Origin of the sequence: Ruminococcus sp. D54t1_190329_F1 (genome assembly GCF_015551645.1) — a bacterium.
Taxonomy (GTDB): domain Bacteria; phylum Bacillota; class Clostridia; order Lachnospirales; family Lachnospiraceae; genus Blautia_A; species Blautia_A faecis.
Genome location: NZ_JADNDC010000024.1, coordinates 1 through 57,671, shown reverse-complemented (window position 1 = coordinate 57,671; position 57,671 = coordinate 1). Strand labels below are relative to the sequence as shown.

Genomic DNA, 57,671 nt, shown 5'->3' with positions numbered 1-57,671 from the left:
CACTGATATCGTCACGGCAGCCTTCGTCGATTGCCACCTTCTTCACTGCGGAAATCAGGGAAGAGACTGCATCCTTTGTTACTTTATCCTTCGCTTTCATGGCAGCTACCATGTCTTTTCTCAATACTTCAAGTTCCATTGTATTTTCCTCCTGTCATTTTCTATGTGGTTGTTTACATAATGTTCCACAACGTTCCATCAAATCATAATTCTTTCATCCTGTGGCATTTCAGACGACTTGATGTATTTTTTGCTTTGTTTTTTATCATACCACTAATTTTCTGATTTTCCAACCTGCTCTGCCAAAGATTTTTTCAGCATTTTCTTCTTTTCCCGAAGCTCGCGAAAAAAATCGGAAAGCATGATGGAACACTCTTCCTGAAGGACACCGCGGATTACTTCTACCTTGTGGTTAAAGCCATCCATTTCCAAAAGATTCAGCACAGAACCGGCACATCCTGCTTTTGGATTCATGCTGCCGATAACCACACGGTCAATTCTGGACTGCATAAGCGCTCCGGCGCACATCTGGCAAGGCTCTAAGGTTACATACATCGTGCAGCCTTCCAGTCTCCAGTCTCCTAATTTTTTGCTTGCCTTTTTAATCGCGTTCAATTCTGCGTGAGAAAGGGTATTCTTGTCCGTGTTTCTCCGATTATAGCCTCTTGCAATGATCTGCCCGTTGCAAACGATCACACAGCCAATTGGCACCTCTTCCAATGCCCGGGCTTTCTTTGCCTGGCGAATAGCCTCTTTCATATAACGTTCCTGATCTGTAAGCATTTTTTACCTTTACTTTCTACTACTTTATGGTGAATCTCGGCATTTTTGCCGCTGCGCTGTCATTTTCATTTCAGGCGCCGCAGCGGCAATAGCTTTATTATAGGCAGTTCGCACAGGGATGTCAATTTTAACAACCGGCAGGTGGATCAATCGCACGGTACCAGTACCCTCCCCTGCCTTTTTTCACCTTGATACAGTTGCTTTCTTTGAAGCAGGAAAAGCCGAACATGCCTGCCATAAACTGTTCCTGCTGGTCGTAGCTTCCGGGTACACCAAGTATGTACCGGCCATTTGATCTGTGGCACAGAAGGAGATGTCCGAAATTGTAGTATCCGTATTGCAAAAAACGGTTGTTGCGAAGGGCGCATTGTCTTCTTGGAAAATGGACCAGATCCTGGGGTGTAATTTTCCAGCACTGGTTCAGATCGCTGTCTTGGAACGGGCAGAAGGGCTGACCAAATGGGAGTGCTATGGTTTTCTCCTTTTCCTCTTGTTTTGTATTTACTCTACAGGTAATTTTTTGCTCTGCTTCCCATATTCCCCCCACGGTTGGCTCATCTTTTGCTTGTGGTTCATCACTTATCATTTCTTCTGCTTCCAGCAGATCATCCTGCATTTGTTCCACCACATCCTCCACTTCATGCCTGTCATCTAAATCAGGTGTGGAATCTGTTTCCGGCTTGCTTTCATTCTCCAGCTTTTCTTCTGCTTTCTCTTTTATTATTTCACATACGGTACCAGTTTCTTCTTTCTTTATTATACTTTCCTTAAAATTCTCCGGGCGGATTGTCTGGTCATCCCACTCTGTTCCAAAAAAGCCTCCCGATTCTGTAAGCAAAATCATACCTCCCATTTTTTCCAGAGGAATTCCCGAGCCCCCCATATCCATTCCGTCTGTTTCCACCAGACATTCGATTCTATTTGCCTCCGTTTTGCAGCTGCCCAGCAAAATTCCATTCATCAGTCCCTCTTTTCGCACAAATCCATATACTTTGCACACTTCTCCTGCTGCCAGGTTTCCTACCTGAAGACGTGGTTCAATTGTACACATGTGATTTCTCACTTCCACCTTCATAAAGCCACAATTATCTTCCTTTTTCCCTTTTCGGTATTCATATACATATGCGATAAAACGCCGATATCCCACCAACTGACGCCCTCCCCTTTTTATGCATCTCACTCATTAATGTATATGAAAAAACAGAATTTTCATTCATAAAAACGCATTCTGTTTCACTTGGAACATCTGTTCAAATGAATTAATTTAAATGCCTCTCCCCAAATAAGACCTGGTTAATTTCAATTCTTTTTGAATTTTTTTGAATTTTTTCAATTTTTCTGTTGACAAGCCAGTATATTCTATGTATAATATCACTTGCAGTTGACGAAGTGTGGCTCAGTTTGGTAGAGCGCTGCGTTCGGGACGCAGAGGTCGTGGGTTCGAATCCCGTCACTTCGACTACTTGGCAGGGGCGCCGAAAGCCTTGAGAAATCAAGGGTTTCGGTGTTTTTTTATGTTTAAATTTTCTTCTTTTTTCGAAAGCTATATTCTATTTTAACTATTTAGGTATAGAAATATTTATTTTTTGTGCTAAAATATCTTTATCGGGCAGAGAGGATTTTCCTCTCCCAGAGTTTGTTGAAACAAGCTCTAACACAAAAGCAAAATACCATAAAAGCACCAGGAGGATGAACATGAAAAGAAAAAGAAATTTGTATCATTTATGGTTTTGTTTTGCCATGCTTCTGTTTCTGGCGGTTCCTTTTAAAGTAAAGGCGGAAACTGCCACAACGCCAGTAAGCATTTCTGTACAATATGGACAGACAGAAGCACGAACAATTCTGAATATGATCAATGAAATGCGTACAAGCAGCACAGACGCATGGTATTGGAAGCAAGACGATACAACCAAAACATATTGCACAAATCTGCAGCCATTGCAGTATGATTACGATCTGGAAAAAACAGCTATGCAAAGGGCCGCTGAAATTGCAATTATTTATTCCCATACACGTCCAAATAACAAAGACACCTTCTCCGCCTTTTATGAAAATTCAGTATATTATACTTATGCAGGCGAAAATATAGCTGCGGGATATGGAACTGCTGACAGTGTCAACGACGGCTGGAGGGAAGATAACGAGCTTTACGCCGGTCAGGGACACAGACGAAATATGCTTAATTCTAAATTCAACTGTGTCGGAATCGGTCATGTATACTACAATGGCTTTCACTATTGGGTGGAAAATTTTGCATACAGAGATAAAGTTAATACCACCCCTGTAAGTGCAGACAACACAGAAACTACCCTTACAATTCCAGTTGCAACATCAAAAATTTCTAATTTTAATATTACTTTTGACAAAGATGAGTATTCTTTAAAAACAGGTGAAAGCACTTCCATTTCCGTATCAGATCCAACGATTTCCGTTTTCGGACACTGGGGTTCCAGATTTGTTTTTGTGACTGATACCCCAGATCTAACAATTGCTGATTCGACAGTCGCTACCCTTTCGGGTTCCATAACTGGAATTTCTGAAGGCGATACTACAATTAGTGCTTCTCTTTACGGTCTTACCGCGCACCAGACAGCTGCTGTCAAAGTACATAATTGTGAAAATCACTGGGACGATGGAAAAATAACCACACCCCCCACCTGCACTAAAACTGGCGTAAAACAATACACCTGCACAATCTGCAGCGAGACTAAAACAGAAGAAATTGCTGCATTAGGTCACGATTACAGTTCCGACTGGACTATCGATACCGCTGCTGTCTGCGAAACAGTCGGCAGCAAGAGCCATCACTGCACACGATGTGACAGCAAAAAAGATGTAACTGAAATTCCTGCTTCCGGTCATTCCTGGAATGATGGTGCAATTACCACTGAGCCTACCTGTACTGATGAGGGTGTAAAAACCTTTACCTGCAATGCCTGTGGCAAAACAAGGACTGAGGCAGTCGCAGCTCTGGGTCACAACTACAGTTCCGACTGGACTATCGATACCGCTGCTGCCTGCGAAACAGTCGGCAGCAAGAGCCATCACTGCACACGCTGTGACAGCAAAATAGATGTAACTGAAATTCCTGCTTCCGGCAAGCACACCTGGAATAACGGTGTAATCACCAAACCTGCAACAATTGCAGAAGAAGGCGTAAAAACATACACCTGTACTATTTGTGGTGTAACGAGAACTGAGACAATTGCCAAGCTTCCAATGCCAACCGTGACTCCGGTTCCAACAGCCACACCAACACCGGCAATCACTTCTGCCCCAACTGTAACACCGACTCCATCCGTTTCAGTTGGAACAAAAATTACAGATAAAAAAACTGGAAACATATACAAAGTTACAAGCAGCCGTTCTTCCAGCCAGACAGTTGCCTTTATTGGAAATAAAGTAAAAACCAGTGTCATCATTCCAACTACAATAAAAATAAAAGGTGCCACCTACAAAGTAACTGAAATTTCCACCAATGCTTTCAAAAATAACCGTAAGCTGAAAAAAGTGGTAATTGGTCAGAATATTGTAAGAATAGGTAAAAATGCATTCTACGGCTGCAAAAAACTTACTTCCATTACCATCAAATCCAGCCGGCTTACATTAAAGAACATTGGCAAAAACGCATTCAAAAATACAAGTCCAAAAGCTACTGTAAAAGTTCCGAAAAAGCAGAAAGCTCTTTATAACCAGATCCTTAAGAAACGGGGACTTAATAAAAAAGCTAAAGTCAAATAAATAATCTTTAAAACACAAAGAACCGGATTCCGCAAAGTGCTGGATATCCGGTTCTCTGTATTTTTCCGCGAGAGCTGCTTTATTTACTCCACCGACTCGGCTGTTCCTGGCAGATCCGGTTCCACTGGCAATCGCCGCAGATTTTCGTTCTTTTTCCCGTTTCAATGATTTTTTTCTGTACTGCTTCGGTAAATTCCGGGAATGCAAGTTTCTGACCTTCTTTTAAGCCGCATTCTGCCAGCACTGCATTGTCATATCTTTTCACCTTCTCGGCTGCCTCGCAGATTCCCTGGCTATTGTTTGGACAGGCTGAGCAGATTTCGTCAGTTTTTACTGTGAGACAAACATCTGCCCCTTTTGTAAAAAGCTCCAGCATTTCCTGCATATGGGCTGTAAATCCAGTGCTGTAGCCATTTCCGATAAAAAACGCCAGGCACATCCCGTGGTGAGGGCGAATGGGATATGTCTGACGTTCTTTTTTACTGCATTGGTACAAGCTTACGTACCCTTCTGGACAAAACAAATGCCAGAGCGATCTTTACAAGGTCAGGAATGATAAATGGAATTACGCACCAGCCCAGTACGGTTCCAAGTCCGACAGCTCCGGAGGTTCTTGTATATACAACCATGAACCAGATAGTTCCCATTGCGTAGCAGACAATCAGTCCGACTACCATGGAAAGAATCTGAATAACAGGCTTTTTGCCCCAGAGAGATTCCATAGCCCACATTACCAGGGCGGAGAAAAGAAATCCGATGATGTAACCGCCGGTATTGTTAAGAAGAATACCAAGTCCTCCTGAAAATCCTGCAAATACAGGAACACCAATAGCTCCAAGTAAAATGTAAACCAGTACAGCCAGGCTGCCTCTCTTTCCGCCAAGCACACCAACAGCCATAAATACACCAAATGTCTGTAATGTAAACGGCACTGTCATTGGAATGGAAATCCAGGAACAGATTGCGATCAGTACGGCGAAAATAGCTATGTATGCCAGGTCGTATGTTTTTGTCTTTGTTGCGGTTACGGTACTCATATTCTCCTCCTCGAGTAAATATTATTTTTGTCAGATACAATCTAACACAGTTACGTTGCAATTGTCAACCTATTATTTGTTTTTGGTTTACAATTCTCTTCGTGAAGAATCTGGACATGTTTCCCGCATACGTGCTATACTTCTGTAAAATGGAGGATTAAAAAATTGTGTCAAACATATAGAATTGCAATTTGTGATGACCTTGCCACAGACAGAAATTATCTTTCTTCTCTGTGCGAAATATGGGGCAGTCATAACAGTTATCATATACAGATTTCAGAATTTACATCAGCCGAAAATTTTTTGTTTCATTATGCCGAGAAAAAAGATTTTGACATTCTTCTCCTTGATATAGAAATGGGCGCCATGGATGGTGTTACCATGGCAAGGAAGCTGCGGCAGGATAATCAGACCGTACAAATTATATTTATCACCGGATACGCAGACTATATTTCTGACGGATATGAAGTAGATGCCCTTCACTATCTGATGAAGCCCATACAAGAAGAGAAGTTCTTTACAGTTCTTGACCGTGCAGTCACAAAGCTTATCAAGAATGAGAAGGTTCTTAACATAATCAGTCAGGGTGAGATGATTCGTCTGCCCATCTGTCAGATCAATTATGCAGAGGTAAACAGCAATTATATTACGATTCACAGTCAACAGACTATCACCCTGAAAATGACCTTAAGCGAATTGGAAAAAAAGCTGGATTCTCATTTTTTCAGAGCGGGACGTTCTGCTTTGGTAAATCTAAAAAAAATCAGCCGGGTTACAAAAAAAGAGATTTATTTGCAGGATGGAAGTATAATCCCCCTTCCACGCGGCGCTTATGAGAAGGTTAACCGGGCAATCATTAATATGGACTGATTTGGGAGATTAAAATGCATTTATTTTCGAAAAAAGCAGCTAAAAAAATGGCTGCATATCAGAAGGAACTGATTGAAACTCACTATCAGGAGGTTGATAATATGTACCGCCAGATGCGAGGCTGGCGCCATGATTATCGCAATCATATCCAAACAATGAAGGCTTATGCAGCCACAGAAAACTGGGACGCAATCAGACATTATCTCGATCTTCTTGACAAGGATCTTACCACAGTAGATACTGTGATAAAAACCGGAAATGCCATGACAGATGCTATTTTAAATTCTAAAATATCACTGGCACGGTCCAAAGATATTCAGGTAATTGCAGATGCTGACATTCCTGTTAAGCTGAATTCCTCTGAAATTGATCTTTGCTGTATTATTGGAAATTTATTCGACAATGCCATAGAAGCCAGCCTGCAGCTTCCCAAAGAAAAACGACTGATCCGCATTTATATGGACATGAAAAACACGCAGTTATACATTTCTTTCACTAACTTTACAGCGGGAAAGAAGTTGAAAAAACAGGGAAATCTTTTTAAAAGTACAAAAGGTGATGGTCATGGTCTGGGGCTGATCCGTATTGATGATATAGTAAAGCGATCTGATGGATATATCAGCCGAAACAGTGAAGAGAGCGCCTTTACCACTGAGATTTTACTGCCCCAGTTATAATTCATCCCCCGAAACATGCAATTCATCCCCGGTTTAATCCGGGGATATTTTTTCTGGTAAAATCATATTAAGAATCTTTTTAATGATACCAGAGTCAAAAGGTCAAAAAGCCGATGCAAGCTCGCTTGCAAGAGGATTTTTGACCTCTTGACCCGCAAAAAACATGAGTAAGTAGCCATTTTCCGAAGAAAAATGAGCGGATTACGAATGTTTTTGAAGATTGCGGGAGTGCAAAGCACGTAGCAATCTGGTATCAAAAGAAAAATAAGAAAGAAGGGAAAATCATGTTTCAAAAAAATCCTGTATCAAAATACAGTACTTTTCAAAATATATGGTTCATGATTAAACTTGCCTGCACTTCTCAGGAGAAGAAAGTTCTGGTGATCAGCTTTTTTATCGCACTGTTAACCATTATACAGAACCTTCTTAACCTTTATGTTTCTCCTGTCATATTAAGTGCAATAGAAAATCATGTTTCCATTCAGGAACTGCTTTTTACAATTGTAATTTTTGTGCTTATGATAATGCTGGTATCAGCTGCATTGGCTTATGCAAATCAAAACGTAATTTGCGGACGGATCAGTGTCCGTTGTGAGATTGTAAATCTTTTAAACAAAAAAGCATCCACAACATCTTATCCCAATATAGACGATATGAAATTCAAAAAATTACTGACCAAATCGGCCGAATATACGGACAATAACGATCAGGCCACTGAAGCAATCTGGAATACACTAACTGTACTTTTGATCAATATTGTCTGTTTTTTTATTTACGCCGGTCTTCTTACACAAATTCATCCAATTCTGATTTTGGTCATTCTGTCAACTGCCGGAATCAGTTATTTTATCTCTCAAAGATTAGATGAATATAAGTATCAACATCGGGAGGAAGAAGCTGAATATATACATCAAATGGCATATTTATTAAACCGTGCAGCTGACTTTGGTGCAGCAAAAGATATCCGCATTTTCGGTCTTCGTTTCTGGCTGGAAGAATTATACAGCAAAACAGCCAGGGAATTTACAGCATTTCATCGAAAAGCAGAAAGTGTTTATATCTGGGCTGGAATTGCAGATTTGACTTTTACTTTTCTGCGCAATGGAGCGGTCTACGCATATTTAATTTATTTGGTATTATACCGCGGTCTTGATGTGCCTGCTTTTTTGCTTTATTTTACTGCAGTGGACAGTTTTTCAGGCTGGATTACAGGAATTCTGGAAGGACTTGGCACATTGCACCGACAGTCTCTTGATATTTCCACGGTCCGGGAATGTCTGGATTATCCGGAATTATTCCGTTTCAAAGATGGACTTACCTTAAATCAGGACGCTAAAAATAATTATGAAATTGTTTTGGAAAATGTTTCATTTCGCTATCCAGGAGCTGAAACAGATACTTTAAAAAATATAAATCTTACCTTACATCCAGGAGAAAATCTGGCAGTTGTAGGTCTTAATGGTGCTGGAAAAACTACGTTGATCAAAATAATCTGTGGGTTTCTTGATCCCACAAAGGGACAGGTAAAATTGAATGGAACAGATATCCGAAACTATAACAGAAAAGACTATTATAAGCTGTTCTCGGCAGTGTTTCAGGATTTTTCATTGTTAGCGGGAACCATTGCAGAAAATGTGGCGCAAACAGAAAATTTCGACCTGAAACAGGTGAAAAATTGTATCAAAAAAGCCGGCTTGCTTCCAAAAATAGAAGCTCTTCCAGATAAGTATCAAACCTTTCTGAATCGTGAGGTTTACAAAAATGCAATTATGTTTTCGGGTGGAGAAACACAGCGCCTTATGCTCGCCCGCGCATTATATAAAGATGCCCCTTTTATTATATTGGACGAACCAACTGCCGCACTCGATTCCATTGCTGAAGCAGACATTTATCAGAAATATGACGAAATGACAAAGGGAAAATCCTCAGTTTATATCTCCCATCGGCTCGCTTCTACCAGATTCTGCAGCAGAATCTTAATGCTGGAGCAGGGAGAAATACAGGAAGAAGGAACTCACGAAGAGCTGTTAAGGCAAAGTGGAAAATACGCTGCTCTCTATGAGGTTCAAAGCAAATATTACAGGGAAGGAGATGGGGAAAATGAAGACAAATGAGAAAAACATATCGTTAAAAGAAGCACTGCAGCTTAATCACAGAGCATATAAGCTTTTTTACCGATATTATCCAAAATTAATTCTTTCCCAAATCAGTCTGACCATCTGGAAAGCACTGACTCCCTATATAATCATATATTTATCTGCACTTGTTATTGAAGAACTTGCAGGCGACCGAAGCCCTGACCGCATTCGTTTTCTGGTAACGATTACTTTATTATCCGGAGCAGGAATCAGCTTGATATCTGCATTTCTTAAAAAATGGAAAAGGACTTGGAGCGCAGGTCTTGGAATGAAAATCAAGCGAATTTTGTGCGAAAAACTTTTTGATATGGATTACTGTGATTTAGATGATAGCAAAACTATGGAGTTATATTCTTCCATTATTCAAAATCTCAATGGACCTGGGTGGGGACTATACAATGTTCTGTTAAATTATGAAGCTCTGTGTTCAGAAGGATTTTCGATCATTTGTGGCTTATCCATGACCATTTCCCTTTTCACCAGCCAGATTCCAAAAACAGCAGAAAAACTTGTTATTCTTAACAATCCGGTATGTGTAACAGCCATAATTTCTGTTATGGTACTGATTACCTGGTTTTCGCCTGTACTCGCTGGAAAGGCAGGAAAATACTGGGTCAGAAGTGCAGATCTGCATACCTTTTCCAATCGTTTGTTTGCATATTACGGACGTCTGGGCTATGATAGCAAAAAGGCAGCGGATATGCGGATTTACCAACAGGAAAAAATATGCGAAAAGCATAATCTGAGCAAAGAAAATCCTTTCGGTTCCAAGGGATTATTTGCCAGATATGGAAAGGGACCTGTTGGATTTTACATGGCAGCGTCTTCCGCAGTATCTGTAATTTTCACAGGGATTGCCTATGTTTTTGTATGCTTAAAAGCCTGGACAGGTGCCTTTGGAATCGGAGCGGTTACAAAATATATTTCCTCTATTACGAAAGTATATTCAAGTGTATCCGGCTGTATCTCCACCATTGAAGATATGCAAAACAATGCTGTTTTTCTGAAACAGACATTTGAATTTCTGGACATTCCCAATAACATGTATCAGGGAAGCCTGACTACTGAAAAACGCAGTGACCGAAAGTATGAAATAGAATTTCGAAATGTTTCTTTCCGATATCCGGGATGTGAACAATATGCCCTTCGAAATATTAATTTGAAATTTAAAATCGGTCAGAAGCTGGCTGTCGTTGGTATGAATGGAAGTGGAAAGACTACGTTTATCAAACTCCTATGTCGCCTTTACGATCCTACAGAAGGAAAAATTCTTCTTAACGGAATCGATATCCGAAAATATAATTACAAAGAATATATGATGATTTTTTCCGTGGTATTTCAGGACTTCAAACTCTTTTCCCTGACTCTTGGAGAAAATGTAGCCGCCAAAATCAATTATGACGAAGAAGAAGTAAAAAGTGCTCTGAAGAAATCCGGATTTTACAATCGCCTTTCCACAATGCCAGAAGGTCTGAATACTTATCTCTACAAGGATTTCAATAAAAAGGGAATTATCATTTCCGGCGGAGAGGCTCAGAAAATAGCTATTGCAAGAGCTATTTATAAGAATGCCCCTTTTATTATATTGGACGAACCGACTGCAGCTCTTGATCCCATTGCGGAAGCTGAAATATATGGAAAATTTAATGAAATAACAGGCGATAAAACTGCCATTTATATCAGTCATCGTCTGTCTTCCTGCAAATTTTGCGATAAAATAGTTGTATTTCATGAAGGATCTGTGATTCAAACTGGAACTCACCAGGAGCTTGCTGCCGATAAAAGTGGAAAATATTTCCAACTATGGACGGCGCAGGCGCAATATTATAGATAAACAGCTTTTCAATTTCCCTTAATCATGTTAAACTAAGGAAAAGTAATGCTACGGAGGTTTTTTCCATGGACGTACACAGTATCAGTACCAAATGCGCCCGCACTGAATTTGTGGGAACTGCTGTTCTGGATACCATCGGACTTGTAATTTCAGGAGTTGATGATACTCTTTTAAAGGAAATGAATATAGGGACACGCTATCATACCCTTGGACTTTTCAGTTCCCGTACAGGTGCAGCAGGTCAGATCACTGCTGTCGATGATGCGGTGAAAGCCACTGGCACAGAGGTTCTTTCCATTGAATTTCCACGGGATACCAAAGGCTGGGGTGGACACGGCAACTATATTGTGATTGGCGGAAATGATGTTTCAGATGTGCGCCACGCTATTTCGCTGGCGCTGGAACTAACTAATAAGTATGCAGGAGAATTATATATCAGCGAATCCGGTCATTTGGAGTTTGCTTTTTCAGCCAATGCAGGCGGTGCTCTTGCCATGGCCTTTCACGCAGTTCCAGGGGAAGCTTTCGGATTCATGGCAGGTTCTCCGGCAGCGATTGGACTTGTAATGGCAGACACTGCAATGAAGGCTTCTGCAGTTCATATTACACGCTATATGACACCGAGTATCGGTACAAGCCATTCCAATGAAGTTATCCTTGCCCTCTCCGGAGATGCCAGTGCTGTGAAAGAAGCTGTACTCCAGGCAAGACAGATCGGCCTGGAACTGCTGATCGGAATGGGAAGCTATCCGGAAATTCCGGGAGAACCGTATTTATAACAATCCCCCCTATATATTATTGCAGACAAATGCCCTGACAGGCAGAAGATTTTAATGATCTTAATCCTGTCAGGGCGTATTCTTTTTCCTTAATTCAGTCTGTAAACCTCCGCACTCTGAAGTCCAAATGCAAGTGCCTCTGAATGGCTGTTAAAATAAATATCCACATGTCCGTAAGGTGTTCCAAGATCCTCCACTGTATACACATTTCCATTGATCAGGAGCTGAGTTCCGAATGGCACACCAGCCATGGCAACGGTTCTTCCCGCTGTAGGAACAGTTCCGCTGGCTGTCAGGTTTCCTGCTGTTCCGCAGCACTGTGCACAGTTACAGTATGCGGTGAGAGTAAAGGTTCCAAGGTAGGTTCCCTGTGAAGATGAACTACTGCCCTCGGAAGAACTGTCGGAGCTTTCACTGCTGTCCGATGACTCGGTATAAGAATCATCATAGGCACTGCTGTCATCTGCGTCCTGATTGGAATCACTTTCAGACTCGCTGTAGTCATCGTAGGATTCCTCTGTGCCATAGTTTTCCCCGTCACTTGGTGACTGGGCGGCAGCCTCAGCTTCCTGGGCTACCTGCGCCTCCTGGGCTGCTTTCTCTGCCTCTGCAGCCTGCAAAAGGCTGTAAATACTGCTGTCTGCATTACTGATCTGTGTATTTAAAGCACTGATTTCATCCTGGCTGGCACTGATCTGATAAATATAGGACTGAATGTTCTCATTTGTGCTTGCAGTAAGTGCCTGTACCTCTTGCTGTTTGGCAGATTTCTCTGCCAGAAGTTCATTAATATTCTGAGCTTCCTCTTCTGCCTGCTCTTCCTGGGTCTTGATATCTGCCTGAAGGGCTTTATATTTAGCAAGCATGTTTCTGTCATACTGGGAAATCTGGGCTATATTCTCTGCACGGTTCAGAAACTGAGCCAGATCTTCTGAGGACAAAAGCAGCTCCAGCATGGAAGCACTTCCATTCTCATACATGTATACAATACGCTTCTTCATATCCTGATACTGCTTGTCCGCTGTGGCCTTGGCTTCCTCAAGCTGGGTATTCAGGGTTTTCAGCTCTTCTTCTTTCTCCGCTGCCTGAATTCCAAGCTCAGATACACTGTTGGTAAGGTCTGTATACTGAGCATTCAGCTCTTCCAGATAGCTTTCAAGCTCCTGCTTCTTGCTCTCCAGAGATGCCATGTCGGACTGCTGCTGTGCCAGTTCTGCCTGCGCAGCTTCTTTCTGTGCCTGTACATCAGCGATCTGTTCCTCCGTAGAAGCAGCAAATACTGCCCCAGGCATAGAAACAGTCATGATTCCAGTTAACAGCATTGCAAAAATCTTTTTAAATCTCATCTATGTAAACACCTCGTTATTTTTTTCGTAGGTCAAGTATAACATATTCCGTAATTTTTTCAACACTTTTATTTAACTTTTGTAACATTTACGTAATATTTCACGATTTTCCAGAATCTAGAAAGTTAATAAATACATGGTTATAGAACAAATTCAGGCACAGTATACCGTGAAATAGTTTGGGCAAATCACAGGAATGTTTTTGCAAAAAAACACCCCGCATTTCATGAAACTCTCCATAAAATGCGGGGTTGTAAAAACCTCTTTACTTCTTATACCGCAGCTTCTTCCTCTGCTACAGCTTCCTGGTATTTCTCGAGAATGATCGTCTGGATCTTGTCACGAGTGGAAGAATTGATAGGATGCGCGATATCCCGATATTCTCCATCGGTTGCTTTGCGGCTTGGCATTGCGATGAAAAGACCTTTCTCTCCTTCGATCACCTTGATGTCATGTACTACAAATTCTTCATCAATGGTAATGGAGACTACAGCTTTCATCTTCCCCTCCTTTGCAACCTTTCTCACCCGTACGTCTGTAATGTTCATTTTTGCTGCCCCTTTCCTCTTAATCGCATTTACTGCGCTTTAAGTCTTATTATATTACAAGCTATATCTATCATTATTCTCCACAACGATCTCTACTTCTCCATCACCGCTGTAGTACGAATTTGCCCGGATGGTTCCCCGGCTTTCAACGATACAATTCTCGATATGTGTATTATCCCCCAGATATACATCATTCAAAATTACGGAATTTTTAATTACGCAATTATTTCCAACATAAACATCTTTAAACAGGACAGAATTCTCAACCACTCCGTTTACAATACATCCACTGGAAATCAGAGAATTCTTAACATCTGCGCCAGGATTGTATTTAGCCGGTGGAAGATCATCAATCTTGGTCTTAACTGCCGGCTCCTGTTTGAAGAAGTAGTTACGGATCTCCGGTTTCAGGAAATCCATGTTGGTCTTATAGTAAGATTCAACAGTGGAAATATTGCTCCAGTAGCTGTCGATCTTATATCCATAGATTCTCTTCAGATTCTTATAACGGATCAGAATATCTTTTACAAAGTCATTTCGACCTTCCTGTGCAGCCTTCTCAATCAGTTCGATCAGCTGTCTTCTTCGGATCACATAAATACCTGTAGAAATAGTATTATATGGGGAAACCATTGGCTTCTCCTCAAATTCCTCAATCCTGCAGTCCTCATTCATGCGAAGGACACCGAAACGCTCAACCTCGGAAGGATCCGGACATGTAGTGCATACAACGGTAATGTCAGCGCGTTTCGCAATGTGATATTCCAGAACCTTGTTATAGTCCATCTTGTACACGCAGTCACCGGATGCGATGACAACATATGGCTCATGACTGTTCTTCAGGAAATTGAGATTCTGATAAATAGCATCTGCAGTTCCCTGATACCAGAAACCGTTTTCTTTGGTGATAGTAGGAGTAAATACGAAAAGACCGCCCTGCTTTCTTCCGAAATCCCACCATTTGGAGGAGCTTAAATGCTCATTCAGGGAACGTGCATTGTACTGAGTCAGTACAGCTACTTTCTGAATGCGGGAGTTCGCCATATTACTCAGGGCAAAATCTATGCTTCTGTAGCTTCCGGCAATAGGCATTGCTGCAATTGCCCTTTTGTCTGATAATTCTCTCATGCGGTTATTGTTACCGCCGGCTAAAATAATTCCGATTGCTCTCATGCTTTGTCACCGTCCTTTGTTGCAATTACCTGTCCGCTTTCCAGAATGCCATCCGGATAATCTGCCGGAGTGGTCACACCGGAAATCGCCGTGTTCTTTCCAATCTTAACATTATCCGGAATCACGGAGCCTTCTCCTATGGTCGCAATGCCAAATGCATATACCGCAGGTTTCTTTATATTAGGTGCTTCCTCGCCGCAGCCAAGAACCACGTCATTTCCTATGGTTACGTCCTCTGCCACAATTGCCTTTTCCATGTCTACATTCTCACCGATGATTGTATTCCGCATGATAATAGAATCCCGGATCACACTGCCTTTTCCGATCACAACATTCGGTCCGATTACAGAATTATGTACTTCGCCATAGATTTCAGAGCCTTCACCGATGAGACATCTGTCCAGAACGGCCTCCTCTGAAATATACTGTGGCTGGATGATATCGCCCTTGGTGTAAATCTTCCAGAATTCCTCATAAAGATTAAACTCAGGAATAATATCAATCAGTTCCATATTTGCTTCCCAGTAGGAACCAAGAGTTCCAACATCTTTCCAGTAGCCATTGTATTCATAGGCAAAAAGGCGCTGTCCTTTATCCTTGCAATATGGAAGAATATGTTTACCAAAGTCACAGCTCTGCTGATCCTTCAGTGCGTAAAGCGCTTCCTTCAGAACCGGCCAGCTGAAAATATAAATTCCCATAGACGCCAGATTGCTGCTTGGATGCTCTGGTTTCTCCTCAAATTCAGTTACTCGGAAAGTCTCATCCGTTACCATGATACCAAAACGGCTGGCTTCCTCAATAGGTACAGGCATACAGGCAATGGTCACATCCGCCTTATTTGCCTTGTGGAAGTCAAGCATAACCTCATAATCCATCTTATATATATGATCTCCTGAAAGGATAAGCACATAATCGGGATTGTACTGCTCCATATACGCCATATTCTGGAAAATGGCATTGGCTGTTCCTGTGTACCACTCGCTGTTTGTGCTCTTCTCATAAGGTGGAAGTACAGTTACACCGCCTTCAGTTCTGTCCAGGTCCCACGGAACACCGATACCGATATGGGTATTCAGTCTCAGAGGCTGATACTGTGTCAGGACTCCAACTGTATCAATTCCTGAATTAATACAGTTACTTAACGGAAAATCAATGATACGGTACTTACCTCCAAAAGCTACTGCTGGTTTGGCCACTTTTTCTGTCAGTACCCCAAGTCTGCTGCCTTGGCCGCCGGCTAAGAGCATGGCAATCATTTCTTTTTTAATCATGCTATCACCTCTTGTTGTAGTTATGATTTATCATTATACCATACTTCCCATATTTAATAAACATATTTTACAATTTATTTGTTGATATTTTACTTTTTTTATCGTTATTGTACATGTTTTTTCGACACAACCGAATCTCTGATTGTTTTTTTTATTCATTTTGTACAGTAGTATTACTGTGTTTTGCGAAGCATACTGCTGTGAAAATCGTGAACAGCGACACTGTAGGAAAGGGAAATTATTGTATTGGTTACCGACTATCCAAAGAAATACTTTGCAATTTTTACAGTTCGGGGTATAATAAATGAAAGTAATTGTAAAAATTCATAACGATTCAGGAGGCTTTTCCTTCAATGAATATTGAATCGCTTCAAAAATGATTAGCATAAGGAGATTAACATGTATCAGATAGACTTCCATAAACCGCTTCATATCCATTTTATCGGTATTGGCGGAATCAGCATGAGCGGACTTGCTGAGATCCTTCTCGGCGAGGATTTCAAGGTTTCCGGCTCTGATTCCAAAGAAAGCCCGCTTACGGATTCCCTTACCAGGAAAGGTGCACGCATCTTTTACGGACAGCGCGCTTCCAATATTACAGACGATGTAGAACTTGTAGTTTACACTGCAGCCATTCATCCGGATAACCCGGAATATGCCAGTGCAGTGGAAAAAGGCATTCCAATGCTGACCAGAGCCCAGCTTCTTGGTCAGATCATGCGCAACTACGATACCCCAATCGCAGTTTCCGGAACCCATGGCAAGACCACCACTACTTCCATGATCTCCCAGATTCTTCTGGAAGCAGATGCGGATCCGACCATCAGTGTTGGCGGCATTCTTCCTTCTATCGGGGGAAATATCCGAGTAGGTCAGTCCGAAACATTTGTCACAGAAGCCTGTGAGTATACCAACAGCTTTTTAAGCTTTTTCCCGAAGATCAGTGTGATCCTGAACATTGATGCTGACCATCTGGACTTTTTTAAGGATATTGACGACATCCGTCATTCCTTCCGCAAATTTGCCCAGCTGCTTCCCGCAGACGGAGCCCTGATCATCAATGCTGATACGCCGCATTATCAGGATATTATCAAAGACCTTTCATGCAAAATTATTACATATGGTCTGGAGCATGAAGCTCAGTATCAGGCCACAGATATCACTTATGACAAATATGGACATGCATCCTTTACCGTTCTGAAGGATGGCAGAAAGGCCGGCAGTTTCTATCTGAAAGTTCCTGGCAGCCACAATGTTTCCAATGCCCTGGCAGCAATTGCTCTGGCTCGGCTTCTTCAGATTCCGGATGATGTCATTGTCAAAGGACTTGGCAGTTTCACAGGAACAGATCGCCGTTTCCAGTATAAAGGCGAAGTAGCAGGCGTTACCATTGTTGATGATTATGCGCATCATCCAACAGAAATCCAGGCTACTTTAAACGCTGCACACAATTATCCACACAAGAAGCTGTGGTGCGTATTCCAGCCTCATACTTACACACGTACCAAGGCTCTTCTTCCGGAATTTGCACAGGCTCTTAAGCTTGCCGATCATGTGGTTCTGGCAGACATTTATGCAGCAAGAGAAACAGATAATCTTGGAATCTCTTCCAAGGATCTGCAGGCACGGATCCAGGAGCTTGGTACTCCATGCGAATATTTCCCAACCTTTGATGAGATTGAGAATTTCCTGCTGAATAATTGTGAAGCCGGAGATCTGTTGATCACAATGGGTGCCGGAGATGTTGTTAAAATCGGAGAACAGTTACTTGGAAAATAATTGATTGCAATTTCAGCGGTTGTCATGTCCTTTTAAGACCTGGCATCCGCTGTTTTTGTTTTACCATTTTTATTGTCTCTGATCTGTTTTTCCTGGCAAAACGTGCATACCTTCTCATATCCACGATCACAGACTGTTTTTGCCAAAAATAATTATCCACATTGAAAAAAGCTTGGAAATTCAAGCAATTTAATAGTTATCCACATTATCCACAGGCTTATGCACATTTTTGCACTGGCCTGCATGTGGATTCTTATGTGTATAAAGTGCTTAACATAATACTACGACATAACTCGACAAAAATCACAGTTTTTCTTTAATTTTCCGCATTTTTCGGGTTTCCCATAAACATTATGTGCAACTTGGTTTCCACATTATCCACATTATCCACATTGCAATCCACACACATTTTGTAAAAACTCCGGCAAAAAATCTCCTATTCTCATTTAAAAAGGGGTGTGCTATAATGCAAACACAATGAACAGTGATGATTCATATTCCCAGATAAGGAGTGTTTCCATGATCAGGTTACATAGTACAGGGCTTAATGATGCCACCATTTTATCCAATATTTTTATCGACCATTTTATGCCAAAGGCAAATGGAGAATTTGTAAAGGTCTATATTTATCTGCTCCGTATGCTTGGCCGCCCGGAGGAAGCTTTCGGGCTTTCCCAGATGGCAGACTCCCTGTTCTGTACAGAAGGAGATATCCTCCGCGCGCTGAAATACTGGGAGTCTGAGAAACTGGTTATCCTCTTATACGAGGAAGCTGAATTGACAGGAATTACCTTACAGGCACCGTGGAATGAAGCAAATATGCTGGCTACGGTGACTCCCGCAGGTATCTGTAACGCCGGTTCGCTCAGAGATGTGCCTGATACTTATCACATATCTGCCCCTGAATCCCCAGCCAGCAGTCCCAATGCTCCTACTGATAAACCATTGCAGACTGACCAGATTTCCTACCGTGGCGCGGATCTGCCTGTCCCACCTTCCTCCAAACCACTTTCCGAAACGAAAGCACTTACCCCGGATCGGGTGAAGGAGCTAAAACAGAATGAAGATATTATCCAGCTTCTTTACATTGCTGAGCAATACCTCGGCAAAACACTCACCCCCACAGAGACACGCAAGATCCTGTTTTTCTACGATGAGCTGCACATGTCTGTAGATTTGATCGATTATCTGATCGAATACTGTGTTGGCCGTGACCACCGCAGCATCCGTTATATCGAGACAGTTGCCATGGCATGGAAGGAGGAAGGCATTACCACAGTTGAAATGGCAAAGGATTCCACCTCCCGCTACAGCAAAGAATATTTTTCAGTTCTGAAAGCGATGGGAATTACCAACCGCAATCCTTCAGACGCGGAAATTTCGCTGATCAATACCTGGACCAGGGACTATGGTTTTGCCATGGAATTGATTCAGGAAGCCTGCTCACGGACAGTTCTGCAGACTGGACAACCAAGTTTTCCATATGCAGACAAAATTCTGCAGCGCTGGAAGGATAAGAATATCCGCACTTTAGGGGATGTCCGTCTTCAGGATGCCCAGCACCAGAAGCGCAAACTGGAAAAAGCAGTGTCGAAAGCAGACAAGCCGAAATCTGCAGCCCCAAACCGCTTTAACAATTTCCATCAGCGTGACTACGATTTTGCTGAATATGAGAAGAAACTGCTTAATAAACCAAATTAAATCCTGGAAACAGATTTTTCTTTAAAACACATACGAACGTCTTATAACCTGGAAGGAGAATTTACATGCCCTTACAGAATTACCAATACGATACTATAATGCGGGAATACAACCGTCGCCAGGCCAGGAACCGCCGCATACAGGAAGAGCATCTTGCTGAAGCCTATGAGAAAATTCCCCGTCTGCGTGAAATCGACGAGGAAGTAGCTACTTTAAGTGCCAGGAAGGCCCGGGCCCTGATCAGCCGCCAGGAAGTCGGCATTGAAGATCTTCGCAATGATATTGCCCTGCTTTCCCAGGAACGCACTGCATTACTGCTTTCTTCCGGCTATCCTGCTGATTATTTGGAGATGAGCTACACCTGCCCTCTTTGCCAGGATACTGGCTATATCGGCAGCCAGAAATGCTCCTGTTTCAAGAAGGCAGAGATCGAACTTCTGTATACACAGTCAAATTTAAAAGAAATTCTTGAAAAAGAGAACTTTGACCACTTTTCTTTTGACTTTTATTCTGATACAATAACAAATGATTCAACGGGACTCACCGAACGTGAGACTGCACGTCGCGCGTATAAGATGGCGAAGGAATTTGTCGCTGACTTTGATAATTCTTTCCAGAACCTGTTTTTCTACGGCGACACAGGTGTGGGCAAGACCTTTCTTTCCCACTGCATCGCTCACGATCTTCTGGACAGTGCACACTGTGTACTTTATTTTTCTTCATTCGAGCTTTTTGATTTTCTTGCAGGCTCTGCTTTTTCCAGAGGCAGCGACGCTCCCGATGATGAACCGATTTTTGACTGTGACCTGCTGATTATTGATGACCTGGGTACAGAGCTTACCAACAGCTTTGTATCTTCACAGCTTTTCCTGTGCATCAATGAGCGGATCATGCGCAAGAAATCTACGATTATTTCCACAAACCTGAAGCTGGAAGATTTCTCAGCAACTTATTCTGAGAGAACCTTTTCCCGCATCGCCAGCAACTATCAGATGACCAAGCTTGTGGGAAAAGATATCCGCATTCAGAAAATTTTTTTAGGAGGAAAGTAAAGAATGGCACAAGAAGAATTGACTACACTTCCCGTTGGAAGACTGGGATTAGTTCCTTTGGAAAGCTGCAGGAGCCTTGGACAGAAAGTCGACGAATGGCTCGTTAAGTGGCGTAAGGAGCGTGAGCATTCAGAATCAGATTCTTTCGCCTTTGAAGGATACAAAAGAGATTCCTATACAATCAAAGTTCAGAACCCTCGTTTCGGTTCCGGAGAAGGTAAATGTGTGATCACCGAGTCCGTGCGAGGAGATGATGTTTATATTCTTGTAGATGTATGTAACTACAACATCTCATATCCAATTGGCAAATACACCAACCTGATGTCCCCAGATGATCATTATCAGGATCTGAAGCGTGTAATTGCAGCTATTGGAGGAAAGGCCCGCCGCGTGAATGTAATCATGCCATACCTTTATGAGGGTCGTCAGAGCAAGCGTATTGGAAGAGAGTCTCTTGACTGTGCTACTTCCCTTCATGAACTGATAAATATGGGAGTTGAAAATATTATCACTTTCGACGCACATGACCCACAGATTCAGAATGCCACCCCACTTCATGGATTTGAGACTGTTCAGCCTTCTTATCAGTTTATCAAGGCTCTTCTGAACCATGAACAGGGACTTCATATTGACAATGAGCATTTTATGATCATCAGCCCGGATGAGGGCAGCATGAGCCGTGCGATCTATCTTGCAAACATCCTGGGTGTTGATATGGGCATGTATTACAAACGCCTTGACTACTCCAAGAATATAGGAGGAAGACATCCGATTGCAGCCTATGAGTTCCTTGGTCCAAATGTAGCAGGCAAGGATATGATCCTGATTGATGACATGATCTCTTCTGGTGACACTATCCTGAAGATTGCTTCTCTTCTTAAGGACAGGGGTGCCGGCAGAATTTACCTTTGCTCCACGTTCGGTCTGTTTACAGACAACCTTAAGAAATTCGATGAAGCACATGCTGCTGGTGTATTTGACAAGCTTCTCACTACCAATATGGTATATCAGTCTGAGGAACTTCTTGCAAAACCATATTACATTTCCTGTGATATGAGCAAATACATTGCACTGATCATTGATACACTGAATCATGATATGTCTGTAAGCCATCTGCTGAATCCAGTTGACAGGATTAAACGCTGTGTAAACAAATATATGGCACAGTATGAGAAATAAATAAAATAATTTGAGGCTGACCCTTCCAGGTGTCAGCCTCTTGTTTTGTTATCATTTATTTGTAACTGTTCAGTACTTTCACAGTTACATGCTTCGCGATCACTTAACATTCACTGTAACAGTTTTCTAAAAAATGTCAGCCATATCCTTATTATTGGTAAAAAGCAGCACCTGTCTGGGCTGTTTTTTCAGCCACCTGAAAACTGCCATAAGCTTATCCTGATTCTTCCCATGGAAAATATCATCCAAAATAACTGGAAAAACAGTTTCATTCGTGAACAACTCAGCAGCAGCCATCTGAATAGAAAAATACAGCATTTCAAGGTTTTCCTTTTCCAGATTTTCTGCCAAAACAGTTCCCTCTTCCAGACACAGTTCCAAACTCTGTCCCTCATCTCCATAGAACTCTATATATTTTCCATCTGTAAGTTCCCTGAAAATTTGGGATGCTCGTATCCGAATCTTTCTGCCTTTCTCAAGATAAATACTGCGTGACAGCTCTTTAATGGTATCCATAGCCAGGTTCAAGGACTGTGTTTCCAGATCTTCAGAAGTAGGAAGTGACATTTCCAGCTCAAATTCCTGATATTCGCTCTGCAAATTCGTAAAAGCAGTCAGTTTCTCACCGTAAATTCCATCAATATCTTCTTTACTGGATTTCAGCTTTTCCTGCTGTGACTGCAAATACACTTTTTTCTTCTTTAGCTTTACAAACTCCATATGCAGCTTTCTTCGTGCAGTAAGTGTATAAACCATTGCCACAACAGCAGCAATGATGCATACATCCATTCCTATTTTAGACATCTCATCAGTTAACTGAAATCTTCCAACAATACCAATAATTCCCACAATAACGGCCAGAATACCTGCTATCACCATTCCCAGATTCTTTTTCTCTATAGTCTGCAGCTGTTCTTCAATCACAGTGGCTTCTTCTTTCCCTGCTGCCGAATAGATTTTTGCCTGCGCCTGAACCACCTGCCCCTTCTGGTCCCGAAGTCCATCCAGGTCATTCTGCAGACTTTCCAGTTTCTCGCTCAGTTTTTCCTGTTCTCTCTGAACTGCTTTCCTGCCACGTTCTTTCTGGGTGAGATATCCCTTGCGCCACATCTTCAGCATCTGCTCCGTTCTTCCAAGATCCACCAGACCATCTCCGCTTTTGCTGAGAACAGCCAGTTTATTCTGTAGTTCCTTTGCCATTTCCCTGGAAGAACTACCGCTAAGTGATTCTACCATAACAGTATTGTCGAACAGGTTCTCACTAAATCCCCCAAGGATCCTCTCGAGGGCTCCATTTTCCCCATTTAAAATTTCTCTGGTATCTTCACAGAACAGCTCACAATTATGGATTCCTGCCCCTGTTTCCCGCGTCAGGCGGTAATCTTTTCCATTGTGCTGAAACCATATAGTTCCACCATATTTTTCCCGGGAAGCTTCAGTTCCTGCTTTTTCATAAATTCCATTCTTTTCCTGCATTTCCTCAGGCACTCCAAAGAACATGCTCTTCACAAAGATAAACACAATGTTCATTTCTGTTTCTTTTAGTCCATAGAGCACATTTACTCCAGAGGTCAGTTCTATGTCTTTTTCCCGAAGCCCACCAAAATTATTTATTAATATGCGTTTAAAAATCATATAACCTTATTCCCTCGCACATACATCTCAATTTTACACTGCAATACATATTTTCTGTTACTATCTGCTTTGTGTCAGCTGGAATGTCTTGTCTCCAACAGTGCCTGCAAACCATAGTACAGGGCCTTATCTTCCACTGTATTTCTGTTTTTTTCCATAAAAAAGCAGATATAATCCCCTATCAAAGTTCCGGCATATTTTTTTTGCAGTTCTTCCAGATCATAAGCAGGTCTGGTCTCATCCAGTACTTCTGTAATATTTCCAAAGGATTTCAGTTTTTCCGGAATCAGAAAAAGCTCTGGTTTTCTTTTCCCTTGAAGAATTACACGATATATATTCAGTCCGCCTTTTTTAAATATCTCATCCTTCAAAGCTTCTTCAATAGATAGCTGGGTGCTTTCTTCATTTACATTGAGAAGAAGCTGACTATAGGTTCGAATAGAAAACGGCACAAATCTGGTTTTCACTTTTCCATTTTCAATCCTTCCCTCAATGTAGCCATGTGCTCCCAGATCATTGCTTTCAATTGGCTCAAGAGCTCCGCTGTAAGCAGCCACATCTCTTATTACGCTCTGTGGAGTATGGAAATGCCCCAATGCAATATAATCAAAACCAGCTCCTGCAAGTGCAGCTATATTTAACGGGCAATGGCTTTCATCACCGCCATGAGCCATAAGAATATGCACTCCATCATTTTTCACAGGGCGTACGCCATCATACAAGGGCTGTCTGATCTGTGAATGTTCATAGCTCATTCCATAAACATATACCTCGAATTGCGTATCTTTCACACAGGTTACCTTCTCTTCTGGAAAAAAAGTCACATTCGGTGCCCAGGTGAAAGTTCTGTAAAAAGAATTTTCTTTCAGATAATCCCTTTCTCCTGCCATTAAATATACCCTTGTTTCCGGTATTCCGGAAAATAACTCGTTTACTTCTTTCAATTCATATGGAAGTGGCTGACGATGGAACAAATCTCCGGCTATAAATAACAAATCCACCGGATTTTCGCGGATACCCGCAATAACCCGGCGGAATGTTTCCCAGATTTCATTCTCCCGCTTGTCACTCCATGGGCAGCCTCTGTCGGGCACTGCACCAAGATGTACATCTGCAAGATGAATAAATCTCATTCTTTTACCTCGTTTTATAAATCGCAGTTGTTAACTGTTCTCGGGAATGGAATTACGTCACGGATATTACCCATTCCTGTGAGATACATTACACAGCGCTCAAATCCAAGACCAAATCCTGAATGACGTGTAGAACCATATTTACGCAAATCAAGATAGAAGTCATAGTCTTCTTCCTTCAGCCCAAGCTCTTCCATACGAGCTTTCAACTTACCATAGTCATCCTCTCTCTGGCTTCCACCGATAATCTCACCAATTCCAGGAACCAGGCAGTCCATAGCTGCAACAGTCTTGCCATCCTCGTTTGCTTTCATATAGAATGCTTTAATTTCCTTTGGATAGTCTGTAACAAAAATAGGTTTCTTAAAAATCTGTTCTGTCAGATAACGCTCATGTTCTGTCTGCAGATCACATCCCCAGGATACTTTATAATCAAACTTGTCATTATTCTTCTCGAGAAGCTCAATTGCTTCTGTATAAGTAACACGACCGAACTCAGAGCTTGCCACATGGTTCAATCTGTCAAGAAGTCCTTTGTCCACAAAAGAATTGAAGAAGTTCATTTCCTCCGGAGCATTCTCAAGAACATATCCAATCACATATTTCAGCATCGCTTCTGCAAGATTCATGTTGTCTTCAAGATCAGCAAATGCACACTCAGGCTCGATCATCCAGAACTCAGCTGCATGACGTGTGGTGTTGGAGTTCTCGGCACGGAAAGTTGGTCCAAATGTATATACATTACGGAATGCCTGTGCAAATGTCTCACAGTTCAACTGACCGCTTACAGTCAGGTTTGTCTCTTTCCCAAAGAAATCCTGAGAGTAATCAATATTTCCCTTATCATCTGTAGGAATATTATTCAGATCCATGGTTGTAACCTGGAACATCTCACCTGCACCCTCGCAGTCACTTCCTGTGATCAGCGGAGTGTGTACATAAACAAAACCTCTCTCCTGAAAGAATTTGTGTATTGCATATGCACAGAGGGAACGTACACGGAAAACAGCCTGGAAGGTATTTGTTCTGGAACGAAGATGTGTGATCGTTCTTAAATACTCAAGACTGTGGCGTTTCTTCTGAAGCGGATAATCTGGTGCAGATGTTCCCTCTACAGAAATCTCTGCAGCCTGGATCTCAAATGGCTGTTTCGCCTGTGGAGTCGCTACCAGAGTTCCCTTTACAATAATCGCTGCGCCTACATTCAGTTTGGAAATCTCAGCAAAATTGTCCATTGTATCATGGTAAACGATCTGAAGGGTCTCAAAATATGTTCCATCATGGAGAACAACAAATCCAAAGGTCTTGGAATCACGAACGCTTCGTACCCAGCCGCCTACGGTGATTTCCTGATCCAGGTATTTATCCCGTTCTCTGTAAATCTCTTTTACTGTTGTAAGTTTCATAATTAGTTCCTCTTTCTCCTCATTTTTCCAAACACTCATTTCTCTATAGTATAGACTATTCCTCTTATTCGCGCAAGGATATTTTTCCAGGGAATAAAAGAAGATCCTGTCTGTTAAGCTTCGACACTTTTGGACAAAGATCTTCTCTTCTGTAAGTATTTTCCTATTGCAAAGTTGCCTCATTCTCAGTATTTCTCTGAACGTTTAATGCAATATAAGATAATCCAGACAATACTTAAAAATTCGTTTGTAAGTCTTGGTGGTGTAATGAAGTCCATCATCGTCTGGCAGGTCAACTCCAGTTCCACTAATATTGGTACCATATCCATTCTCCATCAGATAAGAATACGTATCAATATATTCGAAAGTGCTGCCAAGAGCACTACCCACAACAGAATTGAATTTGCGGATTACTTCTTCTTTTCGGATTGCATTCTTACCAAGATATTCGATTGTCTTACTGTTTACCGGATTCACCGACATAAAGAACAGCTTGCAGTTCTTTTTCTGTAAGCTCTCAGCAATCTCCTGATAATAAGAAATATAATCATACATATTTCCAGGATCGTTTACTCCCAGATTAAAAATAACCGCAGTCGGTTTCAGAACGGAATAATTCTCTTCTGCAATAGAAAGAACCGTATTCATTCCCTGAGACTTCAGCCATTCAAGGCCCTTTCCCTCTTCGTATACAAAATCAATATCACGCAGCAGATTCGACTCATAATACCCTGAATTTAAATTTTGCAGCGTTCTCTGCATACGATTGGTACGGGAGTCTCCTACAAAAATAATGTGATTGTACCCCCGGCTGCTGCCATTTCCAATCTTCCAGCTGCTTGCGGATTGCAGAAGCTCTGAAAGAGTCAGGTCTTCCTCAGCGGAACGGTTAAACACAACTGCATACAGCTTTATGTTGCTGTTTACTGTAATAGTATCACCAGCTTCATAACGCGGTGCTGTGCTTTTTCCTAACTGGATATCCCATCCCATAAAGGTGTATCCGGATGCATTTCTTACAGACGGCAATGTATAAGAACTTCCAGATGCTACATTCTCTGTCTTGTAAACGGTTCCATCATTCTTGCACAAAGCCACCGTAAATGTTGTATCAGACTCGTAAACAGCATATAATTTTATATTTTTTTTGATTCGAATCTTCTGTCCCTCTGTATACGCCGCTTGGGAAGCATTCTTTTTAGTACTCCATCCAACTGCCTTATAGCCGCTTTTTTGTGGAAGCTCTGGCAAGGTAAGATATCCGTTTTTTGTAACAGCTTTGTTTAGTTTCTTAAATACTGTACTGGTGCTTCCGGTATTATCATAGAAATAAACTTTATATATACCAACTTTTTTACGCACCGCGTACAGATTTATATTCTTTTTCAGACGTATTTTTTTCCCCGCGGCATATACCGCTTTGGTATCGTTTTTCTGAGTGGACCAGCCAAGATTTTTGTATCCGGTAATTGCAGGAACTGCCGGAAGCTTAATTTTTTTCCCGGCACTTACCTTTATACGCAGCTTGGAATAAGATGTTTTTCCACTTTGATTCCAGAATCTGACAACTACGTTCTTAGTGGCCGCCTGTACAGACTGAACACCACTAATCCCAATTTTTCCATCATTTCTAAATGAAACTCCGAACAAAATCAACATTGTGGCCAACAGAACCCGGAAAATCCTATTTTTTCTTTTTGTTTTATTTTTCATAGGCACTCCTCTGCTTTTTAATGTCTCTCCTGCTTTCATCATCTGCACAGAAAATAAATAGTTCTTATTTCATCTTCTGTGCTGTCTTCAGTATAATCAAACGGACACATTCTTTCAACCCCAAAAGATTGTCTTTATGATTTGGTTACAAATTTTCAATAAAACGCATAAATGCAGCTCTGCCCTCTCCTGTACATTTGTAAACACCAGCATCTTCCAGCACGTGAACAAACACATTTCCAACTTCTTTATGAAGAACCTCTTCAATATTGTCTTTATCAAGATGATCGTACTTCGGAAGGAATTCTTTTACCCACTGCGCATGTTTTTCAATCTTCTCATTAGAAGCAACATCCTTGCCATCCAGAATATATTCTTCCAAAAGCTCCAGTTCTTCTTTTAGTCGCGCAGGGAGAACTGCCAAGCCCATAACCTCGATCAGACCGATATTCTCCTTCTTAATATGATGGTACTGTGCATGCGGATGATATACGCCAAGAGGATTTTCTTCTGTGGTAATATTGTTTCGCAGAGTCAGATCCAACTCATACATATCACCTTTTTTACGTGCGATCGGAGTGATCGTATTATGAGGTTCACCATCCGTTTCTGCAAAAATGAATGCAGCCTCATCTGTATAGCCTCTCCAAACCTCCAGCACATGAGTTGCCAGATCAATCAGGCGCTTCTCATCTTTATGACGGATACGAAGTACAGACAGCGGCCATTTTACAATACCAGCCTCCACATCCTCATAGCCCGGAATAGTTACATATTTCTCAATTTCAGCCTTTGCCATAGCAAACGTATAATGGCCGCCCTGGAAATGATCGTGACTGAGAATAGAACCTCCCACAATCGGTAAGTCTGCATTTGACCCCAGAAAATAATGTGGAAACAGCTTCACGAAATCAAACAGCTTGATAAATGTGTTTCTCTCGATTTTCATAGGTGTGTGCTGGAAATTAAATACAATACAATGCTCATTATAATAAACATAAGGAGAGTACTGCATTCCCCACGGACTGTCATTGATTGTGATCGGAATGATTCTGTGATTCTCTCTTGCAGGATGATTTGCGCGGCCTGCATATCCCTCATTTTCCGGACAAAGCAGACATTTGGGATAGCTGCTTGATTTGATAAGCTTTGCCGCAGCAATAGCTTTCGGATCTTTCTCTGGCTTAGAAAGGTTGATTGTAATATCAATTGCTCCATAAGGAGAATCCACAGTCCATTTCTGGTCTTTCTTTACACGATAACGACGAATATAATCACTGTCCTGGCTTAATTTATAGAAATAATCTGTTGCTTCTTCCGGAGATTTCTCATATTTTTCCCAGAAAGACTTCTGTACCTGAGCCGGGCGGGGCATAAGACAGTTCATTAATCTTGTATCAAACAGATCTCTGTAAACCACACTGTCCTGAATCAGACCACGTTCTACAGCTTCGTCTAACAGTTCTTTCAGAACTTCTTCCAGATTAATATCAGAATATTCCTCTGCCGGTTCTGTGTATTCATCTTCTTTAAAAACATCAAGAAGAAGATTTGTTGTATAGTTTTTCTCACAGGCAGGAGTCAGCCCTGTCTCAATTCCATACTGTACCAGTTTTTTAATACTTTCGCTTAGCATTTTTCTGTCCTTTCCTGTTGCTTTATTTTTAACAGTCTGTCCTCCACCACAGACAGACTGTTAACCACCACTTTGCTGCATCTTTCACATCCAGCATTTTTTGCATACATGTTCAATATCGGACTGTACCGGCTTTCCCAACAGCCACTTTAAAGCTTCAGTTTCTCAACATAACTTATAAAAATATTGCCGGCCTTTTCAAACAGCTCCGTACTGTCATTCATACCGTAAGGATAAGTTTCCCCTTTCTGCGGATCGTACAGATATGTGTTATATTCATCATATCCAATGATCACAACACTGGTATTATCCCCGGTCTTGGCAATTACCGGACGCTGGGCGCTGACCTCATATAAGACACTGTCTAATGTACAACCAGACAAATCAATGATAGTACCCTCATCCCCAAGAGCCTCCTGCAGTGCTGTAACATCCAGGGATGCACTCTTCATTGCTTCCGGCACATCCTCCAGATTAAGAGTCAGCTTTGTCTTCTTATTTCCACGCTCCCATACATACTGCTGAGCACGATTCAGCACAACACCAGTCTGATCATCTGCTCTTTGAAGCGCAAGTGCAGGATCTGTGAATGTACTGTCCAATCCTCCTTTTGCATAAACATAGTAAATATCTTCCTCAGGAATCTGCGTATCCAGAATAATACGGTCATCACCTATATTTTTCATTTTTGCATAAACGACTAACGGTTCCTGAATTTCAGGCGTTTCAGTGAGAGCCAGTCGTATCTGAGTTCCGGTTCTGGAATTTGTCACAAGTTCCACGGATACAGTATTGGTCGAGGCTTTGGAATTATTCAGAATATTATCCTTGCTTACTGCTTTGTATCCTTTTTTTGTCTTCTTGGACAACTGAAATTCCATCATAGTGTTTCCCATGGTAATATCAGTTACATACAATCCATCCTGATGATATTCTTTTTTCAAAGTTCCATCAAATCCTTCAATACGGACCGTATGAATCCCCGTAGTCTCATGACCATTATCGTCTGCGATCACATCTCCATCAACTACGATTCCATAAACAAGATCTTCATTCATAAATCCATTCAGCACTAAAGACTGTCCTGAAGATGGTGCAAGACTCCTGGTTTCTAATGTTTCAAAATCTATTTCTTTTATATTTCCGGCGCTTTCACCTTCCTGAATGATCCATGCAGCATGTGCACCTGTATCCGAAACAGCAAAGTCATCTATTTTAATTCCTTCCTCAAGAACCTCACTGGTACCATCTGAAATGTTTATCTTATAAAGCTTATTTGCAAATAAAAGATAAAGAGCATTTTCTGTACTGACATAGGATAATGTTCCAAGATCCTCTTTCAAGAATTCGTAGGATTCTGTAGACGGAATAAATACTTTTTCTTCCACCACATTCTGATCATTGCTGTAATGATATACACAAACACCACAGTATCCTTCCCGAACGCCTCTGTTCATATATCCATAAAGAACAAAGTCCACATCTCCGTTATCTTCCACACGGATGATCTTTATATTATGCTGGTATCTGGAATCCCTGAAATCTCCATCCGTTTCTTTGCGAAAACTGAAAATTCTGGAAAATTTTCCATCATCAGGAGAATAAGACCATAAATCCCCTTCCTGAACGAAAGCAAGAACTCCTGCGTTTTCATTCATCATATATTCCACATTTTTGTCTCTGACTCCAAGTAAAAGCCCCTTGTCGGAAATGCTGATGGAGCTTTCCTCAAATACCTGTGATGCACTTCGTTTAAAATCCAGAAGCATGATTCTGGTTTCAGTATAACGCATCCGGTAAAATTCTGTCACATCATAGATTTCCTGGTTTCCATTTTCATCCAGTGCCGCAATCTGATATTCAACAGAAAGACTGGCTGTGGTTTCATTAATATCCTTCACTACAGGAATTCCCTTTCTGTAAATCTGAGGGTTCAGATTGCCCCAGCTGATCTGGGCAAATGTAGAATTGATATTAATGTCTGTATAGTTGGTAGACGTACTGGATGTGTCTGATTCCAGGTAAGCAGTCAGATCCTCGGCGGACGCTTTATCCAGACATTTTTCATAAAAGCTCGCAACAAACTTCACGTACTGAGCAGCATTCACATTGGATCTGGAAACTACTCTTGTATAGTAATAAGCTGTTCCCTTATTTGTCTCAAGAGATAATTGCAAAGAATACTCCTGATTCATCAAAAGATCACTGCTCAGCTTAATTGTTGTTGTCAGATAGCTGTCCTGTTTATCCAGACTTTTAATCTTACGGTTTTCCAGTACCTTACTGCCATCTGAAGTACGTATCTCATAGGAAAGGCTTTTCACCTTTGTATCATAGGCATTTATGACAAAGGACAGTTCCTTGGATGTATCAATAGGCGTCACACTGTCCCTGGTAAAATCAGACTGCATAGGCTGTGCATAACCATACATCCTGTTTGCATAATTTCCATCAAAATCAACCATTACCTCCGGAAAAACCGGATCATTCATATCAGAGCGGTCATCCGTAGTCTCACTATTCAGCAGGAACGAACTTCCTGCCACGCCGAGAACAAAAACAAACAGGAGAATCACTGCTCTGCGTAAAAATTTAATCATTCTTTCTCCTCTTAACTCTCTGATTGTACCTCCCCTTCACGGTACAGAAGTCTTTCCAGTGTAGGATTTATATGCAGTTCCTTCATAAGCTGCACTGTACTCTTCATATCTTTTGGTTTGCCTGTCTTTACAGCACGGATCAGCAAATTCTTGGGTGTATGCTCCATATCAATAAATTCCAGAATCTGAGTTTCGTATCCCATACTTTCCAGCAGATTGGCTCGAATTCCATCTGTCATCAAAGCAGCCATTCTCTCCTTAAGAATGCCATATTTCAGTACAGGCTCCAACACTTCATTTTTTATCTGTCTATTTACCTCATGCTGACAGCAGGGTACAGACAAAATAACTTTCGCTCCCCATTCCACAGCCTTCGCAAGAGCATAATCTGTAGCTGTGTCACAGGCATGCAAGGTTACTACCATATCAACAGAAGAAACACCTTCATAATCAGCAATATCTCCCTGATAAAAATGCAGTTTTTCATATCCATACTTTACTGCAAGATGATTACATTTTTCTATTACATCTGTTTTCAGATCCAGACCAATAATATTTACATCATAACCTTTCAGTTCTCTCAGATAGTAATACATGGCAAATGTAAGATAGGACTTTCCGCATCCAAAATCAAGAATAGTCACTTCCCGCTGTTGATCCAGTCTTGGAAGAATGTCCTGAATAAATTCCAGAAATCGATTGATCTGTCGGAACTTATCGTATTTTGGGGTGATAATCCTGCCTTCCTTATTCATAACACCAAGATCAACAAGAAAGGGGACTGGAATATTTTCCTTAAGTATGTACTGCTTTACACGATTGTGGGCCAATATCTGCGTGCCCTTGCTGAAGGTCTTTTCCTTTCCGAAAGCCAGACCTTTTCCATTTTCGGGATGACGTCTGGTCTTTATGGTCATCTTTCCTTTTTTGCTTACCAGAATAGTTCCATCCAGCGCCATCCCACTTGCCTGAAGCTGAGAAAAATCATGCTGCAGTCCCGCTTTTAAATATAAGATCAGTTCCTCTCGGGAATAATTTTTATGGAGCACTTTCGTTCCTACAGTTTCAGAAGCCTGATAAACCACCTTCCCCCGGATTTCTACAGGGCGTATTTTTACTTTGGATGGTCCGTCCCCTCTGCTACCGCTTAGGATAGCCTGACACAGCTGTTCATTTATCTGTTCCTCTAAATATTCATCTATTGTTTTCATTTTTATTATAATTATTTTCTTTTATATTCTGTAATCGTTACTGTTCACTCCGCTCACAGCAACCTCTAATTGTCATTTTGATGCGTCTTATCTGTAAAAATCTCCCCTGCATCTTCTTCGTCGGCATCTTCTTCGTGATATTTCATGAAAAAGAAGCACTTCTACCAGATCACCAAGAAGTCCATCAGACATTGCTTCTATACCAGCCTCTGATCTTACTTCATCCATGATTTTCCTACCAAGGTGATACAACATAAACCGGTCAGGATATTCATCATAAAGCCGGCTGCCTTCATAATCCTGAAGATCACATTCTTCTTCCACCTTTTCCTGTATCTTTCTGGCAGTGTCCGGATAGTAGGATTTCATCAGAAAAAATTCCTCTTCCTGTTCCTTCTCTCCCCGGTAGAACAAGGGATTTGCATAGCTTGTGTAAAATGGATAAAAATCTTTATATATCATATCAGCAATTTCGATTCCTTTTCCATTTCACTCTCATTATATGCAAGCTTCCGTTTTTCGGTCAATTGCACCATTTTTCAAATACGCGCCAGCATATTTAAAGTAAGCCTCACACTATGGTCAACAGCTGCTTTCTCAAATTCGCTGTAATCCATCTGCGCACTTCCATCAGCCTTATCAGAAATAGCACGGACAACCAGAAACGGAATTTCATTTAAGTATGCTGCCTGTCCAATGGCTGCACCTTCCATTTCAGTCGCATATGCTGAAAACTCTGATACAATTCGATTCTTAACATCCTGATCGCAGACAAACTGGTCTCCAGAAGCAATTCTTCCTTTAAATACCTGAATATCCGGATTTACTTCCTTACATACTTCTGCAGCAAGTCTGCGGAGATTATCATCTGCATTAAAGAAAAATACAGGCATTTGCGGAATCTGTCCCTTGCGGTATCCAAATCCGGTAGCATCCATATCATGCTGTACAACATCTGTGGAAAGAACAATATCACCAATATTAATATTTTTATTTAAGCTTCCTGCAATTCCTGTATTAATGATCGCATCTACTGAAAATACATCTGCCAGAATCTGAGCACAGATACCAGCATTTACCTTGCCAATTCCGGAACGCACTACAACAACCTTTTTTCCAGCAAGTATTCCCTCATAAAAATCCATGGAAGCTTTTTTTATAATTCGTACATCTTCCATTTTTTCTTTTAAAATCGCAACTTCAACTTCCATTGCGCCAATAATACCAATTGTTTTCATTTAGCATTCTCCTCTGTTTTTGAAAGTTAACTGCTTCTTCATCTGACATTATACCAAAACTTCTTGCTATATCCAACTTAAATTTGGCATGGAAACTTATAATATCTTCTGCTATAATGAGAGAAGGTGCAAAGCTATTGCTGTTCATAACCTGACCAGCGTTCCTGAGCTCCTGATTTTACATAACGATTGGAGGAAAAAACAATGGAATATAAAACAAAAGGTGTTTGTTCTATGGCAATTCAATATGATATTGATGATGAACAGAAAGTTCACAATGTGAAATTTATTGGTGGATGTTCTGGAAATACACAGGGAGTTGCCAAACTTGTAGAAGGTATGCCGGCGAAAGAAGTAATTGCACGCCTGGAGGGAATCCAGTGTGGACGCAGACCTACTTCATGCCCAGACCAGCTTGCCACTGCTTTAAAAGAAGCGATTTCATAATTACTTCCCCGGGATTTTTGTCCCGGGGATTTCTTTTCAGACTGTAACACTTACCCATCAGTTCTGTCCCATTTATCACATAAAGATTGGACATCCCTTGAAAACTTCTCCAGATCTTTGTTTGCACAGCCCTCGTTTTTGCGTATGACGGAAAGCAATCTGTATCCAAGCGCAAGCAGCTTTTCGTATACCTTTGCAGCCTTAGATGCTTTTTGTAACGCAGCAGGCTTCTGTATCTTAACGCCCTCTGCCTCGTACAGAAATTCGCCTTCAGCCAGATCAAATTCTGTTCCACTGAATGGCGCATATGCATCATAGTTCATCTCATCACGCAGTCTTGCAGCAAACAGTTCTGTCACAGTATCCTCGCCATGAGTAACAAACACTTTCTGAGGCTTTACTTCAAATGCTTTTATCCAGTCAACCAGACCATTTACATCTGCATGGCCACTGATTCCCGGCATACGGCAGATTTTTGCTGCAACATGCACCGGTTCACCAAAGAGTTTTATTTCCTGAGTTCCTTCCAAAAGGGCGCGTCCCGGAGTTCCAACAGCCTGATAGCCCACAAAAAGAATGGTGCTGTCCTCCCGCCACAGATTATGTTTCAGGTGATGTTTAATTCTTCCTGCATCACACATTCCACTGGCAGAAATAATCACCTTACAGTCATCATCGAAATTGATTGCTTTTGAGTCTTCACTTGTTACGGATATCTTCAAACCAGGAAAGCTAAGAGGATTGATTCCTTTTCGAATAAGTTCCAGAGCCTCGTCATCAAAACAATCATATTTATGAATACCGAAAATATTTGTTGCTTCATTTGCAAGAGGGCTATCTACAAACACTTTAAAATTATCATGCCCGTGAATAAGGCCTTCTGCTTTTATCTGTCTGATAAAATACAGCATCTCCTGCGTTCTTCCCACTGCAAAAGAGGGAATTACCACATTACCGCCCCGGTCAAAGGTCTCCTGAATGACATCTGCCAGAAGGCGCACATAATCTGGTCTCTCTCCGTGGCTCCGGTCTCCGTATGTAGATTCCATTACCACGTAGTCTGCTTTTCTAAAATAGGCAGGGTCTTTTATAAGCGGCTGATTTTTGTTTCCTATATCTCCCGAAAATACAATTGTTTTTTCAACTCCAGCTTCACAGATATTCACCTCAATACTGCTTGATCCAAGAAGGTGACCTGCATCAATAAACTTTACTCTCAGCCCCTCGCCAAGAATTATTCCAGTCTCATATGGACAGCCTACAAAATTACGAATAACCCCTAATGCATCCTCCATGGTATAAGCTGGAACAAATTCAGGCTTCCCCTGACGTTTTGCCTTGCGGTTACGCCATTCTGCCTCAAACATCTGGATATGGGCACTGTCACGGAGCATAATATCGCAAAGATTACAGGTTGCCTCTGTGGCATATACAGGTCCTTTAAAGCCTTTTGCGTAAATAGCAGGAAGATTTCCGGAATGGTCCATGTGTGCATGTGTTAAAAGCACAAAATCTAATTCTCCCGGAGGCACAGGAATATCTTTATTTTCATAATAATCAGGTCCCTGTTCCATTCCACAGTCTACAAGAAACTTTTTTCCTGCTGCTTCCAGGTAATAGCAGCTCCCGGTAACTTCATGTGTTGCTCCAATAAAAGTGATCTTCATACAGATTCCCCCTTTTACCCGAACTCTTACTTATATTACATATATTTTTCTGTTTTTATGGCATAACATCTTCACTATTTATAATATGCTGAACAGAGCTGACAAATTTCGCTGAATCAGCCTGGCTTGCCATACTTCCGGCAAGAATACCGATTGCAGCAAGAACTGCAATCCCTACTGCCTTTCCATATTTGTACCAGGGTTTATTTTCTTCTTTTTCAAACTGACGTAGCTTATCAGAAAATCCTGCAATAAAATCAATTTCCTCAGCTGAACTTTCTGTTGATTGAGCATCTTTTAAATTTTCCTCTTTGGACGCCTCGTTCCGGAATCCTGGAAACTTCACTATTTCAGCAGTCTTTGTATCATTATTCATAGCTTTTGCAGAATTGGCCTCATTTATTTTATCTTCATCCAGTTTGCCTTCTGCTTTCATTTTCTTTAAAAACTGCTGATACGCCTCATCCAGTTCCTCATCCGAAATCTCAAAATCATTTGCAGCATTTCCAAGAAGACTTTCTTCTATCATTTTTGCTTCTTTGATCATTTCAGCTTCTAACAGACTGTCGGTTTTCTCTCCTATCTTTTTTTTGTTCATTTTTTTCTCCCAGATTTTTTTCTTTTCTTGACAATTCCCTTTTAGGGGTTCATATTTATTAAATAGGTCGCTATTCACAAAGTGAACTGTAACTATTAAACACTTATTCAGGAGGATCCTATGAAGCATATTATCCTTACCGGCGGTGGTACTGCCGGACATGTTACCCCGAATATTGCTCTGATTCCCGCTTTACAGGAAAAAGGTTATAAAATTTCTTACATCGGCTCCTACAATGGTATTGAAAAACAGCTTATTGAGGAGCTTGGTATTCCTTACTATGGAATTGCTTCCGGTAAATTAAGACGATATTTTGATTTGAAAAACTTTTCAGATCCATTTCGCGTTATAAAAGGCTATTTTCAGGCTAAAAGTCTTATGAAAAAATTAAAGCCTGATGTAGTATTTTCCAAAGGTGGCTTCGTAACAGTACCAGTGGTAATTGCCGCAGGCAAACGCCACATTCCGGCAATCATTCATGAATCTGATATGACTCCGGGACTTGCTAATAAGCTTTGCCTTTCTTCCGCCACAAAAGTCTGCTGTAACTTTCCAGAAACTGTAAATAATCTTCCAAAAGATAAGGCAGTTCTTACAGGTACTCCTATTCGTCAGGAGCTTCTCCATGGTAATAAAGAACACGCTCGCGCATATTGTGGTTTTACTTCAGATAAACCAGTTCTTTTGGTAATTGGCGGCAGTCTGGGTGCTGCTTCTGTAAACGAAAATGTACGAAAAATTCTTCCTGAACTGCTGAAAGAATTCCAGGTTATTCATATTTGCGGCAAGGGAAAAACGGATGAAAGTATCCAGCTGACAGGTTATGTCCAATATGAATATGTTCAGGAACAGCTTCCTGACATGTTTGCATTGGCAGATGTAGTAATCTCCCGTGCAGGAGCTAATGCTATCTGTGAACTTGCCGCACTTTCAAAGCCAAATCTCTTAATTCCATTGTCCGCAAAGGCAAGCCGCGGTGATCAGATTCTCAATGCCCGCTCCTTCGAGCGCCAGGGTTACAGTATGGTACTGGAGGAGGAAGAGATTACAGAAGCGTCTCTCTTAGAGGCAATCCGCAAACTCTATCAGGAACGTAATAAATATATTGCGGCTATGTCTGCAGGCAAAAACTTAAATTCTATTCAGCATATTGTGAATCTCATTGAAGAATGTATTCATTCCTGATTTTACACTGCATACCTCTGTTATTTAACAGAGGTATGCTTTTTAATTTTACTCTTTTTCCAGTCTTAAAATTTCTGCTAAAAGCCATTTTCTGGCTCTAAGTACTCTGTTATTTACATTATTTCTTGTATAGCCAAATTCGCGCGCTACTTCTTCAGTAGATACACCTTCCATTACAACTCGCATAAAAATCATATAGTTAATTAAATTTTTCCGTCGCAGGCCTTCAAATGCCATTGATAAATATTTCTGTTTTTCCAGCCCCAGTAATGCCGCTTCTGCGCTTTCTGTAGTACGATACTGCAATTCAGCCACATCATTGTCAAACATTACTTCCCGCTTTACATATGATTTTCTCAGGTAGTCCCTTCCTTTATTGGTTGTTTTCCATACCACCAATGCGTGAAGCTTTTCTTCGCTGGAAGCATCCAGTCTCTCTTTTATTTCGTAAAAGTATGAAAATACCTCCTGTGTAACATCCTCGGCTGTAAAACGGCTTTGTACAATTCCATTTGCGATTTTAACAGAGACTTTATAATACCGTCTGTAAAATGTGTTAAATTCTTCGCTATTCATCTTGTGTACCCCGTTTTCTAGCAGCTTTTCAATTTCTCCAGGATTTCATTTTTCACCTCGTCTGTTAAAGTTCCAGGTTTCCAGGTAATTCCCACCTGATCTCCTTCATATCTCGGAATCAGATGCATATGAAAATGAAAAACAGTCTGTCCTGCCGGTTCGCCATTATTTTGTACAATGTTAAAACCATCGCACTTTAACGCCTCGGTCATTTTTGTGGCCATTTTCTTTGCCAGAATCATTGCTTTCGCAGCCATATCATCTGATATCTCATAGATATTAGCCGCATGCGCTTTCGGCAAGATCAAGGCATGTCCTTTACTTGCAGGACCCAGATCCAGAATTACTCTGAAGTCTTCATCTTCATACAATGTTGCTGATGGAATCTCTCCGTTTGCAATTTTGCAAAAAATACAATCACTCATAGTCTTATCCTCCCAAATAGAATATATAAATTATACGTCTGATAATAGCGAAAATCACATTTTTTTCCAAAATTTTTTAAAAAATTTTTGGAACAGTATTTTTTATTTCTGTCGAATAATCTCGATTTTTTAAGTACGATTTTATTTGTCATTTGTCCACTTCAATGATACACTTCACTTGAGGTGAGCTTATGAAAAATAATTTAATCTTAAACAAAAAACAGGATGAATTTCATCTGATACTATCACGATTTTCCCATGAGATACGCAATCCCATAGCACTTATTAACAGTGAGATTCAGATGATTGAAGACACACATCCTGAAGTTGTCTCATTTGATTACTGGAATGATATTACAGCTAATCTGGAGTATACCAAAGAATTGTTAAATAATCTTTCGGATTACAATAATGCCCATAAACTTGAACGGAAAAGAACTGCTTTTACTGCCTATCTTAAGGAAATTATTTCCAGTATCCAGCCCACTTACCAGTACCTGGGCATTACCTTAAAAACTGATATTTCGCCCTCACTGCCTGCCCTCTTTATTGATCCCGTTAAATTAAAGCAGGCTTTACTGAATCTGCTCAGAAATGCAGCAGAAGCAATTTCCAGTGCTGATGGAAAAGTAAAATTATGTGCTTTTTCCAGTGACCAAAGGGTACATATTGTCATAACTGACAATGGATGCGGCATACCGGAATCACAGCTGAATGAAATTTTTACTCCATTTGTAACATTCAAAGAGGGTGGAACCGGACTGGGGCTGGCAATCACCAGAGAGATCATCCAGGCTCACAGCGGAAACATTTATGCAGAAATTGAATCCGATGGGGAAACATCCTTCCACATTGTTCTGCCAGAAAAATTTCCCGGATGATAAAGAACTGCCGCCAGGATAAATCCACAAACCATGCCGCCAACATGGGCTGCATTATCTACACCAGTACTTGTAAAACCGAAATACAATGAGAATCCGGCCATGATCATCATCTGTCGTACGGAAATATCCTGAATTCTTCCATGATTTCGAATAACTACATAGAGCATTGCTCCCATTACTGCAAAAACGGCACCAGAGGCACCAGCTGACACTGCATAATCCGCTGATTTCATTTCCATAATAAAAGAAAAAATATTTCCACCAAGACCGCCAAGAAGGTAAATTAAAATAAATTTAATCTTCCCTACAACCGGTTCCAGGCGCTGTCCCAGTACAAAAAGGACAAGCATATTATTGGCAATATGATAAATTCCAAAATGCAGAAACATACAGGTAAATAACCTGTATATCTCTCCATTTTCAAGAATCAGCGGTGGATAGGCGGCTCCACACTCAATCATGTGAGCAGTATTTTCTGATCCGCCGGTAAAATCAACAACAAGAAATATCAATATATTCAGAAGTATAAAAAGAACCGTTATTGGTTCTTTTTTTATTTCTTCCACGCCATCACCTCGATATTTTCAGTCTACTTTCAACACTGTTTTCGTTACTTTCTGATAATAGAATAAGTATAGCACAATTTCTCTGATACCTCAACAGATCAAACCCGGTAAATTTTTAAAATCTGTTATTTTATTTCAGAAACACATACCTGGCCTGCGCAAAGTCTATCTGATCCTGATCCTGAAGGCAATATTCCTCATCCCCTTTTAAAATTTTGCCATTTACAGATGTTCCATTGCGTGAATTCAAATCCGTAAGATAATATTCTCCCTCCCGTTTCCGTATCTTCGCGTGTATCCGGCTTACTGTAGGAAGTTCGATCACCGCATCCGCTGCATTCTCCATTTTTCCAATTACCGTAAGTTCATTCTGAAGATAAATCGTAGCAAGTTCACCAGGTTCACGGCTTACAAGAGTTGCCGGTCCAGTAACAATATTCGCAGATAAAACCACTGTTTCGCCGCAATTTTTTTGTGATATTGATATTTTTTCTTTTTGGTGCAATACTTCTGCTGTATTTTGCATTGAAGTCGTGTTTCTTTCAATGCTATCTTTAAAGTTCACCTTATCTTTTCCTGAGTCTTCACTCACTTTTTTATTTTCTCTTTTATTCTGTATTTCCAGATGTCCCTTTTTCTCATGTCTGATGCAATTCTTATTCTTTATAACGGACACACCCCAGGTACACAACATTCCAATTACCATAATCCCAGCTGCCACTCCCAGAATAACCTGCATAGATACCCTCGGCAGATACCCCAGTGTTTCTGCGGCCACAACCACCAGTGCAAAAAATCCAGCTGCTACACACCAAATCAAAAATCCTTTAGACGTACCCCCAACATCTTTTTTCTTTTTTTCAGATAATTCTTCCTCCCAAAGCAACTCTTCCAGATGTTCTTCCTGAGGCTTTTCCTCTTTTGACTCCCCATAATTTTCAAACAGATCAATTTTCTCACTGCCATCTGAATTACACCTTTTCTCTGTCATAGTGCCTGATTCCTGCAAAATTGAGGAACCAACTGTTTTTTCTATTTCCTCTCTATCCTGATAAAGTTCCTTTTTTATATATTCCAAATGAAAACTGTCTTCCAAAGCTCTTCTGTATATTCCATACCCAAGCATTACAGCCTTTGAGTCTTCATGATCCAGAATCGGAAGAATATACTCTGTCAGTTCCTGAAATTTCTGTCTCACATCTTCATCATATCCAGGAAGATAACAAAAATAGATCTGTCTCTTTTCCACATCTACATACATATACTCTGGCTTCAATACTAACCTGCATGGATTCAGCAAATATTCTGACATATCTTCCATCACCTGCACAAATCCACCCAGGATCATCTGAAGATCTTCGTAACCCATTTTCTTTTCTTCATAAAGAGAAAGCAAAGACTGTTTGGAGGTAATGTCATAACACACCATAAACTGTCCATCAACTCCCTGCACTCTGCATTTAAGAATAGATGGAATCGAATTGCCAACCAGCATTCTCATCTGATAAGAAGAAGTATCTGGTTCTTCATTTTCATACAGCACAAGATAATTTCCATTTATATCTCTTTTATATTCTGATTTCATTTTTTACCCCTTCAGCTTATTTGACACTTCAGAAAGTCCCTTTACTTTTCGGATCCAGGTTACCGGTTTTATTACTTTTACACTTCCCTTTACCTGCAAATGACTGTTAAATCCTCCATATACGGAAAACATATCAAGATCATACGTTACCTGCACTTTTTTTCCTTCGCTGACCTGAAGTTTCAGGTTTTTGCTTTCATAAAATCCGGTGTTCCCAAGTTCTTTTCCTTTTTTTAATGCTTTATCACGACTTTTCCCTTCTGGCCGTGCCGTTTCCATACTGCCGTCAAGAGCTGCTTCGTAAGCCGCGGCTGTGAGCCAGACCTTATTATGTACGTAAAAAAACAAATACAAAGTTATCATCACAACCAGCAAAAGCAACGGCATTAAAAGTGCTGCTTCTATTGTCATGCTTCCCTTTTTTATTCTCTTTTTCAATAAATTAAACCTCCAATATATCCCAACATAAGGAATGGAACGAAAGGCATCTCAGTCTTTTTCCCTTTGCCTGACAGAAATAACACCACAATTCCCCAAAAACAGCAGCAAAAAAGTCCCAATAAAAATGCTGACAAAAGTTCCTCAAAAGGCAGTACTGTCCCAAGCGACAGAAATAAAAGACCATCTCCCATCCCGACAGCGCCTTTCGAGATGATACTGAGCCCGATCACAGCGGCCCCCATACAGACATTCCATACCAGATTCACACTCACAGTTCCAAGAAAACATGCTCTTACCATTCCCACAATTCCAAATACACCAATTGACAAAAGTGAAACTTCTCTTGTGTGTATATCTTTCCAACTGTTAATTCCAAGAAATGCAAGAATACAAATTCGTTCCATTATTTTATTCCCCTTCCATTTCTTCTTGTTAACCACATCGTTTACATGCATGCAGATTACCAGCTTCCGACTCTTTTACCAGACGTACGGACCTTTTTAAGCCGCTGCAATTTTTGTCATTATGATAACGTTTTCCAGATTTTGTGATATAAACTGTACTTCCTGGAGCTTGCCCTCTACTGCAGCTTTCACATGCATGATATTTCTCTCCATTTTCATTTCGTCTGGAAGAAACATTTCCACCCGACACTTTAGTAACCGACAAATTAAGGTGACTGCAATTCAGCTTTTTGTGATATACCGAACCTGAAACCGTTACATACACCATATTTTCCGGTTTTTTATTCTCTTCACTATTCCCATTTCCTCTGTCCGCGCCAGTCCAGGCATGAACCCTCACCTTGTTATACTGCCATTTAGCCGGAAGCGGTATCAATCCGCCAATTGGCTTGTATTTGTAAACATCAGGAAGCGTAATTTCTTCTACTCCGTCGCCTCCCACCACATACGCATACATTCCGGCTTCCTTTGCACTCTGGCACAGTTTGCTCAAGTGTTCCGTCTGAATTCTGTATACATCCATAAAATGTATCATTGTCACCATTCCAAAGAAAAAGAGTGGAAGGGCAAAGGCCGCTTCTATCGTGAGACTGGCTTTTTTTACCTGCTCTTTTATTTCTTTCCCAAAGGCGCACAAAGACACTTTTCCGAAAAGACTTCTGGCAGAAAACGGGGACTTTCTGACAGACCGGATTCCCAGAGAACTCTTCCTTCTTGTTCTGCTCCTTAGAGCCTGTATATCTTTTCTCTTTTTTCTTTTAATCAATTTTCCATCTCCTTTCCGGGAAAGCATCCTTCTGCGCCTTTCTTATATAGTAATATGGCAAAAGACAATCTATTTTCCAGCTAAATATAGTGATATTCCCGCGTTACGGTAAACACTTTTCTTTTATTTGCCTTTACATCCACAGAAGCCTCCAGTGCAGTAATGCAATGATCCAGACAAAATTCATTCCAGTCTTCCATCTCCCGAAACGAACTTTCAATCATATCCATACCCCCTTTAACTTTTTGCGCCTTTGAAGTTGTCAATAAAAATATCTGCAAATAATCCTCATAGGATAACCCGTTTACATCGTTTTGCCTGTCCGTATCCAGCTTATCTACCAATGCCGGTAGCCCCTGCAGCGACAGCTGCCAGTTAGAGGCATTCTTAGTTAAAGACACTTTTCCGCCGGCAAATAGCTCTCTTACATCCAGAATACTTTCAGCAAAAGCCCAGCATAGGATCAGCGCACCTTCAATCACCACAACTGCCGGTGGAATAAGAAATGCGGCTGCAATTGCCGCTGCCATGGCATGAATCTGCCCCATCATAAGCGCATCTGAAACCAGATATGCAACATTAAGTCCTTCCCGAACCATCAAAAGTTTTTTCGCTACATCTTTCAAATTTGCCTCATCACTGTTTTTCTTTCCAATAATGTACTCAATCTGATAGCTTAAGCCGCTCTTTCCTGGTTCTATATAGTTTCCCAGTTTTTCCATAAGATATTGCTGATACAAAACCTGGGAAAGCATACTTCCATCTGCTTTTACGGAATCCTCCATTGCCAATCCTGTTTCAAGTTTTCTTCCTGAAACCAATTCTTTAGTTTTTACCTTTTTGTCAGAAACTTCTTTTCCAAAAGGGAGAACCAGATCCAGAAGTCCCATTTTTCGTACTTTTCGAATTACTGGAATAGGATTTTCAACTTTTGCAGGAGGATTCTTTTCTGTCACAGACGGAAGCATTTTCCCATCTGTAAACCCATCCTGCCCATTCTGCTGTTCCTGTTTCTTTTTTTCTTCCAGCAAAGCCTGACTTTTTTGTTGTGCAGTATCCATTTCACTTTCATAATTTTCAATGGTTCCTTTACTTTCTATCTCATTGCCTTGTCGCTCCGCTTCAATTGTCTTTTTCTGCATATCTTGAATTTTGTTTAAAAGGAGCTTTGCCCCATGGCTTCCAAGAGTTTCTTTCATGTATTGGACTGCCTGCTGATAAAAGACTTCACCTTCTGAATCTGTCATCAGAAGATAACCGGAAATGCCACCCTGCTGTACTGACAATTTCTGACTATTTTGCTTCATCACAGGCTTCATATAAGATTCCAGATTATCATATATAGAGGCCAGATTCATTTCCTTTCCCCCACAGGCTCCGTCAACAGCGAACAAGTCAAAATCCTTTAAAAGGGACTTGTCATATTGTCCAAATAAAGAATACAGTCCAATATCCATCCCATTCAAAATCTGAGTTCTGGCCGCAGCCATTCTTGCTGACTCGAGTCCTGAGCTCAGCAGGGACAGAATAAGTCCAAGGGTTAAGGCCAGAAAAACAGTAATACTTCCTCTTTTTACCATGGCGCACCTCTCCTTTTCAAATCATTTTGTTAGTTGGAAATCATTTAAATAGAATTACTTTGCTTTGTGATCTTTGACAGAATATTCTTCACAAGACTGGTCAACTGGTCTTTAAAAATCATGACCAGTGCAATAAGAACTACAAGGATCAGAATAATTTCCACAACGCCTACAGCATCTTCTTCCCACAGAAATTCTCTCATCAGTCTGCGCAGTTCGCTCATATTTCTCACCTCCCTCAGCCTGAAAAATTTCCTTTGGCACTTTTCTTTTTAAATATGAAAATCGGCCTTCGGATTGGATTTATCCATAAAAGGACAGACAGGCCGGCAGCATAACAATAGCCATTACAACGCCTAGCATCAGTATCATTGGGAATAACAATTTGGTAGTTGCCGCTTCTCCTTGAACTTTTGCTTTTCTTTTCCTGTCATCCCAGGCTTCCACAGATTCTTTTTCTAGCATTTCTCCCATATGGCGGCTGCCTTTCTGAAGATTCTGGATCAATAATGTTGCAAATGTTTTATATTTTACATGTCCGCACCTTTCACCAAAGCGGCGATAGGCTTCCATTTCTGAAATTCCACTCTCCATTTCATGGCAGGCAGTAACAATCTCTTCATATGCAATACGTTTTTCATTTTTGTTTTTATAATCCGAAGCCATCTTCCTAAACGTATTTCGAACAGTCATTCCAGCCTGCACCAACAAGGTGAACTTCATGATCAGTCCCGGATAGTCCATCATCAGTTCTTCATATCTTTTCGTTCTGGCTTTCTGCTCTTCTCGCGCAATTATAACAATCATGACAAATGCTGCTGCAAGGAAAATTGCTGCCAACATGTTTCCGGTAGTATCATAAGGTATTTTCCACTCCAGTTTTCTTCCTTCCCAGTCAGATGGAAGATAATAATACTCAGAGTCTTCCAGTTCGCTGTTATAATTTGCTACAAATTCCAAAAGCTTCTGTTCTTCGTCTTCCTCTTTCGTCAACACTTCCGGCTGCCCGGTATCTTCCTTTTCCAGTTCTTTTTCCGGGATCTGTACATAGACACTGCCTGTTTCTTCTCCTTCCACGGATACCATAAATTTTTCTTCATAAGCATTTTCCTCCTTTTTCAACTCATAACCGTCTTCAAATACCTGTCCGCCACCTTTTGTCCAAGTCAGCAGTCCTCCTGTTATATTTCCTGCCAGAGCAACCACAAGAAACATCTTTCTGCCTTTTACCGTACCAATGTTTTCTACATGGATCCAACCTAAAGTACTGCATACGGTCAAAAGCAATAATATAACAAAAATGACAATATGGAGCCACATCAACTACACCTCGATTTCCACAATTCTTTTCCCCATCCAGTAAGCAGCTCCATATACTGTAAGACAGACTGTCATTGCACAGATTCCAAATGGATTTCCGTAGAGAATATCCAGAAATCCCGGTGATGCCAGCTGCAGATAAAGAATAATTCCTGCCGGCATAAGACTCATGATCATCTGTTCCGACTTCTTCGCAGCCAGAGTCGCTTCAATTTCTTTTTTTACATCAATCTTATCGCCCAGCATTCGAGCCACTTTCTGAATTACATTTCCAAGATCACCACCGCTTCTTTTTGCTGTATACAAAACTGAAGCAAAGTTTTCAATATCCTCAACCTTACAGCGCTGCCCAAGATCCAGAAATAATTCTTCTACCGGCACACTCACTCTCTGTTGTGTCTCTATATAACGAAATTCAGCTACAATATCTTCATTCTTCGGATATAGCTGCTCTAGATCACGCACACAGGCAGAAACTGCATTTTCCACAGAATATCCAGCCTGTACCGCCACACTCATAGAATTCAATGCATCCCGAAACTGATAATTAAGGCGCCGTTTTCTTTCTCTGATCATCTGTTTCTTCTTCCACTTCAGAAAGAACACAGAAACCGGAACCACAAGTAACATTACCCAAGGTGTTTGATAGAACAAATAATCTACAGCACCACACAATGCTGCACTTTCTCCTATATATTTTAAAATTTCTTTCTGAGAATATCTGTATTTTCCATAATCAACTTTCTGCCTGATCATAATTTCACCCCCGCCCGTTCCAGTTTTTCTCTGTGCAGGAGAGGCTCCACAGGCATCAGACCACGCCCATCCTGCCATTGATACAATGGTTGTATCCTGATTTCTCCATCCGCATACGCACATACTTCTGAAACTTCCAGAAGTTTTCTTGATTTGTCGCGCATACGTCCCAGATGCACCAGAATATCTACGCCAGAGGCGATCTGCCTTCTTACCGCCTGAAGCGGCAGATCCAGTTCCGCCATCAATGTCATTATTTCCAGTCTGGCCAGCATATCACGGCAACTGTTTGCATGAGCTGTCCCAAGACTGCCTTCATGCCCGGTGTTCAATGCCTGAAGCATATCCATAGCTTCCCCACCCCGTACTTCTCCTACGATTATTCGATCCGGTCTCATACGCAGTGCAGACTTAATAAGATCTCTTATACTTACTCCCGGTGCTCCGTTTATGGTCGCTGCCCGGGCTTCAAGGCGCACCAGATTTGCAATTCCTTGAAGCTTCAGTTCTGCATTGTCCTCAATAGTGATAATCCGTTCATCTTTTGGTATGTACTCTGACAAAGCTCCCAGGAATGTGGTCTTCCCACTTCCCGTTCCTCCGCCAATTACAATTGAATACCGGGCCCTTACCAGTTTTTCCAAAAAGGACGCGCACTCTGGAGTTATACTTCCCAGTTCAATCAGCTTTTCCATTGTAATTGGAGTATCCGGAAAACGTCTTATTGTCAGAATTGGACCATTTAATGCTACCGGAGCCACAACCACATTGACTCTGGCGCCATTTTCCAGTCTGGCATCTACTATAGGAGATGATTCATTCACAATGCGATTGCATTTTCCCACTATCTGTTGTATCACATCCTCCAGCTTTTCCTGATCTGTAAAAGACTTCGGCCACCTTGTCAGTTTTCCTTTTCGTTCTACAAAAATAGAATCCGGACCATTCACCATAATCTCAGTTACAGTTTCATCTTCGATCAATTCCTGTAATACATCAAGCTTCCTGACGGAATAAAACAGTTCCTGGCGAAGCTGCACTTTTTCTTTCAGGCTCACTCCTGATTCCCGCAGAGTGTTTACGATCAGCTCATCAATCGTTTCCAGAATTTCCTGGTCTGTAAGTTCCCGGTAAACATCCAGCTTCTCCATGAGCATTTGTCTCAGTTTGCGAAAGATTTCCTGACTCATTCCTTTTCCTTTCTCAGAATTTCCCTGACATAATCTCCAAGTTCACTCCACAGCAGCCCTTCAATATAATTCTCCGGTGCCACATTTCCTCCATGAAAAGGCGGGCGTACCTTTACAGTTCTGGTAAGAATCTGCGGATAATCCCAGATTCTTATCAGGTTTTCGAATTGGGCAATCTTGGATATGGATACCGGATCAGACAGCACTGGCATATAAATTCTCCGGCACATATCCAGAACTTGAAAAGTCCCATCTACAGCCCCTCCAATATCCAGAATCACAAATTCGTAATTACTGTGAAGTACAATCTCCTGTATCAGTTTTTCCCAGTCTTCCCATGCAGTTCCTCGTATGTCCTCTGGCGTACGTACAGGCGGAATGAAATCCAGATTGTTTATTGTCTGTACCATACTGTTCATCTTATAAATCAGATTTCCATTTTCCTGCCGTACAAAATAAAGAAGATCACTTAAATTCTGTGCGAACCCTTTTCCCAACATTTCTTCAAAGCCGGAGTATTCCTCCAGATTCAGATAAAGAACAGCTCTTTCTTTTGCCAGAATCTGTCCTAATGTAAGTGCAAACGATGTTTTCAGGCAGCGCCCCAAAGGAGAATATACTGCATAAATTTCCGTGGTCTTTTTCAGTACAGGAAAAACAGCCGGAGCTACTGCTTTCTCGGCTCCGTAACACGCCATCACTTCTCGCACAACATCTGAAGAGGCCTGATATTTATACACACTTGGATAACGGTCCAGATCCGGTGGGTGCACGCCTTCCGAAAGTATAACAATTTTACCAATTTCCAATTCCTGCACCTGACGGCACATAGCCTTCTGGGAAATCAGCAGCAACTCTATGTGATTCATTTTCCCATAGGCGATCAGACTCTCTACGTTGGTAAATGCCTGAATCTCAAATGGGATATTTTTCTTATGATTAAGATAATCCATAAAATTCAAGGCATAATCCACCTCAAGATCACAGACAGCAAAAATATTCTTCTTCAATAGACACCTCCCGCATAAAGCAATGCACTTAAAAATATAGGAACTGTGAAATGAAAGTTTTCCAACGGCATACCGCTTTTGTAATAGGGTTCTCTTTTTCCTGTTTTGAAATAAACACTGATGTAATGTAATAAGTAAAGAATTCGCTGGCAGACAATGCCGCTTGAAATCATAAGAGCAGCTGATATGACAGCTCCAATCAGAAAGGAATAGGAAATGCAATTGAGAATTTTCGTCGGTCCGATCATGCTTCCAATAACGCTCAAGAGCTTGATGTCTCCGGCTCCCAGCATTCTGAATATGAATAAAATCCCCAGAATCAGTATCGGTACCAGCAGACCGCATATCCAAGATCCGAGACTGCTAACATCCATTTTCCATATTCGCGTAAACAAACTGACCAATACACAAAAAAGCAGCCAGCCATTGTCTACCTTCGCTCTCTGAATATCCATCAGAGCGGCGCAGCCTGCCGCTATAGCAGGAAATATTCTGTAAAAAAGCATAGACGTACCATCCCTTCTTTTACATAGGTTTACTAATAACAGGAGGCTATCTTGAAGTATTTTAGAGCCTGTTTGAGAAAGGCTTTCTGTATTTTATCTTTCGTAGAATAGGGAATAGTCGATCTGAAAAGATGACCTTCGATACCAGATGACTTCTGGTGAGTCTTATTATAGGTTCTCTATCTCCATTTGTCCAGTCTTTTTTTTACAAATTTTTCTAAAAAAACTATAAACCTTTTTGTTCTTGCAGTATAATATTAACGGAGGTAAAATTATGACAATATTAACATGTCTTGGTGACAGCATCACCGATTGTGAACACTGCTTTTCCAGAGATTTCCTTGGCAATGGCTATGTAAAAATGCTGTCAGACTGTCTTAAAAGGGACGGCTCAGACTATCAGGTACGCAATTATGGCACTGACGGCTTTACTATAAACAGACTCCTGCAGAGAATTCAGGGTGATTCTGATTTTACAAGTGATATTATAACAATTTTAATCGGAATTAATGATATTGGATTAATAATGAATACGGACAGAACACCGTTTCAGCAGAGGAATATGCTTTTTTCTTTTTACAAATGCTATGCAGATCTTATAACAATATTAGCAAAATCGAACTCGCGCATTATTTTAATGGAGCCTTTTCTTTTTCCCTGGCCTGCCTGTTATAGAACCTGGCTTCCTTTTCGCCAGAAAATATCACAAATGATCCACCAGCTATCAGAACAGTTTCAAATTCCTTATCTTACATTGCATGAGGAATTGAATGAAAAGGCGCGTCGTTATGGATATTCAGAAATTACTACAGATGGGATTCACCTTACTGAGCAGGGACAAAAATTTCTGGCAGACAGATTGTATAAATTAATTTGCGGCTATTCACCGTACTAGTACATCGTTTTCGAAATAACTATACCACTCACTTGTCTGTGAATCCGATTGCACAGGTATAAAAGCCTCGGCGTAGCCCGCTACGCCTGCGTTTTTATACCTGCACACTCGAATTCACATCCTACGCGATTGGTATAGTTATTTACGAAACGATGTACTAGAGCGTGTTTGAAAAAGGCTTTCTGCAAGATGTGTAAAAAGCAATCTGTCTTATAACAGACTATTTTCAGTTGCATTGCTGGATACAATTATGTATAATGACCCTAAACTTATAAAAGAAGGTTTTTTTATGGATAAAATCATTAAAGAAATTGAAGATATGTCACTAAATGCATGGCCCTCCCATAAAATGGAGCTTTATGATGGATGGATTCTCCGTTTTTCCTATTTTTATACACATAGAACAAACAGTGTGGAGCAGTTCGGAACTTCTACCCTTTCCTGGAGGGAAAAGGTTTCTTTCTGCGAAGCAGAGTATGCCCGACTGGGCAGCCCTGCAATTTTTAAGATCAGTCCTCTGGTTTCTCCGAATTTTGATTATCTTCTGGAAAACCGCAACTACGAAATCCAGCATACAACAAATGTTATGGCAGCCTCACTGGATGGAGCAGATCTTTCTGCGCCTTGCGATCAGGTAACTCTTACTGACGATATTCCAGATATTTGGATTGAAAGTCTTTTTGATCTGAAAGGCACCATTAATCCTGTTCACCGTGCTGTAGTTCCATCCATGTATCATGCCATCGTAAAAGACACCGTATGCGCCTCCATCTGGAGTAACGGAAAAATTATTGCAACCGGGCTTGGCATTCTGGATCGAAATTATATTGGATTGTACGCTATCCATGTTCGCGAAGATTTCAGACACAAGGGTTATGCTCGTCAGATTTGTACTGCACTTCTAAAAGAAGGAAAAAAGAAAGGCGCAACTAAGGCCTATCTTCAGGTAGTAGAGGGAAACACTCCAGCACGTAATCTTTATGAATCACTTGGACTTCATTATCTCTACACCTATTGGTTCCGGGTTCAGACACATACAAACTGAAAACTTTTCAGAGCATGTTTAAAAAAGGCTGCGATCAGTGTTTATCCTGATCACAGCCTTTTATTTGGGAATCGTATTTTTTGACTTATTCAACAAGTTGATTTCTCAAACAATCAACTTTCCAGTAAGTACATTGCTTCATAATCCATCTTATGCCATATTATTTAATTTGGGGTTTTGTATATAATTCAGCTCCTGGACTGCTGCCATTTATACGGTCTTCTTCTCCAGCTTAGCAGGTCTTATGTTTCCTACAACCATGCCTGTAAGCGGGCTGAAATAAAGAAGACTGGTAAGTACGCAGTAGATTGGAGTCATGATTGCAAACTGTACAAGACGTCCTGGCATAATTGCATAGAAGTTTGCTCCGATCATTACCAGTCCTGCAGTGGTCAGTCCAAGTGTTCCCACTACGCCAGAGACTGCAATTGCGACACACATAACAACAGTCTTTACTTTTCTGTTCTTTTCAGCCATTAGTTTTCCAGCCAGTCCGGGGATCACACCCCAGGCAACTGCTGATAAAGTAATCAGTGGATTAACTCCATAGCCTTTCATAAAACATCCAATGATATCGGCAACAGCACCTTCTACACCACCAGCTACAGGTCCCATCCAAAGACCTGCCAATACAGTGGCGACAGTTCCCAATGTAATTCGATATACACCAAGATCAATTACCAGAACGCGTGACAGCACAAGCTGGATTGCTACCAGCAGTGCAAGGAATACAAGAGTCTTAACACTCCATGTCTGTTTGTTTTTACGCATAAAAAAAACACCTCCATAATGATTAAAATAACAGAGTAGTTACCATAAATAATAATCCCTCCACATTATGAGATGTTCTCACATGTAGCAACGGGTGCGGAAAATATATCGTAAACAGTCCTGCTGCTTTTCGTTTCACGGCGACTCCCCAGCCAATGAACACTTGACGCATAAATTCCTACTTCGCTATTATTTATTTAAAATGATTATAGCACAAAATATAGAAATTTCAATATGTATTTGTTATAATATTCACATAAATAAATTAGTCGTTACTGTTTACTGGTAACGTTCCGCGAGTGTTTTTTGTGAACAAAGTTCACAGAAAACCCGAGAATCTTAGCGCGAAATCATGCGAATGCATGATTTCTGTGCATCGCGAAGCGCGTTACTGGTCACGGAGTGAACAGTAACAATTAGTCGTTACTGTTCACTGACAAATGTTTGTGCATACTCTCCTCTTTTTCGCATATTCTAAGAATATCTTCCCTTATATAGGAAAAATATTTGACAAAAAGGAGTGTTTCTATGAATATAAAATCCACAAACAAATCATCCTGCCAAAAACAGCCGCCACTACAGAATCCTTACAATGTTTTTTATAATAATTACATGAATACAAATGCTACTACAGAATGTACAGGACTTGGCTATCGTATGCCGGATAACTCGGAGGAATGGAATGCCTGCCGAGAGGTTTTCGATTTTCTTCCTGTACCATTTCCGGATTCGGAGGATACAAAGCAACAATGAAAAATTTCACAAAACTATTACTTGGCTCTTTGGTACTGTTCTCTCTGTCAGGATGTACTGCCGGTGATATGATCACCAGCTATACTTCTATTTCTGACCAGAGTGAAACCACCTTACAGAACACTTCAGAAACACCCAAACAGCGTGTTTATATGGATGAAATCAAAGGAACCCTTAAGGATTTCACCGGTGCCACCCTGACTATGGAAAGCCAGGAACAAACTTACGTTTTTGATCTTTCTGAAGCAACTTTGGAATGCGAAGATGGCATGATCACTGGAGATGAAATCAGTGTCATTTATGAGGGGCAGCTCTCTAACAAGGATACCAGCACTGTAAAAGCATTGAAAGTAGTAGACGACTTTCACAAAAAGAATCAGCTGGAAGTACGAAAGGCCTATGGGGAAGTACAGAGTCTGGCTCCAAATACCATTACCATAAAAAATAAAAAAGGCAAAACAGCCACCTATCCAATCACTGGAACAGAACAATATTATCAGAATGGCATCCGTACCGGTGTATGGGTATACATTCATTTTAAAGGCAAGTTTGCTTCCAGTCAGGATACCCAAAGTTCTTCTCTTAATGCCAGTCATCTGAAAGTACTAAGCATTTCAGATATTGATCCGCTTACACTTCCAGATCCAACACCAACACCAGATCCTGCACAAGTTCCTGCCGATGACTCAGCAAAAGAACAGCAGATTCATGCAGAAATTCAGAATATTTCCCTGAATACGCTCACAGTTCTTCCCTCTGGCTCTGATAGCACAATAAATGTAGATTTGTCTCAGACTCCTTCTTACTTTAAAGGTGGAACAGCACCAGGCTCCTATGTAACCATAACTTACACTGGACAATTTCAGGGAAATTCACTGGATGGTGTTACTGTTACAGCAGTCACCGGTGATGATCCGGATTCTCTTGGAAGCCGGGAACTTACCAGCACAGTCAGCGGTACAATTATAGGCCATACAGCAAATACCGTCACACTTCAAACTGGCGATGGCGCAACCATAACCTGCTTTACAGAGGGGGCAAAGGATATCTCCACCAGTAATATGGAATCCGGCGCAGGTATCTGCATTACCTTTGATCCTACAAAATCCAAAAATTCCAACATTTATACATCTATCAAGATTCAGGACGCCTGAAGGTGTCCTGAATCCTTTTCTCTCCATCTGCCAGCCAGGCTCTCACATCCCCGGATTCTCCCAGAATGTCCATAAATGCCTGGTATTCATCCATTAAGCCCTTCCCATGTAAGACCATATAAGCTCCTGCATCACTTCCAAGAGCCACCTTTGCTCGGTACTTGTATGCCAGACGAAGGTTCTTTGCGGCCAGTTCTATAATAGGATCCAGCACTGATTCCTTATATCTTCCACATCCACGAAGATTTCGAATTGTCACAAGAGTAGGAACCCATACACTATCACTGTCAGCTAATTCTCTGATTGTTTCCGGATCAATATAATTTCCATGTTCTACCGAATCCACACCAGCTTCCACAGCTGCCTGTACGCCATAAATCCCATTGGTATGGCTCATCACCGCCATCCCTTCTTCATGGGCGATATGTACCATCTCACGGACTTCCTTCCTGTCTAAAGGCGTTCCGGTAATCTGTCCATGGTTATTAAAATCCAGAAGTCCTGTGGTCATAATTTTAATAAAATCTGCCCCTTTGTTTTTCGCTTCTTTCAAAAGGACATGGTATTCTTTCATAGTGTCAAAACCTTTTCCCACGATAGAGCCATAGTGTCCATTTTTATGGATGGCAAAAATAGGAGTACGATAATCAATTCCATATTCTGGTGCCAGTTTCCTGGCTCTTTCCGATACTCCTAATGCATCTCCACCATCTCTTACAAAGACAATCCCCAGCTCTTCATAAACTTTCAGATGTTTCCGTATCACTTCATCGTTTACATGATCCTTATGAATAGAAATTGCATCTTTATAATTCAGTCCATCCATGATCAGGTGCGCATGACACTCTCCAAACATTTCTTCATATAACACTGATTATCTTGAAAAATAATTCAGCTTTTCCTTTCTTCCGCAGAGCGTGTTTGAAAAAAGGACTTCTGCAAGATGTGCGTCACAATTTGTGGGAGATTTTGTCCGGAGGAGGGCGTCGTAGCGGGCTACGACAACCGAATTCGGGCAAAATATACCGCAAAGTGGGGCGTACAGATTGCGGGAATGCTTTTTCAAACACGCTCTAATACGGATTTTTTCAATCCTCTTTTATTCTTTATTGCAACTATTCAGCGGGTGCTATTCCGCAAGGTGCTTTTGCGAAGGAACTGAACAACTGCTATTTATTTTCGAAAAAGGCTCGAATTTCTTTCTCGGAAGCCTGCACAGACCCCTGTACAAAGAAAGGCTTACCGCCTCCCCTGCCATTCAATACTGCATTCATCTCTTTTGTAAACTGACGTAAGTCTCCGTCTTTTTCTCCCATAGCATACTTATAGCTTCCATCTGCATTCCTGGAGAATACTGCACAACGCCCCTTACAGACCTGTAAAATTGCATCTGTAAGCTTCTGAACGCTTCCTGCTTCCATTCCTTCCTGGAATAAAAGCACATTCTCTTTTTCTTTCCATTTAGCAGCTTCGCCAACGATAAATTCTTCTTCTAACGCATGTACTCTTCCCTTCAGAGCAAAATTTTCATCCTGAAGCCTTGCTACCGCTGACGCTGTTTTGTCCATTTTCGCAGACAGCTTCACGGAAATCTGACGATTCTGTTCATTTACCATATTCAGATAATCAAGCACTCGCTTACCTGACAGCATTTCCATACGAACCCCCTCACGGAATTTCACCACAGAAAGCAACTTCACCATTCCAATTTCTCCAGTACGCGTCACATGAGTTCCGCAGCATGCGCAGGTATCTGCTCCTGGGAAGCGCACAATACGAACCCATCCAGAAAGCTCTTTCTTGCTTCTGTAATCCAGATTTTTAAGTTCCTCCTCTGTAGGATAAAAAATCTCAACTTTCTGATTTTCCCAGATAATCTGATTCGCTTTCGCTTCGATTTCGGCCATTTGTTCTTCATCCAGCATTCCGCTGAAATCGATGGTGATCACATCGCTTCCCATGTGAAATCCCACATTGTCATATCCAAATGCTTCATGTACCAGCCCACTTACAATATGCTCTCCGGAATGCTGCTGCATAAGATCAAATCTTCTGCCCCAGTTAATTTTTCCTATTACATCCATACCGACTTCCAAAGGCCCATCTGTATAATGAATTAGCTCTCCATCCTTCTCATGAACTTCCTTAACATTTATTCCGCCTAATATACCGGTGTCACTGGGCTGTCCGCCTCCTTCTGGATAAAAAGCTGTCTGGTTTAAAATTATTTCATAGCCTTTCTTGCTCTCACGACACTCCAACACCTTGGCGGTAAATTCTTTTTTATATACATCTTCATAATATAACTTTTTTGTCTCGTACATAAATGCTCCTTCTTTCATAAATTAAACAGCAGGATTTATTTCTATCTTTTATTCACGAAACTGATTATAGTCTATTTATGCTCTTCCCGCAATTTTTATTTTTTCTCTGTATTTAGTCATTTCAGGACGCGTTCAAATATACCGCAATCTCCCACAAAGTGGGGCGTGCAGATTGCGGGAATGATTTTTCAAACACGCTCTAGTAGTACATCCATCTAGTTTTTAAAGTGTTGTTGGATATAGCTTTGCCAGTTTAATTCTGGCATCAGCTGTCGTGAAC

Annotated in this window: 56 protein-coding genes, 1 tRNA gene and 1 riboswitch (1 of these 58 running past the window's edge); of the genes, 19 read left to right on the top strand and 38 right to left on the bottom strand. The window is 41.1% G+C overall.

From position 1 onward, the window contains the following. From I2D69_RS12310 to I2D69_RS12300, 3 genes are all read right to left on the bottom strand, one after another. Window positions 1-139, bottom strand: the 5' portion of a protein-coding gene (locus I2D69_RS12310) for a GatB/YqeY domain-containing protein (protein WP_195379972.1). 299 nt of this gene lie to the left of the window's left edge; the window shows 139 of its 438 coding nt (coding positions 1-139); it begins with the start codon at window positions 137-139; the stop codon falls past the left edge of the window. Window positions 140-273: 134 nt separating this feature from the next. Next, complete coding sequence (gene tadA / locus I2D69_RS12305) at window positions 274-783, bottom strand: tRNA adenosine(34) deaminase TadA (RefSeq protein ID WP_118577972.1); 510 nt, start codon at window positions 781-783, stop codon at window positions 274-276. A gap of 127 nt (window positions 784-910) precedes the next feature. Next, window positions 911-1,930 (bottom strand): DUF6128 domain-containing protein, encoded by a 1,020-nt coding sequence (locus I2D69_RS12300; RefSeq protein WP_227200622.1) that lies wholly within the window; start codon window positions 1,928-1,930, stop codon window positions 911-913. A gap of 238 nt (window positions 1,931-2,168) precedes the next feature. On the opposite strand from I2D69_RS12300, the gene I2D69_RS12295 reads away from it, so the two are divergent. Continuing rightward, a tRNA-Pro gene (locus I2D69_RS12295) sits at window positions 2,169-2,242 on the top strand. Between the two features lie 236 nt (window positions 2,243-2,478). After that, window positions 2,479-4,524, top strand: coding sequence for a leucine-rich repeat protein (locus I2D69_RS12290; protein ID WP_195379970.1), 2,046 nt, complete (start codon window positions 2,479-2,481; stop codon window positions 4,522-4,524). A 79-nt stretch (window positions 4,525-4,603) separates the two neighbouring features. Here I2D69_RS12290 and I2D69_RS12285 read toward each other — a convergent pair whose 3' ends face one another. Then, window positions 4,604-5,020, bottom strand: a complete 417-nt coding sequence (locus I2D69_RS12285; protein WP_306467730.1) for a DUF1284 domain-containing protein — start codon at window positions 5,018-5,020, stop codon at window positions 4,604-4,606. Then, window positions 5,004-5,561 carry a biotin transporter BioY gene (locus tag I2D69_RS12280; RefSeq protein ID WP_148463559.1) on the bottom strand — a complete coding sequence of 186 codons (558 nt, stop codon included), beginning with the start codon at window positions 5,559-5,561 and terminating at the stop codon, window positions 5,004-5,006. The genes I2D69_RS12285 and I2D69_RS12280 overlap by 17 nt, the downstream gene beginning before the upstream one ends. Before the next feature lie 165 nt (window positions 5,562-5,726). Here I2D69_RS12280 and I2D69_RS12275 point away from each other — a divergent pair, with 165 nt between their 5' ends. From I2D69_RS12275 to pduB, 5 genes are all read left to right on the top strand, one after another. Beyond that, on the top strand, window positions 5,727-6,431 hold the full coding sequence (locus tag I2D69_RS12275) for a LytTR family DNA-binding domain-containing protein (protein WP_148463560.1): 705 nt from the start codon (window positions 5,727-5,729) through the stop codon (window positions 6,429-6,431). 47 nt (window positions 6,432-6,478) lie between these two features. Next, window positions 6,479-7,108, top strand: coding sequence for a GHKL domain-containing protein (locus tag I2D69_RS12270; protein ID WP_243243813.1), 630 nt, complete (start codon window positions 6,479-6,481; stop codon window positions 7,106-7,108). Window positions 7,109-7,392: 284 nt separating this feature from the next. Further along, window positions 7,393-9,222, top strand: coding sequence for an ABC transporter ATP-binding protein (locus I2D69_RS12265; protein ID WP_173769797.1), 1,830 nt, complete (start codon window positions 7,393-7,395; stop codon window positions 9,220-9,222). Continuing rightward, window positions 9,209-11,080 (top strand): ABC transporter ATP-binding protein, encoded by a 1,872-nt coding sequence (locus I2D69_RS12260; RefSeq protein WP_173770892.1) that lies wholly within the window; start codon window positions 9,209-9,211, stop codon window positions 11,078-11,080. The genes I2D69_RS12265 and I2D69_RS12260 overlap by 14 nt, the downstream gene beginning before the upstream one ends. Window positions 11,081-11,145: 65 nt before the next feature. Next, the gene (gene pduB, locus I2D69_RS12255) at window positions 11,146-11,859 is read left to right on the top strand and encodes a microcompartment protein PduB (RefSeq protein WP_173769799.1); all 714 of its coding nucleotides are present in this window, start codon (window positions 11,146-11,148) and stop codon (window positions 11,857-11,859) included. Between the two features lie 89 nt (window positions 11,860-11,948). Here pduB and I2D69_RS12250 read toward each other — a convergent pair whose 3' ends face one another. From I2D69_RS12250 to I2D69_RS12235, 4 genes are all read right to left on the bottom strand, one after another. Then, window positions 11,949-13,205, bottom strand: coding sequence for a hypothetical protein (locus I2D69_RS12250; RefSeq protein ID WP_173770893.1), 1,257 nt, complete (start codon window positions 13,203-13,205; stop codon window positions 11,949-11,951). A gap of 272 nt (window positions 13,206-13,477) precedes the next feature. Continuing rightward, entirely contained in the window at window positions 13,478-13,753 is a 276-nt protein-coding gene (gene spoVG, locus I2D69_RS12245) for a septation regulator SpoVG (protein ID WP_173715856.1), read from the bottom strand. A 54-nt stretch (window positions 13,754-13,807) separates the two neighbouring features. Continuing rightward, window positions 13,808-14,926 (bottom strand): glucose-1-phosphate adenylyltransferase subunit GlgD, encoded by a 1,119-nt coding sequence (glgD, locus tag I2D69_RS12240; RefSeq protein WP_118577983.1) that lies wholly within the window; start codon window positions 14,924-14,926, stop codon window positions 13,808-13,810. Then, on the bottom strand, window positions 14,923-16,200 hold the full coding sequence (locus I2D69_RS12235; protein WP_173769802.1) for a glucose-1-phosphate adenylyltransferase: 1,278 nt from the start codon (window positions 16,198-16,200) through the stop codon (window positions 14,923-14,925). Before I2D69_RS12235 ends, glgD begins: the two co-directional genes overlap by 4 nt. A gap of 399 nt (window positions 16,201-16,599) precedes the next feature. On the opposite strand from I2D69_RS12235, the gene murC reads away from it, so the two are divergent. The 4 genes from murC (at window position 16,600) to I2D69_RS12215 (ending at window position 21,911) form a co-directional block, all read left to right on the top strand. Beyond that, window positions 16,600-17,979, top strand: coding sequence for a UDP-N-acetylmuramate--L-alanine ligase (gene murC, locus I2D69_RS12230; RefSeq protein ID WP_173769803.1), 1,380 nt, complete (start codon window positions 16,600-16,602; stop codon window positions 17,977-17,979). A 519-nt stretch (window positions 17,980-18,498) separates the two neighbouring features. Next, window positions 18,499-19,680, top strand: coding sequence for a DnaD domain protein (locus I2D69_RS12225; RefSeq protein ID WP_227198838.1), 1,182 nt, complete (start codon window positions 18,499-18,501; stop codon window positions 19,678-19,680). A 65-nt stretch (window positions 19,681-19,745) separates the two neighbouring features. Further along, window positions 19,746-20,732 (top strand): ATP-binding protein, encoded by a 987-nt coding sequence (locus I2D69_RS12220; protein WP_148462214.1) that lies wholly within the window; start codon window positions 19,746-19,748, stop codon window positions 20,730-20,732. A gap of 3 nt (window positions 20,733-20,735) precedes the next feature. After that, complete coding sequence (locus I2D69_RS12215; RefSeq protein ID WP_148462213.1) at window positions 20,736-21,911, top strand: ribose-phosphate pyrophosphokinase; 1,176 nt, start codon at window positions 20,736-20,738, stop codon at window positions 21,909-21,911. A gap of 126 nt (window positions 21,912-22,037) precedes the next feature. Here I2D69_RS12215 and I2D69_RS12210 read toward each other — a convergent pair whose 3' ends face one another. The 9 genes from I2D69_RS12210 to I2D69_RS12170 all read right to left on the bottom strand — a co-directional run bounded on the left by I2D69_RS12210 (window position 22,038) and on the right by I2D69_RS12170 (window position 34,483). Further along, on the bottom strand, window positions 22,038-23,546 hold the full coding sequence (locus I2D69_RS12210) for a hypothetical protein (protein ID WP_148462212.1): 1,509 nt from the start codon (window positions 23,544-23,546) through the stop codon (window positions 22,038-22,040). A gap of 74 nt (window positions 23,547-23,620) precedes the next feature. After that, complete coding sequence (locus tag I2D69_RS12205) at window positions 23,621-24,679, bottom strand: DNA repair exonuclease (protein WP_195379968.1); 1,059 nt, start codon at window positions 24,677-24,679, stop codon at window positions 23,621-23,623. 14 nt (window positions 24,680-24,693) lie between these two features. Further along, window positions 24,694-26,085: an asparagine--tRNA ligase gene (gene asnS, locus I2D69_RS12200; protein ID WP_173715850.1), complete on the bottom strand. Its 1,392-nt coding sequence runs from the start codon at window positions 26,083-26,085 to the stop codon at window positions 24,694-24,696. 204 nt (window positions 26,086-26,289) lie between these two features. Further along, window positions 26,290-27,798 (bottom strand): InlB B-repeat-containing protein, encoded by a 1,509-nt coding sequence (locus tag I2D69_RS12195; RefSeq protein ID WP_173773067.1) that lies wholly within the window; start codon window positions 27,796-27,798, stop codon window positions 26,290-26,292. 145 nt (window positions 27,799-27,943) lie between these two features. Next, complete coding sequence (gene galT / locus I2D69_RS12190; RefSeq protein ID WP_118577991.1) at window positions 27,944-29,434, bottom strand: UDP-glucose--hexose-1-phosphate uridylyltransferase; 1,491 nt, start codon at window positions 29,432-29,434, stop codon at window positions 27,944-27,946. 149 nt (window positions 29,435-29,583) lie between these two features. Continuing rightward, the gene (locus I2D69_RS12185; protein ID WP_118577992.1) at window positions 29,584-32,034 is read right to left on the bottom strand and encodes a hypothetical protein; all 2,451 of its coding nucleotides are present in this window, start codon (window positions 32,032-32,034) and stop codon (window positions 29,584-29,586) included. 11 nt (window positions 32,035-32,045) lie between these two features. Continuing rightward, window positions 32,046-33,245 carry a methyltransferase gene (locus tag I2D69_RS12180; protein WP_195379967.1) on the bottom strand — a complete coding sequence of 400 codons (1,200 nt, stop codon included), beginning with the start codon at window positions 33,243-33,245 and terminating at the stop codon, window positions 32,046-32,048. A gap of 87 nt (window positions 33,246-33,332) precedes the next feature. Then, window positions 33,333-33,707, bottom strand: coding sequence for a hypothetical protein (locus tag I2D69_RS12175; protein ID WP_173734974.1), 375 nt, complete (start codon window positions 33,705-33,707; stop codon window positions 33,333-33,335). Between the two features lie 77 nt (window positions 33,708-33,784). Continuing rightward, the gene (locus tag I2D69_RS12170) at window positions 33,785-34,483 is read right to left on the bottom strand and encodes a 5'-methylthioadenosine/adenosylhomocysteine nucleosidase (protein ID WP_195379966.1); all 699 of its coding nucleotides are present in this window, start codon (window positions 34,481-34,483) and stop codon (window positions 33,785-33,787) included. Window positions 34,484-34,687: 204 nt separating this feature from the next. On the opposite strand from I2D69_RS12170, the gene I2D69_RS12165 reads away from it, so the two are divergent. Further along, complete coding sequence (locus I2D69_RS12165) at window positions 34,688-34,930, top strand: TIGR03905 family TSCPD domain-containing protein (protein ID WP_118577996.1); 243 nt, start codon at window positions 34,688-34,690, stop codon at window positions 34,928-34,930. Window positions 34,931-34,980: 50 nt separating this feature from the next. Here I2D69_RS12165 and I2D69_RS12160 read toward each other — a convergent pair whose 3' ends face one another. Continuing rightward, window positions 34,981-36,597, bottom strand: a complete 1,617-nt coding sequence (locus I2D69_RS12160) for an MBL fold metallo-hydrolase (RefSeq protein WP_118577997.1) — start codon at window positions 36,595-36,597, stop codon at window positions 34,981-34,983. 55 nt (window positions 36,598-36,652) lie between these two features. Further along, the gene (locus tag I2D69_RS12155; RefSeq protein ID WP_195379965.1) at window positions 36,653-37,195 is read right to left on the bottom strand and encodes a hypothetical protein; all 543 of its coding nucleotides are present in this window, start codon (window positions 37,193-37,195) and stop codon (window positions 36,653-36,655) included. Window positions 37,196-37,315: 120 nt separating this feature from the next. Here I2D69_RS12155 and I2D69_RS12150 point away from each other — a divergent pair, with 120 nt between their 5' ends. Continuing rightward, window positions 37,316-38,380: an undecaprenyldiphospho-muramoylpentapeptide beta-N-acetylglucosaminyltransferase gene (locus tag I2D69_RS12150; RefSeq protein WP_148462202.1), complete on the top strand. Its 1,065-nt coding sequence runs from the start codon at window positions 37,316-37,318 to the stop codon at window positions 38,378-38,380. A 48-nt stretch (window positions 38,381-38,428) separates the two neighbouring features. On the opposite strand, the gene I2D69_RS12145 is transcribed toward I2D69_RS12150, so the two are convergent. Together I2D69_RS12145 and I2D69_RS12140 are read right to left on the bottom strand one after the other, a co-directional pair. Beyond that, window positions 38,429-38,956 (bottom strand): sigma-70 family RNA polymerase sigma factor, encoded by a 528-nt coding sequence (locus I2D69_RS12145; RefSeq protein WP_118578000.1) that lies wholly within the window; start codon window positions 38,954-38,956, stop codon window positions 38,429-38,431. A gap of 17 nt (window positions 38,957-38,973) precedes the next feature. Then, window positions 38,974-39,381 (bottom strand): HIT family protein, encoded by a 408-nt coding sequence (locus I2D69_RS12140; RefSeq protein WP_118578001.1) that lies wholly within the window; start codon window positions 39,379-39,381, stop codon window positions 38,974-38,976. A 191-nt stretch (window positions 39,382-39,572) separates the two neighbouring features. Here I2D69_RS12140 and I2D69_RS12135 point away from each other — a divergent pair, with 191 nt between their 5' ends. Continuing rightward, the gene (locus tag I2D69_RS12135) at window positions 39,573-40,262 is read left to right on the top strand and encodes an ATP-binding protein (RefSeq protein ID WP_148462200.1); all 690 of its coding nucleotides are present in this window, start codon (window positions 39,573-39,575) and stop codon (window positions 40,260-40,262) included. Here I2D69_RS12135 and I2D69_RS12130 read toward each other — a convergent pair. The 12 genes from I2D69_RS12130 to I2D69_RS12075 form a co-directional block, all read right to left on the bottom strand. Beyond that, window positions 40,193-40,831 (bottom strand): rhomboid family intramembrane serine protease, encoded by a 639-nt coding sequence (locus I2D69_RS12130; RefSeq protein ID WP_226855113.1) that lies wholly within the window; start codon window positions 40,829-40,831, stop codon window positions 40,193-40,195. The genes I2D69_RS12135 and I2D69_RS12130 overlap by 70 nt on opposite strands. 130 nt (window positions 40,832-40,961) lie before the next feature. Further along, window positions 40,962-42,416, bottom strand: coding sequence for a DUF6382 domain-containing protein (locus I2D69_RS12125; protein WP_118578003.1), 1,455 nt, complete (start codon window positions 42,414-42,416; stop codon window positions 40,962-40,964). A 3-nt stretch (window positions 42,417-42,419) separates the two neighbouring features. Next, a complete protein-coding gene (locus I2D69_RS12120; RefSeq protein WP_226814859.1) occupies window positions 42,420-42,854 on the bottom strand; it encodes a TadE/TadG family type IV pilus assembly protein in 435 nt (144 codons plus the stop codon). Next, window positions 42,851-43,261, bottom strand: coding sequence for a prepilin peptidase (locus I2D69_RS12115; RefSeq protein ID WP_187566134.1), 411 nt, complete (start codon window positions 43,259-43,261; stop codon window positions 42,851-42,853). The genes I2D69_RS12120 and I2D69_RS12115 overlap by 4 nt, the downstream gene beginning before the upstream one ends. Window positions 43,262-43,289: 28 nt before the next feature. Then, the gene (locus tag I2D69_RS12110; RefSeq protein WP_195379964.1) at window positions 43,290-44,087 is read right to left on the bottom strand and encodes a hypothetical protein; all 798 of its coding nucleotides are present in this window, start codon (window positions 44,085-44,087) and stop codon (window positions 43,290-43,292) included. Between the two features lie 80 nt (window positions 44,088-44,167). Next, on the bottom strand, window positions 44,168-45,667 hold the full coding sequence (locus tag I2D69_RS12105) for a DUF5702 domain-containing protein (protein ID WP_195379963.1): 1,500 nt from the start codon (window positions 45,665-45,667) through the stop codon (window positions 44,168-44,170). Between the two features lie 44 nt (window positions 45,668-45,711). Continuing rightward, window positions 45,712-45,891 (bottom strand): Flp1 family type IVb pilin, encoded by a 180-nt coding sequence (locus tag I2D69_RS12100; protein WP_118578007.1) that lies wholly within the window; start codon window positions 45,889-45,891, stop codon window positions 45,712-45,714. Window positions 45,892-45,970: 79 nt separating this feature from the next. Then, window positions 45,971-46,987: a type II secretion system F family protein gene (locus tag I2D69_RS12095; protein WP_118578008.1), complete on the bottom strand. Its 1,017-nt coding sequence runs from the start codon at window positions 46,985-46,987 to the stop codon at window positions 45,971-45,973. A 3-nt stretch (window positions 46,988-46,990) separates the two neighbouring features. Beyond that, window positions 46,991-47,743, bottom strand: coding sequence for a type II secretion system F family protein (locus tag I2D69_RS12090; RefSeq protein ID WP_173719046.1), 753 nt, complete (start codon window positions 47,741-47,743; stop codon window positions 46,991-46,993). After that, window positions 47,740-48,933, bottom strand: coding sequence for an ATPase, T2SS/T4P/T4SS family (locus tag I2D69_RS12085; RefSeq protein WP_195379962.1), 1,194 nt, complete (start codon window positions 48,931-48,933; stop codon window positions 47,740-47,742). The genes I2D69_RS12090 and I2D69_RS12085 overlap by 4 nt, the downstream gene beginning before the upstream one ends. Beyond that, a complete protein-coding gene (locus I2D69_RS12080; protein WP_118578011.1) occupies window positions 48,930-49,943 on the bottom strand; it encodes a hypothetical protein in 1,014 nt (337 codons plus the stop codon). The genes I2D69_RS12085 and I2D69_RS12080 overlap by 4 nt, the downstream gene beginning before the upstream one ends. After that, window positions 49,940-50,449, bottom strand: coding sequence for a prepilin peptidase (locus I2D69_RS12075; RefSeq protein ID WP_118578012.1), 510 nt, complete (start codon window positions 50,447-50,449; stop codon window positions 49,940-49,942). The genes I2D69_RS12080 and I2D69_RS12075 overlap by 4 nt, the downstream gene beginning before the upstream one ends. A gap of 274 nt (window positions 50,450-50,723) precedes the next feature. Here I2D69_RS12075 and I2D69_RS12070 point away from each other — a divergent pair, with 274 nt between their 5' ends. Next, window positions 50,724-51,344: a GDSL-type esterase/lipase family protein gene (locus I2D69_RS12070; protein ID WP_173770902.1), complete on the top strand. Its 621-nt coding sequence runs from the start codon at window positions 50,724-50,726 to the stop codon at window positions 51,342-51,344. A gap of 289 nt (window positions 51,345-51,633) precedes the next feature. Further along, window positions 51,634-52,389, top strand: coding sequence for a GNAT family N-acetyltransferase (locus I2D69_RS12065; RefSeq protein WP_173770903.1), 756 nt, complete (start codon window positions 51,634-51,636; stop codon window positions 52,387-52,389). A 210-nt stretch (window positions 52,390-52,599) separates the two neighbouring features. Here the strand turns inward: I2D69_RS12065 and I2D69_RS12060 are convergent, their stop codons facing one another. After that, entirely contained in the window at window positions 52,600-53,160 is a 561-nt protein-coding gene (locus I2D69_RS12060) for a folate family ECF transporter S component (protein WP_173718422.1), read from the bottom strand. A gap of 86 nt (window positions 53,161-53,246) precedes the next feature. Then, window positions 53,247-53,348: riboswitch (THF riboswitch) on the bottom strand. 340 nt (window positions 53,349-53,688) lie between these two features. On the opposite strand from I2D69_RS12060, the gene I2D69_RS12055 reads away from it, so the two are divergent. Together I2D69_RS12055 and I2D69_RS12050 are read left to right on the top strand one after the other, a co-directional pair. Next, a complete protein-coding gene (locus I2D69_RS12055; protein WP_118578827.1) occupies window positions 53,689-53,913 on the top strand; it encodes a hypothetical protein in 225 nt (74 codons plus the stop codon). Beyond that, window positions 53,910-55,067: a hypothetical protein gene (locus I2D69_RS12050; RefSeq protein WP_195379961.1), complete on the top strand. Its 1,158-nt coding sequence runs from the start codon at window positions 53,910-53,912 to the stop codon at window positions 55,065-55,067. The genes I2D69_RS12055 and I2D69_RS12050 overlap by 4 nt, the downstream gene beginning before the upstream one ends. Here I2D69_RS12050 and I2D69_RS12045 read toward each other — a convergent pair. Together I2D69_RS12045 and I2D69_RS21115 are read right to left on the bottom strand one after the other, a co-directional pair. Continuing rightward, entirely contained in the window at window positions 55,048-55,938 is an 891-nt protein-coding gene (locus tag I2D69_RS12045) for an amidohydrolase family protein (protein ID WP_319017125.1), read from the bottom strand. The two genes, I2D69_RS12050 and I2D69_RS12045, sit on opposite strands and share 20 nt — an antisense overlap. A gap of 3 nt (window positions 55,939-55,941) precedes the next feature. Next, entirely contained in the window at window positions 55,942-56,091 is a 150-nt protein-coding gene (locus tag I2D69_RS21115; protein WP_334285800.1) for a DUF6783 domain-containing protein, read from the bottom strand. On the opposite strand from I2D69_RS21115, the gene I2D69_RS21110 reads away from it, so the two are divergent. Beyond that, on the top strand, window positions 56,023-56,229 hold the full coding sequence (locus I2D69_RS21110; RefSeq protein WP_347708395.1) for a DUF6783 domain-containing protein: 207 nt from the start codon (window positions 56,023-56,025) through the stop codon (window positions 56,227-56,229). The genes I2D69_RS21115 and I2D69_RS21110 overlap by 69 nt on opposite strands. 7 nt (window positions 56,230-56,236) lie before the next feature. Here I2D69_RS21110 and I2D69_RS12040 read toward each other — a convergent pair whose 3' ends face one another. After that, complete coding sequence (locus I2D69_RS12040) at window positions 56,237-57,391, bottom strand: alanyl-tRNA editing protein (protein WP_195379960.1); 1,155 nt, start codon at window positions 57,389-57,391, stop codon at window positions 56,237-56,239. Between the last annotated feature and the right edge of the window lie 280 nt (window positions 57,392-57,671).

Coding starts and splice junctions, on each gene's coding strand:
- I2D69_RS12145 (WP_118578000.1), bottom strand. CDS start 38,956: ATGAATAGCGAAGAATTTAACACATTTTACAGACGGTATTATAAAGTC.
- I2D69_RS12085 (WP_195379962.1), bottom strand. CDS start 48,933: ATGAGTCAGGAAATCTTTCGCAAACTGAGACAAATGCTCATGGAGAAG.
- I2D69_RS12175 (WP_173734974.1), bottom strand. CDS start 33,707: ATGATATATAAAGATTTTTATCCATTTTACACAAGCTATGCAAATCCC.
- I2D69_RS12260 (WP_173770892.1), top strand. CDS start 9,209: ATGAAGACAAATGAGAAAAACATATCGTTAAAAGAAGCACTGCAGCTT.
- asnS (WP_173715850.1), bottom strand. CDS start 26,085: ATGAAACTTACAACAGTAAAAGAGATTTACAGAGAACGGGATAAATAC.
- I2D69_RS12250 (WP_173770893.1), bottom strand. CDS start 13,205: ATGAGATTTAAAAAGATTTTTGCAATGCTGTTAACTGGAATCATGACT.
- I2D69_RS12090 (WP_173719046.1), bottom strand. CDS start 47,743: ATGATCAGGCAGAAAGTTGATTATGGAAAATACAGATATTCTCAGAAA.
- I2D69_RS12225 (WP_227198838.1), top strand. CDS start 18,499: ATGATCAGGTTACATAGTACAGGGCTTAATGATGCCACCATTTTATCC.
- I2D69_RS12100 (WP_118578007.1), bottom strand. CDS start 45,891: ATGAGCGAACTGCGCAGACTGATGAGAGAATTTCTGTGGGAAGAAGAT.
- I2D69_RS12055 (WP_118578827.1), top strand. CDS start 53,689: ATGAATATAAAATCCACAAACAAATCATCCTGCCAAAAACAGCCGCCA.
- I2D69_RS12075 (WP_118578012.1), bottom strand. CDS start 50,449: ATGCTTTTTTACAGAATATTTCCTGCTATAGCGGCAGGCTGCGCCGCT.
- I2D69_RS12270 (WP_243243813.1), top strand. CDS start 6,479: ATGGCTGCATATCAGAAGGAACTGATTGAAACTCACTATCAGGAGGTT.
- I2D69_RS12265 (WP_173769797.1), top strand. CDS start 7,393: ATGTTTCAAAAAAATCCTGTATCAAAATACAGTACTTTTCAAAATATA.
- I2D69_RS12185 (WP_118577992.1), bottom strand. CDS start 32,034: ATGATTAAATTTTTACGCAGAGCAGTGATTCTCCTGTTTGTTTTTGTT.
- I2D69_RS12040 (WP_195379960.1), bottom strand. CDS start 57,391: ATGTACGAGACAAAAAAGTTATATTATGAAGATGTATATAAAAAAGAA.
- I2D69_RS12065 (WP_173770903.1), top strand. CDS start 51,634: ATGGATAAAATCATTAAAGAAATTGAAGATATGTCACTAAATGCATGG.
- I2D69_RS12150 (WP_148462202.1), top strand. CDS start 37,316: ATGAAGCATATTATCCTTACCGGCGGTGGTACTGCCGGACATGTTACC.
- I2D69_RS12155 (WP_195379965.1), bottom strand. CDS start 37,195: ATGAACAAAAAAAAGATAGGAGAGAAAACCGACAGTCTGTTAGAAGCT.
- spoVG (WP_173715856.1), bottom strand. CDS start 13,753: ATGAACATTACAGACGTACGGGTGAGAAAGGTTGCAAAGGAGGGGAAG.
- I2D69_RS12290 (WP_195379970.1), top strand. CDS start 2,479: ATGAAAAGAAAAAGAAATTTGTATCATTTATGGTTTTGTTTTGCCATG.
- I2D69_RS12125 (WP_118578003.1), bottom strand. CDS start 42,416: ATGAAATCAGAATATAAAAGAGATATAAATGGAAATTATCTTGTGCTG.
- I2D69_RS12170 (WP_195379966.1), bottom strand. CDS start 34,483: ATGAAAACAATTGGTATTATTGGCGCAATGGAAGTTGAAGTTGCGATT.
- I2D69_RS12220 (WP_148462214.1), top strand. CDS start 19,746: ATGCCCTTACAGAATTACCAATACGATACTATAATGCGGGAATACAAC.
- I2D69_RS12060 (WP_173718422.1), bottom strand. CDS start 53,160: ATGCGTAAAAACAAACAGACATGGAGTGTTAAGACTCTTGTATTCCTT.
- I2D69_RS12135 (WP_148462200.1), top strand. CDS start 39,573: ATGAAAAATAATTTAATCTTAAACAAAAAACAGGATGAATTTCATCTG.
- I2D69_RS12180 (WP_195379967.1), bottom strand. CDS start 33,245: ATGAAAACAATAGATGAATATTTAGAGGAACAGATAAATGAACAGCTG.
- I2D69_RS12210 (WP_148462212.1), bottom strand. CDS start 23,546: ATGATTTTTAAACGCATATTAATAAATAATTTTGGTGGGCTTCGGGAA.
- galT (WP_118577991.1), bottom strand. CDS start 29,434: ATGCTAAGCGAAAGTATTAAAAAACTGGTACAGTATGGAATTGAGACA.
- I2D69_RS12160 (WP_118577997.1), bottom strand. CDS start 36,597: ATGAAGATCACTTTTATTGGAGCAACACATGAAGTTACCGGGAGCTGC.
- murC (WP_173769803.1), top strand. CDS start 16,600: ATGTATCAGATAGACTTCCATAAACCGCTTCATATCCATTTTATCGGT.
- I2D69_RS12195 (WP_173773067.1), bottom strand. CDS start 27,798: ATGAAAAATAAAACAAAAAGAAAAAATAGGATTTTCCGGGTTCTGTTG.
- I2D69_RS12280 (WP_148463559.1), bottom strand. CDS start 5,561: ATGAGTACCGTAACCGCAACAAAGACAAAAACATACGACCTGGCATAC.
- I2D69_RS12235 (WP_173769802.1), bottom strand. CDS start 16,200: ATGATTAAAAAAGAAATGATTGCCATGCTCTTAGCCGGCGGCCAAGGC.
- glgD (WP_118577983.1), bottom strand. CDS start 14,926: ATGAGAGCAATCGGAATTATTTTAGCCGGCGGTAACAATAACCGCATG.
- I2D69_RS12165 (WP_118577996.1), top strand. CDS start 34,688: ATGGAATATAAAACAAAAGGTGTTTGTTCTATGGCAATTCAATATGAT.
- I2D69_RS12140 (WP_118578001.1), bottom strand. CDS start 39,381: ATGAGTGATTGTATTTTTTGCAAAATTGCAAACGGAGAGATTCCATCA.
- I2D69_RS12070 (WP_173770902.1), top strand. CDS start 50,724: ATGACAATATTAACATGTCTTGGTGACAGCATCACCGATTGTGAACAC.
- I2D69_RS12105 (WP_195379963.1), bottom strand. CDS start 45,667: ATGGTAAAAAGAGGAAGTATTACTGTTTTTCTGGCCTTAACCCTTGGA.
- I2D69_RS12095 (WP_118578008.1), bottom strand. CDS start 46,987: ATGTGGCTCCATATTGTCATTTTTGTTATATTATTGCTTTTGACCGTA.
- I2D69_RS12115 (WP_187566134.1), bottom strand. CDS start 43,261: ATGGAACGAATTTGTATTCTTGCATTTCTTGGAATTAACAGTTGGAAA.
- I2D69_RS12050 (WP_195379961.1), top strand. CDS start 53,910: ATGAAAAATTTCACAAAACTATTACTTGGCTCTTTGGTACTGTTCTCT.
- I2D69_RS12215 (WP_148462213.1), top strand. CDS start 20,736: ATGGCACAAGAAGAATTGACTACACTTCCCGTTGGAAGACTGGGATTA.
- pduB (WP_173769799.1), top strand. CDS start 11,146: ATGGACGTACACAGTATCAGTACCAAATGCGCCCGCACTGAATTTGTG.
- I2D69_RS12205 (WP_195379968.1), bottom strand. CDS start 24,679: ATGAGATTTATTCATCTTGCAGATGTACATCTTGGTGCAGTGCCCGAC.
- tadA (WP_118577972.1), bottom strand. CDS start 783: ATGCTTACAGATCAGGAACGTTATATGAAAGAGGCTATTCGCCAGGCA.